Raw genomic sequence first — 57671 nt, 5'->3', positions numbered from 1 at the left:
GCGATCGTCGCCGCCAATGATGCGATGGCGGCCGGCGTCCTCTCGGCCGCCGCGCGGCGCGGCCTCAAGGTCCCGGACGATCTGTCGGTCACCGGTTTCGACGATGCCGAGATCGCAAGCGTCGTATCGCCAGCGCTGACGACGATCCGCCAGCCGCTGGAGCAAATTGGCGCGGCCGCCGCCGATATGCTCCTGGCCGCGCAGCCAAGCGGCAAGCTCGATTCCGTCCGCCGCCGGCTCGACATCGAACTGGTCGTCCGGGAGAGCACCGCACCCCCTCGGTCGTGATCGACAGGGACAGCCGCGGGGGCGCTCGCAATCAGTTGGCGGCGGCAGGCGGTGCGGGCGGCGCCCGCATCCCGATGATCGCTGACGGCTGCGTCCGCAACGGCGCGAAGCGGGCCCGGGCTGCGTCGATGCGAGCGGTGAGGTCGGCGACGATGTCCGGATGGCGTTCCGCTACGCTGTAGCTTTCAGACGGATCCTTTTGCATGTCGTACAGCTGTGGATAGCCCCGCGCGGGCAGATCGAGGAGATAGTTGCGGTAATAGTCGGCGGTGACCAACTTCCATCGCTGGGTGCGCAGCGCGACGACATCTTCGTCGTCGAAAAGCAGCAGGCCGTCGTGCGGGGTTGGGGCGCTGCGCAGGAGTGTCGCCGACAGGTCGCGGCCATCGATCGTCACGCCTGCGGGCGGCGCGACCCCGGCCATGGCGCAAAAGGTCGGCAGGAAATCGATGCTCATCCCGATAGCGTCGCTCCGACGCCCCGCCGGTACCGTTCCCGGGCGCCAGACGATCGCGGGGACGCGGTAGCCGCCGTCGTATCCGGCGCCGCCCTTGCGTTGTCGAAGCCCGCCCGTCGCACCCTCGAACCAGGGACCATTGTCCGAGGTAAAGAAGACGAGGGTATCGCGCGCGATTCCGAGCGCTTCGAGGCGCGCGAGGATGCGCCCGACGATCGAATCGATCTCCTCGATCACGTCGCCATAGGGCCCTGCCGCGGACTTGCCGTGGAAATCGGGGTGGGGGATCGCCGGCAGATGTGGCGCGCTGAGCGCCAGATCGAGAAAGAAGGGGCGGCCCCGGTTGGCATCGATGAACTCCAGGGCCTTGTCGCAGAATTTTTGCTGCAGCGTCGCGATGTCGGCGGGCGATGTCTCGGTCTCTGCGCCGCGCCGCGCTTCATAAAGCGCGAGCGGTTTCATATCGTGACTGTAGGGGATGCCGTAATAATAATCGAACCCGTGCCGCGTCGGCAACCAGTCGGAGCCGGTGTGTCCCAGATGCCATTTGCCGACGAGCGCGCTGCTGTGGGTCGGCGCGAGCGCTGTAGCTATCGTCTTTTCGCTCAAGGGCAGGACGCGCTTGTCGTTGGGCATGATGACGCGATGGCCGAGGCCGGTGCGAACCGCATAGCGGCCGGTCAGCATCGCCGCGCGCGAGGGCGTGCAAACATTCGCGCCGGCGTAGAAGTCGGTCATCGTCGTGCCCTGGCGCGCCATGCGGTCGAGATTGGGGGTCCGGATCGCGCCTTTCGCGGCGGCGCCCCAGTCGCCATAGCCCATGTCGTCGCACTGGATGACGATGAAATTCGGTGGCCGCCGGGTCGCCGCCCATGCCGGTGGCGCTAGCAGGGCGGCGGCTGCGCCGCCCAGGGCGCTCGTGAGCAGGTCTCTGCGGTCCATCGTCATCTCCCTCGTGGTTTTGCAGCCACCATAGCGGGAAATCGAATATTGACAAGCTTGTCATTCTTGTGGATGAGGCGGCATTGCATGCCTTGACGGCGTGATCCTATCGGAGAGATTTCATGCGCCTTTTCCTGTCATTCGCCCTGCTCTTGTCCAGCCCCGCGCTGGCACAAACCGCACCGGCCCCGGCGCCTGCCGCCGAAAAATTGTCGATCGATTGGCCCATCGAGGCGCTCATGGCGGATCCTGTGGGGAAGGCTGTTATGGACAAGGAGATGCCAACCCTGATGTCGCATCCGGCCTATGAACAGTTCAAGAGCATGAGCCTTCGCCAGCTTCAGCCTTATTCGGGTGGCGCGATTACCGACGAAAAGATCGCGGCTGTTGAGGCCGCACTCGAAGCTGCAAGCAAAGCCAAATCCTAGGTCGCGGACAAAAGAGCGGCCGGGTCGATGGAAATGGGGGAATTTGGGTGATGCGAGGAAAATATGCGGCAACAGCGATGGCGATCATGTTGGCTGGAACGTCGATGACGGCGCAAGCCTATGCGCCGGCCGCCACCGATGCCGCCGCCGACGAATGGGCGGCAAAGACCGAAGCGCAGATGACTGATGACGAGCGCTTTTCGATCCTCCACGGGATCATGCCCATTCTCATCGGTCCCTATGCAAATCCTCAACTGAAGACCAAATGGCCCGACGATCTCGTGCCTGGCGCCGGCTATATCATGGGCGTGCCGCGACTGGGCATCCCCTCGCTGCGCGAGACCGATGCAAGCCTCGGGGTGACCAATCCCTTCGGTATCCGCAAGGGCGACACCGCAACGGCTCTGCCCGCGGGTCTGGCGATCGGCGCAAGCTTCAACCCCGAACTCGCGTTCGCCGGCGCGCGAGCTGTGGCCAGCGAAGCGCGCGCCAAGGGCTTCAACGTCCTGCTCGGCGGCGGCATCAATCTCGTGCGCGATCCCCGCAACGGCCGCAACTTCGAGTATATCTCGGAGGATCCGCTGCTCTCTGGCATCATGGGCGCCGAGGCGGCGAGGGGCGCCCAGTCGGTCGGCGTGGTCTCGACAGTGAAGCATTTTTCGCTCAATTCGAACGAAACCAACCGCCACACATGGAACGCCGAGATCGATGAGACGGCGCACCGCGAGAGCGACTTGCTCGCCTTCCAGATCGCGATCGAGCGCGGACGGCCGGGGTCGGTCATGTGCGCCTACAACATCGTCAATGGTGAGCCCGCCTGCGGGAGCGACCATCTGCTCAACACCGTGCTCAAGAAGGACTGGCGCTACAAGGGCTGGGTGATGTCCGACTGGGGCGCGGTGTCGAGCGCGGACTTTGCAGTCAAAGGCCTCGACCAGCAGTCGGGCCAGCAACTCGACAAGCAGGTCTGGTTCGACGCCCCGCTCAAGGCGAAGCTCGCCGACGGCAGCCTGCCGCGCGAACGCCTGTCGGACATGGTGAAGCGTATCCTGCGATCGATGAAGGCGAACGGCCTCGTCGATTCGGGCCCCGCTCCGGCGGTGGACATGAAAAAACATGCCGAAATCGCGCGCGAGATTGCCCGGCAGGGGATCGTTCTTCTCAAAAATGATGCAGGCGCGTTGCCGCTTGCCGCGACCGTCGGATCGGTCGCGGTGATCGGACGCAATGCGCATGTCGGCGTCCTGTCGGGCGGCGGCTCCTCGCAGGGCTTGCCGCCGAGCGGCTGGGCCGCATCGATCCCCATCGGCGGCGGCGAGGGATCGATGGCGTCGTGGCGGGTCGAGCGCTGGTTTGCCGGCGCGCCGCAAGCGGCGTTGAAGGCGGCTCTTCCGAAGGCAGAGGTTCGCTTTGACCCGGGCCTTTACCCGCAAGATGCGGCGGCGCTCGCCGCGCGCTCCGACGTCGCGATCGTCTTTGTCAGCAAATATGAAGCCGAAGGGTTCGATTCTCCCGACCTGACGCTTCCGGGCAACCAGGACGCGATTGTCGAGGCGGCGGTCGCCGCCAATCCCAACACCATCGTCGTTCTCCAGACCGGCAACCCCGTTGCGATGCCGTGGCGTGACAAGGTGAAGGCCATCGTTGCGGCATGGTATCCGGGACAGGAAGGCGCCGCAGCAATCGCCGATGTGCTGACCGGCAAGGTCAATCCCTCGGGGCGTTTGCCGATCAGCTTCCCGGACACGATGGAAACCCAGCCGCGGCCCACGATCCCGAGCTATGGAACGCCCGACCGGACCGAGGTCAGCGTGCGGATGAACGAAGGTTCGGACGTCGGTTATCGCTGGAATGCGAGCAAGGGGATCAAGGCGCTCTACCCCTTCGGTCACGGTCTTTCCTACACGCGCTTCGCCACCAGCGGGCTGAAAGTTGACGGCTCCACGGCCAGTTTGACAGTGCGCAACACCGGCGATCGCGCGGGCGCGACGGTGGTGCAGCTCTATCTGATGGCCCGGGGCGCCGATACCAAACAGCGCCTCGTCGCTTTTCAGCGTGTCGAGCTGACTCCGGGAGCGGAGCAAAAGGTCGATCTGAAGATCGATCAACGACTGCTCGCCGACTGGAACGGAAAAGGTTGGACAATTCCCGCTGGCGAATATCGTTTTGCGGTCGGAGAAAATGCCGAAACCATCGGACCGCAAATTCACGCCAAGATGAAGCAACGCAGCTGGCGGGATTGACCGACGGCCTTGGACGCGTGCGCCAATTGTCTGGAAAGGGAAAGTTGTGGCGCTGTTGCCTGAAGCTGCTGCGGTATCGGCCAACGTTCGGGAAAGGTCCCGCGCGGGAACTTTGCCCCATGTCGATGCGCCGGAACTGCGGCTGTTCGTCATGGGGCTATTCTTCATTTTTGGGGGCATCACCTCGCTCAACGACGTGATCATCCCGAAATTGAAGGAGCTGTTCACCCTTAACTATACTCAGGCGATGCTGGTGCAATTCTGCTTTTTCACCGCCTATCTGGTGATCGGCATTCCGGGCGCAAAGCTGGTCAAGAAGATCGGCTATATGCGCGGCGCAGTGGCGGGGCTGCTGACGATGATGGTCGGCTGCCTCCTCTTCATCCCGGCGTCGCAATATGCAGTTTATGGTCTGTTTCTGTTCGCGCTGTTCGTCCTCGCGAGCGGCGTGGTGATCGTCCAGGTCGTCGCCAATCCGCTGATTTCGCTGCTTGGAAAGCCGGAGACGGCGCATAGCCGCCTGACCTTTGCGCAGGCTTTCAATTCGCTGGGAACGACGATCTTCCCGATCGCGGGTTCGGTGCTGATCCTTGGCAGCCTTGCGACGATGAAAGCGGAGGATTTGTCGGGCGCGCAGCTCGATGCCTATCGCACAGCCGAAAGTCAGGCGATCGTCCACGGCTATCTTGGTATCGCGGTGGCGCTGCTCGTGGTTGCGGGCGCCGTATGGATATTCCGCAATCGACTGCAGGGCGAAAAGCATGAAGCCAGTGCGGGGCTCGCCGGCCTTGATTTGCTGAAGCGTCCGCGCTTCGGCTTCGGTGCCCTATGTATTTTCCTCTATGTCGGGGCGGAAGTGTCGATCGGGTCTCTGATCGTCAGCTATCTGATGCAGCCGGGTGTGTTGGCGCTTCCCGAGCAGGCGGCGGGCAAGCTGATCGGTCTTTACTGGGGCGGGGCGATGATCGGCCGCTTCATCGGTTCAGGCCTGATGCGCGTCATCAGCCCCGGGAAGTTGCTCGCCTTCGTCGCGGTGGGCGCTATCGCGCTGATCCTGATTTCGACCAACACGACGGGTCTGGTTTCGGGCTACAGCCTGCTCGCGATTGGCCTGATGAACGCGATCATGTTCCCGACGATCTTCAGCCTCGCATCCGAAAGGCTCGGTAGCCGCGCGGCGGACGGGTCGGGGATCATCAATGTCGCGATCTTTGGCGGCGCGGTGGTGCCGCTCGCGACGGGTGCACTGGCCGATCTGACCGGCAGTCTGGCACTGGCGCTGACGCTGCCCGCGCTTTGCTATGCGGTCATCGCGGCGTTCGGCATCTATGCGCGGCGACCTGCCGTCTAGAGTAGAGGATCTCGCCGTGATAAGAAGCGATCGCCAATGATGAAGAAGGAACGCGAGATCGCGACGGGCCAGGCGCTGGGTATCGGCGAGCATCGGCTCGCCGGCATGGTCCGTATCGAAGGCGGGGCTTTCTCGATGGGCTCCGATAGTTTCTATCCGGAAGAAGCGCCGGTTCGCCGCGTGCGGGTGGGCGACTTCTGGATCGATGCTACACCCGTCACCAATCGGCAGTTCGCCGCTTTTGTGATGGCAACCGGCTATCGCACGGAGGCCGAGACGGCGCCCGATCCGCGCGACTACCCGGGCATGGACGCTGCGCTGGCCATCCCTGGTTCGCTGGTTTTCGAACGCACGGCCGGACTGGTCGATCTCGAGGATTTTACCAATTGGTGGCATTTTCGGGCCGGTGCCGATTGGCGTCATCCAACGGGCCCGGACAGCGCGATCGACGAACTGGAAGATCATCCGGTGATTCATGTCACCTATGCCGATGCGCTGGCCTATGCCGAATGGGCGGGAAAATCGCTGCCGACCGAGGCCGAATGGGAATGTGCCGCCCGCGGCGGCCACGACGACGGACGCCCTTATGCCTGGGGTATGGAGCTTGCTCCCGGCGGCGCGATGATGGCCAATTACTGGCAAGGCCTGTTTCCCTTCTCGAACTTGCTGACCGACGGGTGGGAGCGCACGTCCCCCGTGCGAAGCTATGCTCCCAACGGTTTCGGTCTTTACGATATGATCGGCAATGTCTGGGAGTGGACCGCCGACTGGTATGCGCTGCCCAGGGCGGCTGCCAAGGCGACGCCGGGCGCATGTTGCACCGTCGACAATCCGCGCGGCGGTCGCAAGCATGAGAGCCGCGATCCCTGTATGCCGGACAGCAAAACCGGGAGGAAGGTGCTGAAGGGTGGTTCGCATCTTTGTGCGGAAAATTATTGCCAGCGCTATCGTCCGGCTGCGCGCCATCCGCAGACGATCGACACATCGACCAGCCATATCGGCTTTCGATGCATCATCAGATCCTGATCGGTCCACTGCACTTTGAGGCTAAATGACGCCCCGCTTCCAGCTCGCGGCAAAAAGACGAAGGATAAGGGCCTATGAAAATGACAAACTTGTCCATGCTTGTTCGATATATTTCAGGATATCGGGGTTGCGATAGACCATCGGACTATCGAGACCCCTTGCACGTCGGGTATGAAATGGAGCACCATTATCGCACTTGAACGCGGCCCTCTGCACGCCAAGGCTCTTCCGCCTTTCGCCTCGCTGCGGGCCTTTGAAGCGGTCGGCAGATCCGGAGGCATTCGCAAGGCCGCAGCCAGCCTGGGCCTCGATCATGCCGTCGTCAGCCGACACATCAAGATGATCGAAGACTGGTTTGGCGTGCCCTTGTTCCAGCGTACAGGAGGGCGCCTCTATCTGACGGAAGCCGGGCAAGATTATCATGGACGCGTTTCTGCGGCATTGATGGAACTGGCGTCGGCAACGCACGAATTGCAGCAGACGCGCCGCGATGGCCCGCTTCAGCTCTGGTGTGTTCCGGGGTTCGCAGCGCAGTGGCTCACGCATCGCGTCGCCGAGTTCGAGGACATATTTCCGAGCGATCGCGTCGAAGTGCGGCCGACGGACGCGACGGCCGACCTGCTGATGCTCGAGGCCGACATGGACATACGTTTCTATGGCGATGGCTGGCCGCCTCGGCCTGGCGGCAAAGGGCTCCGGTTCGTCGAACTGGCGCGACCGCCGATCATGGCGGTAGCAAGCCCCAAATTCGTGGCAGGGCTGAACAAGATCGAGAGTGCTGCGGATCTGGCCGCCTTGCCCCTCCTTCACGAGGAACATGACCGGCAATGGGCATCGTGGCTGCGATTGAACGGTGTGCCAATGGACGGACCGATCGCCGGTCCCTTGCTGTGGCATGCGCATCTCGCGATCGCGGCGGCGCGGGCGGGGCGCGGGATCGCATTGGCCAGCAATTATCTCGTCGAGCAAGACCTGGCCGACGGCACTTTGGTTGAGCTGAAATTCCCTGGAAATCGGCGCGCGGTGATCGGCAGCTATATGCTCGTGACGCGTGAGGACCGATGGGATTATCCCGTCGTCAGACGGTTCCGGCGATTCCTGCAGGCAAAGGTGAGGGAACGGGGCTGAAGTTGCCCTTACGACGCCTTATACATGAACTCGCCCGGCCCGCCGGTTCCCCGACCCTCGATCTCGTCCCGAGTGACGCTGTAAGGCGCATCCGCGAGCAACACGACGTCCCGACACTTGCCGGGCGCCATTAACGGACGGGCGACGCTCACACCGATTTGGCTGAAGCAAAGCGGCTGTCGGACGCCGCATGGGAGGAGGCGTCCAATCCCCCAAGGGGTCAACGCTGCCGGTCTCGATCTGCGGTACGGCAATTGGCTTCTCCGCAACGCGTCCGTCATGCGCGGCCGCGATGAAACTCGAAGGGCGCGAGCGCCACCCCGGCGCCTCGGAGCAATTCCCGAATGCGCGACGCGCACGGTTTCTCGCGTCGTGACGACCAGTTCGGTGCCTGCACGGCACCGTTTGCAACATGGAAGGCGACTTGTCGTGCCAGCCCGGGCTGCGCAAGCATTGCCCCACTCGAAAAAAAGGGGGCAGCATGTTTTTGAAGAAGCCAATCGACCGAAAAGACCGGAGCAATTGCCGTATGCTCGCATCGCTGCTTCTCGCGGGGAGCGCGTTGGCGGCGCCGCCGGTCGCGGCGCAAAGCGCTGGCACCGCCGAGGCCGAACCGGCGCCTGTAGACGGGACGATCGTGGTCACGGGCTCGCTGATCGCGCGGCCGGATCTCAAGGTCGCGAGCCCCGTCCAGATCATCGGACAGGAGGAAATCCAGCTCAAACAGGTGAACAGTGCCGAGGAATTGCTTCGTGACCTGCCTTCGGTGCGGCCGAGCCTGGGCTCGGCGGTCAACAATCTGGGTGACGGCTCATCGCGCGTCGATCTGCGTGGGCTTGGCAGCAATCGCACGCTCGTCCTCCTCGATGGCCGTCGCGTCGTGCCGTTCAACTTCGACGGGGTGGTGGACCTCAACAGCATTCCCCTCGCGCTGATCGATCGCGTCGATGTCATGACCGGCGGCGCATCATCTGCCTATGGCGCCGATGCGGTAGCGGGCGTCGTCAACTTCATCACCAAGCAGAATTTTTCGGGCCTCGATCTATCCGCCAACTACCGGATTGCCGAAAGAGGGGACGCCGCGCAATATCGCGCAGATCTCGTTGTGGGGACCAACTTCGCGGACGACCGCGGCAATATCGTGCTGGGCCTCGGCTACCAAAAACGCGATGCCCTAGAGATGACAAAACGCGAGGTCGGAGCTTTTCCCCTCAGCGTCGTGACAGGTCAATATTTCGGCGCGTTCGCCTCGGTGCCGACGATCCTCAGTTTCCCGACCAATGCCATGCTGGGCTTGGGTGCCAGCAATGTGGGAAGTGTCTATGATCCGTCCCTCGGCGCCTTCCGCGCCGGTACAGTCGGTGACACCTATAACTTTCACAAAGACACCTATTTTCAGACGCCGCTCGAGCGCTATAATGCCTATGCGGCGGGACATTATGCCTTGGCGGATGGCATCGAAGTCTATGCTTCGGCAATGTTCTCCCGGGTCGAGACGCGGATTCAGCTGGCGCCGGGTGGACTGTTCGGCCCTGCACTTCAACTTCCGCTCAATAATCCCTATCTGACCGAAACGGCCCGCGGCCAGCTTTGCAATGCATATGGCATCTCGACAACGAGCTGTGCCGCCGCCGCCGCGGCACCGGGCGGCATCGGCAGCCCCGGCTATCGCGAAGTAACGATATTACCGAACCGCCGCCTCGTCGAAACCGGCAAGCGGGCGCAACAGATCGACACGACACAATATCAGATACTGGCAGGGATACGCGGCGACGTCACAGAATCGCTGAAGTTCGATGTGTCGGCCCAATATGGCGAAACCAATCAGGATCAATTGCTCGATAACTGGGGTTCGTTCAGCCGGGTCCAGCAGGGGCTGCGCGCCTTTCGCAACGCATCGAATGTGGCGACCTGTGCGGACGCGGCGAACGGTTGCGTCCCGCTCAATCTCTTCGGCCCTGAAGGAAGCATCACCAGCGATCAGGCCGCTTTCATCAATCTCGATTCGCTCAATCGCCGTCTCGTGTCGCAGGCGGTTGTCGCGGGCCGGCTCACAGGTGATCTGTTCGGCCTGGCGAGTCCGTTCGCCGCAACGCCGGTCAGCTTCGCGATCGGCGCCGAATATCGCAAGCTCACCTCGTCACGCGACACCGATGCTCCTAGCCAGATCGCAGGCGAGATACTCGGTGTAGGAGGGCAAATAACCCCCGATCGCGGCCAATATAGCGCCAAGGAGATATTCGGCGAATTCAATATTCCGCTGATCGAAGACAAGCCCTTCTTTCACAGCCTGACGGCCGAGGCGGGCATTCGCTATTCCGATTATACGAGCACGGGAGCGAGCACGACTTGGAAGGCCGGCGGGACCTGGGAGCCCCATGAAGGATTCAAGTTGCGTGGCATGTATCAGGTCGCGGTCCGTTCGCCCAACATCAGCGAACTGTTCCAGTCGCGGGTTCATTCTCTCGGCAGTCTCGCCGTAGATCCCTGCCAGACGAGCCGGCTCCCTTCGGCGGCATCCAATCCCGGACTTGCGGCACTGTGCGTCTACACCGGCGCGCCCGCGAGCACGATCGGAGCTATCCCGGCTCCGCCCACCAACCAGATCAGTGTCACGACGTCGGGAAATCGGGACCTGGACGTGGAGCGGGCAAATACGCTCACTCTCGGCGCGGTGTTGACGCCCCGTTTTTTGCCGCGGTTCGCACTGACCATCGATTATTTCCGCGTCAAAGTGAAGGATGCGATTACGCAGCCGGCGGCAGGGGATGTTCTCAATGGCTGTTATTCGACCACGCTCAACCCGTCGCAGACGGCCAACATCTATTGTGACCTGATTGACCGAAACCCCGTCACGGGCGGTCTGTTCGATCTGAGCGGCGCCTCCGACGGGGTCGTCCTGACCTACTCCAACCTCGGCCGGATCGAAACAGCGGGTGTCGACTTTGGCCTGAGCTACAGGCTGCCTCTGCAGGATCTCGGCCTTGGCGGCGAGGCCGGAACCTTGGGAGTTTCGATCAATGGAACCTGGCTCGATTATTATCACTTCCAGGCAAATGGCAATTCCATAAACCGCGATTGTACGGGTTATTACAGCGTCAACTGCGCCAACCCGCGTCCCGAATGGAAGTGGGTTTCCAGGCTGACCTATTCCAACGGTCCCTTCACCGGATCGCTGTTGTGGACTCATCTGAGTTCGGTCAGGCTTGAGCCTTTCCGCGCGTCAGCAAAGCAACCGCTTTCCGCCCCGCAGCCCGGTGGTCCCGATCCGGACACGGTCTTCGACGGATTCGAAAAGATCGGCGCCTATGATTATTTCGACCTTTCACTCGCCTTCGAGGCGAGCGAGCGCGCAACCCTGACGCTGACGGTGGACAATCTGTTCGACAAGAAACCGCCATTGGTCAGCAATGGTGTCGGCGGCACAGCCTTCAACAGCGGCAACACATTTCCAACCGTCTATGATGTGCTCGGGCGCGTCTATGCGATTGGCGCCCGCCTGAAATTCTGACGCCTCATCTGCAGGCTCAGCCCGTCGATTGCACGGGGGCCGGCGGCGGATGTCCGCCGTCGGCTCCGTCGCTTCGACCGGAGCGAGGGGCCCGCCAAAGCAATTTATTGAAAGGACTGTCGATGCGTTTTGGAAGTCTGACGCTTGCCGCTGCCTTTGCAGCGAGTCCCGCGCTCGCCGCGCCCGATTACGCGCCAGCCGTGAGCGCGGACTATAAGGCGTCGCTGGGAGCGATTTTCGAGACATTCCACCGCAATCCCGAACTCTCGTTCAGGGAGACGCGCACCGCGGCAAAAATGGCAGCCGAGCTTAGAAAGACGGGCGCGGTTGTCACCGAAGGCGTGGGCGGCACGGGGGTCGTGGGCGTAATGAAGAATGGAGACGGGCCGGTGGTTCTCGTGCGCGCCGATATGGACGGCCTTCCGGTCGAGGAGAGATCGGGCCTCCTCTATGCCTCGAAGGCCCGGCAAGTGGGGGCAGACGGTATCGAGGCACCGGTGATGCATGCATGCGGGCACGACGTCCATATAACCTCGATGATCGGCACGGCGCGCCGCTTGGCGGCGATGAAGGATCGCTGGAAGGGCACCGTCGTCTTCGTCGTCCAGCCCGCCGAGGAGCGTAATGGTGGTGCGAAGGCGATGCTGGAGGACGGGCTTTACACGCGCTTTCCCAAGCCTGACTTTGCGCTCGCATTCCATGTCACCTCGATGATGCCGGTGGGCATGGTCACTGCGGCCGAAGGAATCTCGTCGTCGTCGTCGGACAATGTCGACGTGACCGTCCATGGCATCGGCGCGCATGGCGCGGCGCCGCAGATGAGCAAGGATCCCGTCTATATCGCTTCGCAAATCGTCGTCGCGCTGCAATCAATCACCAGCCGGGAGATATCGCCCTTCGCACCTGCGGTTATCACCGTCGGCGCTTTTCATTCAGGTTCGAAACATAACATCATCTCCGACCGTGCCGATCTTCAGCTTACCGTGCGCGCCAACGACGAGAAGACCCGGTCGGGTCTGCTCGCTGCGATCGAGCGTGTCGCGCGGGGTGTCGCGCGCACCCACGGCGTATCCGAGGATAAGATGCCCGAGGTCAAGGTCTCCGAGGGCACGCCGACGACTGTCAACGACCCTGTGCTGGCAAAGCGGCTCAACGGCGTGATGGCCCATGCGCTTGGTCCGGCGGCGGTCGTGCCCTTTCAGCAAACGACGATGAGTGCCGAGGATTTTGCCTATTTCGTTCAGCCCGAACTCGGTGTGCCCGGTTACTATTTCAACGTCGGCGGCACGCCGCTGGCCACGTTCGCGGCTGCCAGATCGGGCGGCGCGCCGATTCCCTCCCATCATTCGCCGCTATTCAAGATCGATCCCGAGCCGTCGGTGACGACGGGCACGATCGCAATGGTCGCTGCGGTGCTCGATCTGCTCAAGTCCGGGCCGCCGGTGGCGGCCGGGCAGTGAAGACCGAAGCGCGGCGCGACGCGTTGGCCTATGTTGGCGCTATGCCGATGACTGATGTTGCCGGCACCGGGGCCTTTTATCGTATGGGTTGAAGGTCCGGGGGCCCCACTTGGTTGCGGGGGAAGACCCCATCAGGACCGGAATGACCATGATGCCGCCGCGTGCGGGATTCGACGACGGCCGTTTTTCGACGAATTGAGATGACGCTTCATGCCAGCGCTCGACCCAATGGAGGGAGCGCTCTCGATGCGATGCCGCTGCCAATGATACCCAGGAATCGTCGCGCTGCCGCATGGGCGAGGCGCGCATTATTTTGAAGACAGTGGGCAAGGGAAAGGCGACGTCGCCCGAAAACCGGTGCTGAGGGACAATATCTGGAAGGCGCCTGTGCAGGTGCAATCGGGCGCCGGGTAACGCCCAATTGCCGATATCAACCTGGAACCGCCCGGAGGCCGCTACCTGCGCCATCTGCAGACAGAGCGCAGGAAGCGCCGGGCTGAGGGGACGCCCTGGGTTGGGCGCCGGTCAGGGTGCCTTGTACACCGACCGGCCACCCGTATAGGTTTCCATTATCCTGATATCCTTGATCTTGTCCTGAGCCACGCTGTGCGGATCGTCCGCGAGCAACACGAAGTCCGCCAGCTTGCCGGGTGTAATCGACCCCTTGATTCGTTCCTCCGACGACGCATGGGCGCCGTTGATTGTGTAAATGCGGATGGCCTCGGCAACGCTGATGCGCTGGTTCGCTCCCCAGACCTTGCCGTCCCACCCGGTTCGCGTCACCATCCCCTGAATCCCCATCAAGGGCGAAAAGGGACCTGGGAAGAAATCGGAGCCGGCGACAACGGGAATTCCGGCATCGAGGAAGCTGCGATACGCCATGCACTGGCTCAGCATGTCTTCGCCATAAAAGCCGAATTTATCCGAGTTATAATAGAGGTAGGTCGTAAACGGCGCCGGGATCGCACCCGTCGCCTTGATCCGCCGTACCAGATCGGCATTGATATAGGTGCAATGGGTGATTTTCGGTCGAATCGAACTCCTTGGCCTCGCCGCCTGCGCCCGCTCGAAGGCGGTCAGCGCCATGCCGATCGCGACATCGCCATTGGCATGGATATTGGGCTGCACGCCCGCTGCGTACATCTTCTCGACCCAGAGATTCAGCGCGTCCTGTGACTCGGTCACATTCCCCTGATAGGGCGGATTCGATCCCGGATAGGGCTTGCTGAGCGCCATCGTCCGCTCGGAAAAGGATCCGTCGAGCTGATGCTCGTAGGTCGCGCCGATCCGCAACCATTCGTCGCCGAAACCCGTCTCGATCTGCCCCTTGATCAAGGGTTCGATCATCGTGCCGTCCATCTCATAATTGACGCGGTGGAGCAATTCGCCCGAACGGCGCAGCGAGTGCAGCGCGGCAAGGTCGCCGCCCGAATGATGCACGCTCGTCAGTCCGTGACGGACGAACTGCTGCGACATGAAGGCGGCGCCCTTCAGCGCGCGCGTCGAGCGATCCGGCCCGGTCATGAAATCGTAGATTTTGGTGCGGCCAAAAGCCGCCATCGCATTGTCCGTCACGCGGCCGTTCAGATCGCCCTTTGCGTCGCGATCGAAAGAGCCACCCGAAGGCGCCCTGCTATCCCGGGTTATGCCGGCAAGCTCCAGGGCCTTGCTGTTGACGTAGATGCTATGTCCACCGCGATGCATGACGAAGACCGGATGCTCGGTCGACACCGCATCAAGGTCCGCGCGCGTGATTCCACGGCCGTCACGAACCTTGGTGTCGTCATAGAAGAATCCGCGCACCCATTCCCCCGCGGGCGTTTTCGCGGCGCGCTCGCGTAGCTTGTCCTGGATCGCGGCGATCGTCACGAACTCGACGGCATAGGGATCGCCAACCAGCGTTTCGTAAAGCAGGATTTCGCCAATGGGGTGCAGATGGCAGTCGATGAAGCCGGGCAGCAATGTCGCCCCGCCGGCATCGACAATCTTGGTGCTCTTGCCGGCGAGCGCGCGCATCTGGGCGACGGTGCCGACGCCGAAGATACGGTCGCCCTTGATCGCGAGGGCCTGGGCACGGGGCAGGGCGGGATCGACAGTGTGGATATTGGCATTGATCAGCACCAGTTCGGGCGGGCCCATGTCGATCGCGCCGGCGCGGCCTGCGAAGCTGCTTCCCACCAGCGCCACCGCTCCTGTCTGGAGAAAGCGCCTGCGTCCTGTTGTTCGTTGCATCACTGTCTGTTCCCCTTCATGGCATTGATCTGCTTCAGTCGAGCGTTGGAATGACGAAACTGTTTCCAGCCGGTGCACCGCGGGTCTTGCCCGGCCAACGCTGCGTCACGACCTTTGTCCGGGTGAAAAAGCGGACGCCCTCCATTCCATATTGATTATGGTCTCCGAATCCCGACCGCTTCCAGCCTCCAAAGCTGTGATAAGCGACCGGGACCGGGATCGGTAGATTGATACCGACCATGCCAACCTCGACATCCGCAGCATAGTCTCGCGCGGTGCCGCCGTCGCGCGTGAAGAGCGCGACGCCGTTGCCATATTGGTGGCGCGACGCGAGCCCGATGGCCTCTTCCGCGCTTTCGGCGCGAACGATCTGGAGGACGGGGCCGAAGATTTCCTCCTGATAACTCTTCATCGCGGGCGTCACATGGTCGAGCAGCGTCGGGCCGAGAAAAAAGCCCGCTTCATATCCCTGAAGCGAAAGGCCACGGCCATCGACCACGAGTTCGCTCCCCTCGGTGACCGCCATTTCAATATATTGTTCGACACGCTCGCGGTGCGCTGAGGTGACGACGGGCCCATAATCGGCGTCCGGATCGGTCGAGATGCCGACTTTGAGCTTGTCGATCGCATCGACCAGCCGCTCGCGTACGGCCTCGGCGGTGGCTCTGCCTACCGGGACGATGACGGGCAGCGCCATGCAGCGCTCGCCGGCGGAGCCATAGGCCGCGCCGACGATGTCGGCTATGGTCTGGTCGAGGTCGGCATCCGGCATGACGATGCCGTGGTTCTTCGCACCGCCCATTGCCTGCACGCGCTTCCCGGCTGCCGTGCCGCGCGAGTAGATCGCCTGCGCAACGTCCGACGATCCGACGAAACTGACCGCTTTGATCGCGGGATGATCCAGAATCGCCTCGACGATCTCCTTGCCGCCATTGATCACATTGAAGACGCCGTCCGGCAATCCGGCTTCGGTCAGCAGTTCGGCGATCCGCATCGGGACCGAAGGCGTGCGTTCGGAAGGCTTGAGGATGAAGGCATTACCGGTCGCCAGCGCGGGGCCCAGCATCCACATCGGGATCATCGCCGGGAAGTTGAATGGGGTGATGCCGGCCACCACGCCCAGCGGCTGCCGTATCGACCACACGTCTATCCCCGGCCCGGCGCCAAAGCTGTAGTCGCCCTTCAGCAGCTGCGGAACGCCGCAGCAGAATTCGATCACCTCAAGGCCCCGCTGAATATCGCCATCGGCATCGGCAAGAACCTTGCCATGTTCGGAAGACAGCAGCCTGCCCAATTCGGCCCGATCGCGTTCGATCAATTCCTTGAAACGGAACATGACGCGCGCCCGGCGCTGGGGATTCATATTGGCCCAGCCGATCTGCGCGATCTGCGCGGCCGCGATGGCGTGCTCCAGATCCTCGACGCTGGCAAGCGAGACCCGTGCCTGCACATTGCCGCTATTGGGATCGAACACGTCGGCGAATGACCCGGCCGTATCGGTGCTTCCAACATGGGCACCATTGATGAAATGCTCGACGATTTTCACGATGGACGCTCGCTTTCAGAAATCGGGGTGGAAGGGTCGGCGACGCTGCGCCGGGCGTTCACGGCCAGATAGGCCAGGCCGACGACCGCGATGGTGAACAGACTTGTATAAAGCTGGATGGCGAGACCGGGGGTAATCGCCATCGCGACGATCACGCCGATCATGGCAAGGATGGCGAAGAGGCTGCCCCATGGATGGAACCACATGCGCAGTTTCAGCTTTTCGGGCGCGTCGCGCTCGAACCGCGCGCGCAGGCGCAGCTGCGCGACGGCCACCATCAGGTAGAGCGCGATCATGATGACGCCCGACGCATTGACGAGAAAGCTGAAGACGACAGCCGGCGAAAGCACCGATGCGGCGAGCGCGCCATAGCTGAACAGGCTGCCCAGCAGGATCGCCCGGGTCGGGACGCCGCGGGCATTGATCCGCGCCAGTGCGGCCGGCGCTTCACGGTGCGCCGCAAGCGAAAAGACGACGCGCGACGTAACATAAAGGCCCGAGTTCAGGCAGGATAGCACCGCGATGAGAACGACCAGATTCGCGATCGTTTCAGCATGGGGGATGCCGACGACCGCCATTGCGCTGGCGAAAGGCGAATAGCCGGGCTCGATGCTGTCCCACGGCACCACCGACACGATCAGGATGATCGAGAGGATATAGAATATCAGGATGCGCAGCGCCACGCTCGCGCCCATCCGTGCGATCGTCCGTTCGCCGGCATTGGACTCGGCCGCTGCAATGGTAGCGATTTCGGCGCCGGTCAGCGAGAAGATGACGCTCGTCACGCCGGCAATTACCGCGCCCCAGCCATGGGGGGCAAAGCCGCCATGATCGACGAGGTTGCCGAATGTCGAACCGGACGGCGCACCGAAGCCCATGGCATAGCTGGCGGTGACCACAATGAAGACCAGAATCGCGATGACCTTCAGCGTCGAGAACCAGAATTCGAATTCGCCATAGGCCCTGGCGGACATCAGGTTGACGCCCGTCAGCGCCGCCATCAGCACGACGCCGATTTCCCATATGGCAAAGCCCGGCAGCCACTGGTTGATGATCGCCGCGCCTGCGACCGCCTCGATCGCCACGACCACCACCCAGAAATACCAGTAGAGCCATCCCGACATGAAGCCGGCCCAGTTGCCCAGCTCCAGCCGGGCGAAATCGGCAAAAGACTGCCGTCCGGGCACCGCCATCGCCATCTCGCTTATCATCCGCATCACCAGCAACACGATCAGCCCCGCCAGCAGATAGCTGACGACGACGGCCGGCCCGGCTGTGGCAATCGCGGTGCTGCTGCCGACAAACAGCCCTGCGCCAATAATGCCGCCGATCGCGATCATCGCGACGTGACGCGCTGAGAGACTGCGCGCGAGAGCCGGCTCCTGAGTGCTATGCTGCGCGGCCTGATCTTCGAGAGCCCCAACCGCTTTGACGGCGGCAGGCTCGATCATGCCACGGCCTCGAGCGCCGCGCGTATCGTGCTGACTGTCTCGTCGATTTGCGCGTCGGTGACGGTGAGCGGGGGCGAAAGTGCAATGATGTCACCGGTCACGCGAACCAGCACGCCATCGTCAAAGCAGCGATGAAAGGCTTCCATCGCGCGAATGCCGGGCTCTCCCGGGCGCGGTGCCAGTTCGATGCCCGCCACGAGGCCGAGAGTACGGATATCGGTGACATGCGGCGCGTCGCGAAGCGCGTGGATGGCATTTTCGAAACGGGGCGATATCGTGGCCGCGCGCTCGAAGAGCGCCTCCTCGGCATAAACCTCCAACGTGGCGAGGGCGGCCGCTGCGGCGAGCGGGTGGCCCGAATAGGTATAGCCGTGCATAAACTCTATGCCGCGTCCCGAAGCGGCGCCGATTACGGCGTCGTGCACCTTGCGTGAGGCGATCACCGCGCCCATCGGAACCGTGCCGCTCGTCAGTCCCTTCGCGGTGGTGATGATGTCTGGCACGACCCCGAAATATTCAGCCGCCGTCGCGGCGCCCAGCCGCCCGAAGCCGGTAATGACCTCATCGAAGATCAACAGGATTCCGTGCCGCTCCGTGATCTCCCGCACTTGTTGCAGATATCCGCGTGGCGGCACCAATACGCCCGTCGATCCGGCGAGCGGCTCGACAATGAGCGCGGCAATCGTTTCGGCCCCATGCAGGGCGATGATTTGCTCAAGCTCTTGTGCCAGGTCCGGCTGTTCGGGTGGCAGGCCGCGCGTAAAGGCCGCGCTGGCGCGGTATGTGTGCGAGAGATGGTCGACGCCCCAAACCTGGGACGCGAAGCCCGACCGGTTGCCGCCGATTCCGCCCACCGACATGCCGCCGAAATTGGTGCCGTGATAGCCGCGTTGCCGGCCGATGAGCCGATAGCGCCCGGTCTGGCCGACGGCCCGCTGATAGGCGAGCGCGATCTTGAGCGCCGTGTCGGCGGACTCCGACCCGGAATTGGTGAAGAATATCCGGTCGAGGCCGGGCGGCATGATGCGCGCGACTGCATCTGCGCACCGAAAAGCTATCGGATGCCCGAGCTGGAAAGTTGGCGCGAAATCGAGCGTCCCCGCTTCCGCGCGGATCGCATCGACGATCCGGGGATGGCAATGGCCGGCGTTGACGCACCAGAGACCGGCCGTGCTGTCGAGAATGGCCCGGCCTTCGGGGGTGTAATAATACATGCCCGCCGCGCGCGACAGCAAACGCGGCTGACGCTTGAAGGCGCGATTGTCGGTAAAGGGCATCCAGAATGCCGACAGATCGATATCGCTGCCGCTCGAATCAACGGCACGTTCCGCCTTTTCCATATGATAATTCCCCGAAGTAACCTTTCACGATCAACGGCCCATCGCCGGTTCCCAATCGTGCTCCCTGTTCCTCGGCCAAGGACGCGCCGAGAGGAAGTTGCGAAGGGCCATCCAAATGGTGACTAGCGGGCACCGAATCCCCCCGGGCATTGTTCCTTTCCAGAATCTGTTGATGGCGAGCCTGCGACCACAGACGCCAGCATGCGCCGTCCGGAGCTCGAGGACGCTGATGGGGTGGTGTGACTTGCCTTGCGTGCTGCCGTGTCCAGGTGCTGTCGCTTGGGACCTTCGCCCCGTACCAACTCAACTTGTTGCACTAACAATCCGCCCGGGCCACTCGGTGGGGACCGGTCAGCTGTATCTCGTGCAATCACATGACTGGAACCTCCCAAATCGATGTCAAAACATCGCACGAGCTCGACAAAAATGCGCGACTGGGATAACTCCATTCTGATCCCGCTTAAACCGCCGTTCGATTATTCATTGCCCACTTTCCGCAAAATGTGGGGGAATATGTGGGGGAGAAATTTCGAGGCGGCCTGCTAAGTATTGAAATTAAAAGCGAGAATTCTCTCGTTCGATACAAGCCCTGCCACCATTTCCCAGATCGCATATCGAACCAGCGACTTTTCGCTGGCCCGCGCGTCTGGGCGGAGGCCGGACTCGATCCCCGATGCGAGCGCAGAAAGACCTTGGGTATTCCGACGTTCAGCGAGCCGCGGGCAAAGTCTTTGCCGACAGCGACCGTGCCAGGCAGCGATGGCGGCAGGATTTCATCCGCACCTATCTCGAACGCGACACCCCGATGTTCGGCCCGCGTATAGCGGCGGAGACGCTGCGCCGCTCCCGGGAACCGGGCGGCATGGTCCATTGCCGAGTGCAACCAGTTCAGCGTCCGGGTTCCTGTCAGTGCGCAAGTTCGAGAATCTGCCCTTCCGATGTCAGTCTTGCGCGAAGCTTGTCGTAGTCGACGTCTTGCACGGCGATCTGGTCGTCGATTGCGATCGATGACGCTGCGGCCGCGGACTGGCCGAGGATCATGAACACCGGCTCCATCCGGATCGAGCCATAGGCGATATGCGACGCCGACAGCGCGACCGGCACCAGCAGGTTCGCGGCTTCGCGTTTCTTCGGCACGATCGCGTCATAGCTGATCGGATAGGCGCGACCGGGGCTGATCTCGATATTGCCCTCGTTGCGCGCGAAGCCGCGTGCGTCGACGATCCGCTGCACATTATGCGAATCCATGTTGTACGAGCCCATGCCGACCGGCCGCGGCGTCGGTTTGGTGCCGCGCAAATGCGGCTCAGCCATCACGAAGTCGGAGACCATGCGGCGTGCCTCACGCACATACATTTCGCGCGGCCAGTGGCCGGTGCCGGTAAACTCGTCCTTGCAGAGGCCCCATTTCGACATTTCCGCGCGGGTCTCGGCGGGCACGCCGGGGTCGTTCGCCATGAACCACAGCAGTCCTTGCTGATAAGTCGTGTGCTCGCGCGCGATCGCGGCGCGATCGGCATCGGTGCCCTCGGGATAACCATAGTTCATGCCGATATTGTCGAACGAGAAGGCGCCGAAATTGTTCGTGTCGGTCTTGCCGTTGGGGATACGGTCGAACTTCCGGAAATAGTCGCGATAGCCGGCGTCCATATAGCGCTTGAGCAGCATGTACTGGCTCGCGTCATAGCCTGCGGGCTTGGGGAAGGGCACGCGGTTCGCTGGCACGTCGGTCAGGCACATGCGATAGGTATAGGCCTGGATCTTGCGGTCGGCGGTGCCGTCGCGGGCCGGGCGTTCGGCGCTGATCCGCGGCACCAGCCCGCTCGAGGGATCGCCGGGCACGCGATACGGGTCGATGTCGAGCGTGAACTGGTGGTTGGTGGTGTTCGCGAGCTGGACGCCGTTGAGCGTCTCGCCATAGGTCGCGTTGCCCTCACGCCCGACGGTGAAACTGATGCCCGCGCCGGCCATCAGGTCGCCCTCATAGGTCGCGTCGATGAAGATCTTTCCCTCGAAACGCTGCCCGGTTTTAGAGCGGAACGCGGTGATGCGATTGCCGTCCATCTCGACGCCGCGCTTCGACCGGTCGAGTGGCTGATTGCGCACGATGGTGACGCCCGCCTGCTTTGCCCAATCCTCGAAGATGCGCTCGGCCACCTTCGGCTCAAACTGCCACATCGCATCGCCGTCGACGAAATTCTCGGCCTGGGCGGGGCGCGGGGCGTGGACCCAGACCGACGGGTCGTCATAATATCGCTTCACCTTGCGGTAGAATTCGAGCGACAGGCCGCCGATCGCGCGATGGTTGCCGGTGTCGGACCAGCCGAGGCCGTTGGCCGACATGCCGCCAAGATAGTCTTCGCGGCACACCAGCAGCACCGACCGGCCGAGGCGGCGCGCCTCGATCGCGGCGACGACCCCGCCCGAGGTGCAGCCATAGATGACGATATCGGCGCGTGGATGCGGCTGGGCGGCCACGGGTGAGGGGATGGCCGCCATCGGCATAAGCCAGGCGGACAGGGTGGCGAGGGCGCGGAAGCGCTTGCGATCCATGGTGATCCTCTTGGTCAGAAGCTGGCGGCCACGCCGAAGAAGATCCGGCGATCTTCCTGTGCGCTGAACGTCAGGCGATCGGGTTCGCCCAGATACTGGCGGTCGATCGCCTTGGTCAGATTGATGCCCTCGAAGGTCAGGCGCAGATTGGGCGTCAGATTGATCTGCGCCGATGCGTCGAGCTGACCGCGCGCGGAGATATAGGTGTTGCCGCCGCTGGCCGCGCCGCCGACCGAGTTCAGATATTTGCTGCGGTAGGTATAGGCCGCGCGCACCGAGAAGATGTCGTCCTCATAATAGCCGATCAATGTGTAGCTATCGCGCGACAGGCCGGGGAGCGGAAGTCGCTCGCCGGTGATCGCATCGACCAGCGGCGTCGAGCTGTCGACATAGGTGTAGTTCGCCTGGATACCGAGATTGTCGAACGGCGCGGGCAGGAAACGGAAGGCTTGCTGATAGGCGAGCTCGAAGCCCTTGATGTCGCCATCCTCACCATTTTGCGGCTGCGATATGTCGAACAGCCCGAACCGCTCGGAAAAGCCGGGAATGAACTCGCGGGTCACGGTGTTCATCGTGAAAGAATCGACCTTCTTGTAAAAGACCGCACCGGTAAGCGAACTCGAAGGCGCGAAATACCATTCGAGCGTGGCGTCATATTGCGTCGCCTCGAACGGCCGGAGATTGGGATTTCCGCGCGAGCCGGTCATGTTGACGGTGTTGGGCACGAAGCTCGCGCTGACCTGATTGAGGCCCGGCCTGGCAACGACCTGCGCCGCGGCCAGGCGCAGCGTCAGATCGTCGTTGAAGTCGATCGATAGATTCGCGCTGGGGAGCCAATAGCTGGAATCGGCCTTGACCATGGTCGTGGCGGTCGGCGACAGAAATCCCTTTGTCGCGCGCGCTGTGCTGACATAGCGCACGCCGGCGTTTCCCGCGTAATGCAGGCCCCTGATGTCGCCTTCGAAATTCCCTTTCACATAAGCGCCGAGCGTATCCTGCTTGACGTCCTTGATCGAGGTCGGGCCGACGGTGATTGTCGTGTCGTAGGGATCGGGCCTTGCAAGGCCCAGCCCGTCGCGCGCGGTCCATTTGTCGAGCGTGCCGCCGAGGAGATCGCGGGGAAAGGCGCCGTCGGCGCCGGGGAAGAAGGCGCCATAATCCTTGCCGTAGTTGAGCCCGGGTAGCTCGTCGACGGTCAGGATGCCGTCGCCGTTCGCGTCGCCGGCCGCGAGCAGGCTGGCCGCGACGGGCAGGTTCTGCGGATCGGCGGCGAGCAGTTCGACGCGCTCGTAGCGCACCCCGGCCTCCACTGCGGACAGGATGCCCCACTCGGTCTGATATTCCCAGTCCAGCCGCCCGTCATAACCTTTGTTCTCGGTCACCGCGTCATAGTCGAAGATCGACAGCAGCTGATATTGCGAGGGGTCGTTCGGGTTGAAATTGGCGTCGATCGAGAGATCCGGCACCGGATTTCCGGCCCTGAAATCATAGCTCGCGTTCGCGGTGTTGCCCGTGCGCGGCACGACCACATAAGCGAACGACGCACCCGGCCCGCCGTCGCTGCCCTTGCCATGGGCATAGGACATGTCGAAGCTCACGCGCGCGCGGTCACCCTCCCATTTCACCGATCCGCCGAGCAGGGTCGATTTGAGGTCGGTCGGCTCGTCATAGATCAGCGGCCGGACGGTCACGCCGGTGAAGGTGCCGGCGACGACCGTGTTGCTCTCGTTTACGGTCGCATCGGTGTCGTTGTTGTTGAACAGCACCTGGTAATTGACGCTGTTCCGCTGGCGCTTGAGGTGGTTGAAGGTCGCGTCGAGGATGATCTCGAGCGTGTCGGTCGGGCGCCACTGCGCGGTGCCATTCACCGTCAGCCGCTGTTCGGCGCGATCGAAGATACGCGCCATGAAGCGGTTCGGGCGATACAGGCCCGGATCGTCCACGCCGTCGCCATTGCCGTCGATCGCGCCGGTCTGTGTCCAGCCGCCGGCATCGAACGAATGACCCTGCGTCTTCGTGTCCGAATAGGCGATGCTGGCGAGCAGGCCGAAACGCTCGCCGAAACTCTTCGAAATCATCGCCGAGCCGCGATAGCCGACATGGTCGGCCTGATCGGCATAGGCGCCCTGGATCCGTCCGGCGGCGACGAAGTCCTTGAGGTCGAGCGGGCGCTTGGTCTTGAGGTTCACCGTCGCACCGAGCGCACCCTCGGGCATGTCGGCGGTGGGCGACTTGATGACGAGGATCGAGGAGATGATCTCGGGGCTCACCGATTCCAGCGCCGCGTTGCCGCCGTTGCCCGGCCCGATATAATTGCGGCCGTTGATCTCGAGCCGGTTCTGCGAAATCCCGCGCACGGTGAAGTTCGATCCATCGCCCTCGCGCCGGCTGATCTGGACGCCCGTCACGCGGCTCATCGCTTCCGCGACATTCTGATCGGGCATCTTGCCGATGTCCTGCGCGGTGATGACGTCGACGATCGACTGTGCTTCGCGCTTGGCGTTGATCGACTCCTGAAGCGACGCGCGGATGCCGGTGACGACGATGTCCTCGCCGGCTTGCGTGTCGGCCGCAGGGCCGGAAGCTGGTTGCGCGGGGGCCTCCGCCAGGCTTGCCTGCGCGACCGCCGTTCGGCGCTTCAGCACGAACGCGTTGCCGACCTTGACCGGGATCAGGTCGGTGCCGGACAGAAGCAGTCGCAGCGCCGCGGCTACGTCCATCGACCCCTTAACGCCATTGACCCGCAAGCCTTCGGTAATGGCCCCGGGCGCGAGGATCTGGATGCCGGCCTGATGCGCGAACATCGGGATGCCGGTCTGCGCGGCCTGGGCAGGAACGTCGAAACGGCGGACCTGTGCGGCCGCCTCGGCGGGCGAGGTCATGCCGCATATGATTGCGGCGGCGGTTCCCAGCAGATGAATACGCGCGTGCGTCAATTCGATCCTCCCCTTTTCATCGGGCGCCCTATTGCCGGTGCGCTCTCGATACCAAGAGTCCGCGCCGGCGGGTTTCCGTCAGGGTAGCGGGTTCTTTTTTCGCGCCAGCCGGATCTCGCCCGGGGTGGTGGTGACGGTGACGTCGAGCGAGGCGGTCAACGTCGCAGCGAAATCGGCGGGGCGGTCGACCTGGAAAAGCCCCACGAGCCGCGCACTCGCCAGATCGGGGTCCGCGATCACCAGTTGCTGGCGATTGTATCGGTTGAATTGTTCGACCGCGCTGCCCAGCGTCTCGTTTTCCAGCGAGATCTCGCCGCTGCGCCACGCCAGCGATCGCTCGATCGCGGCGGGCTCGGTCGCGATTTCGGGCGCGGCCGCGCCGGGCCGGAAGGTGGCATATTGCCCCGCCTCCAGGATCGTCATCGTCCCGCCGCTGTCCGTCGCCCAGGCGGCCACCCTGCCTTCGGTGACGGCGACGCGCACGCCGCTGCCTGTGCGGCGCACCGAGAAGGCGGTGCCGACCGCGCGCACCTGCGCGATGCCGGCATCGACGACAAAGGGGCGCTTGCGATCCTTGGCGACCTGAAACCACGCCTGCCCTTCCTGGAGTGCGATGCGGCGGGCGTCGCCCGCCATGGCGACGCGCAAACTGCTGCTGGTGTCGATCGTGGCAACCGAGCCGTCAGCGAGCGGCAGCCGCCTGATCTCGCCGCGTGCGGTCGTTACGCGCTCGACCATCAGGTGCGGCCAGGCGACGATCCCGGCAATCCCCGCCGCCATCGCGCCGGCACCGCCCGCGAGCAGCCACCGCCGCGTCGGCGCGGTCGCGGGGGGAAGAGCGCACGCAACATCGATAGGCTCGCCCGCTGTCACCGCGCGCTCTGCCACCGCACGGTCGATCGCACTCAATCCCGCCTGCGCGCGGAGCAGCGCACCGGCGTGGCGGCGATCCTGTGCCAGCCATGCCTCGAGCTCGGCGCGTCCGGTCGCATCGAGCGGGTGACGCAGTGCCCAGGCGGCGGCCTCTTCAGCGTGATCGCGCATGCGCAACGCCTCCGTCCGACAATCTTCCCTGTTCGGGTTCCGGCTCGGTGATCAGCTTCAGGATCGCGCGCAGGCTGCGGCTCGCATCATTCTCGACCACCGCCTCGCTCACGCCCATCGCCGCCGCGATTTCCTTTTGGGTCAGCCCTTCGACCCGGCGCATGAGGAAAATCCGCCGGGCGCGCTCGGGCAGGGTGGAGAGCGCCGCCTGTACGCGTTCGAGCTCTTGTCGTGCCGCGGCGAACCGCTCGGGCGAGAGCTGGTCGCTTTCCGCTTCGGCATCGAAGGTTTCCGCCAGCGCTTCGATCCGGACGACGCGTGCATGCTTGCGCTGCCGCTGCGCCAGGTTGCGCGCCATGGTGAACAGATAGGCGCGCGGCGTCGCGACGTGCGCGACGTCATCGAGCTGGGCAAGGCGGCAATAACATTCCTGCACGATGTCCTCCACGTCGGCCGCGGCGACGAGCCGTCGCTGCAGCCATAGCCGCAGGTCGCGTTCGTGCGGCAGGATCTCGCGTCCCACCCACTCGGCTAGCGCCTCGCGTTCCGTCGTTTCGCTCCTCTCACCCTCTAAGAGGCCCGACCGCGATGTTTCCGTCAACCGCGATGCTGAATCAGGTTGTTTAATTCCGCTCGATCCGCCTCCGCTGCGACGCCTGAAGGCCGTCGCTCGCCGTTTCTGGAGATTACCGGTTAAATATCAGTAGGTTAGGCGAGCTGACAGATGTCGAGGACGTTCATGTCGTCATAGTCCTGGTTCTCGCCCGCCATGACCCAGATGAACGCGTAGGCGCTGGTGCCGGCGCCCATGTGGATCGACCAGGGCGGGGAGATCACCGCCTCGCCGTCGGCCATGACGATATGACGCGTGGCGTCGCCCTGACCCATGAAGTGCATCACCCGGCCTTGCGTGGGATCGTCGAGATCGAAGTAGAAATAAATCTCGCTCCGGCGTTCGTGCACGTGCGGCGGCATCGTGTTCCACACGCTTCCCGGCTTGAGGATCGTGAGGCCCATCGCCAGCTGCGCGCTGTCGCACACGCCCGGGATGACGAGCTGATGGATCGTCCGGTCGTTCGCTTCCTTGAGGCTGCCGCGCTCGAGTATCTTGGCGCTGGCGAGCGGCAGCTTTCGCGTCTCGAAGGCGCGGTGGGCGGGCGAGGAGGCGAGGTAGAAACGCGCGCCATCGCCCGAGAAGCGGACGTCTTTGGCGCCCATCGTGACGTAGAGGCTGTCCTTCGCGCCGAGCGGGAACGCCTCGCCATCGACGGTCACGGTTCCTTCGGCGCGGCCGACATTGACAATGCCAAGCTCGCGCCGCTCGAGGAACGGGTGGCCGGCCGCCGACGCGGGTTCCGATTGATCGGGCAGGCAGACGCTCCCGCTCTCGACCAGCACGCCGCCGATTACCAGCCGATCGGCATGCGTATAGTTGAGCACGCATGTGTCGGGGCGGAACAAATTCTGAATGAGATAGCGATCGCGCAATTCGTCATTGGACACGCACGCCATCATGTCGGGATGGGTGGCGTAATAGGTTCGATCGAACATGGCTGCTCCGAAGAAGGACCGGGCCGGCCGGCACCGTTCCGGGTTCAAAAGGCCACGTGCAGTCGTCAGGGCGCGAAAGCGATGACGACTGCACGGGCAGGGGAGGTTCTTATTTCCCTTTCAGGAATACCGGGGGCGTGTAGGCGCCGTTCGTCGCAACGTCCCACACCTCGATGCGCGCCCATTTGCGGCCGCTGAGATCGATGCGCTTTTCGATCGCGCGCGTGCCGAAGGGCGCGGCGCCGGTCAGGTCGATGCGCTCGCGATAGACCTTGGCGCCGTCGCCGCTGACGATCTCCGCGAAGGCGGGCGGGAAGGTCCATTCGATCTTCGCCCGCACCACGGCGTTGCGTCCGAATGCGGCTTCCTCGCCGCTCTTCGCGCCGTCGATCGTGAATTCGGGGATCAGCACTTCGCCGGTGGTTGTGAAGAAGCGGCCGCCGCGCAGCGCGTCGAGCACGCCCTGCCAGCCGTCGGAATAGCGCGGCAATGGCCCGTCAAGCCGGAGATAGTTGATGTTCATATGCGCATAGAGCTCGCTCTCGTCGGAGATCTGAAACACGTCGACCTCGCCGGGGGCGAATTTGCGCTCGGACGGTTTCGCCGCCCAGTTGTTCATGTCGTCGAGCGTGTCGAGCACCCGCGTGCCGAGGCGTGGCAGCGAATAGTCCGACGGCATATTCTTCCACGCACCGCCGAGGAAGCGGTCGCTTTTGAAGAAGGGTGTGTCCTTGTGCTTGTCGGGGAAGCCGTACGAGCCCTTGATCCGTGGATGCGCGGTCCACATCAGCCCCTTCTCTTCCTGCATCAGCTTCAGGACATCCTCCTGCGAGCCGACATGATAGATTTTGCCGAGCTTGGGATCGGTTTCGACGAAGGGCTGCCCCTCCTTGCGGTCGAGCGTCCAATAGACCGGCTTGGGGAAGAAGCTGATCCAGTGCCCGCCGAGCTGGACGTTGGGCTCCTCGCCCGGGAGCAGCAGCAGCTTTTCGTCCGACAGCCGCGCGGTCTCCGCGTGCATCGTCTTGAGCAAGGTCAGCCGGTCGCCGGCGCGATCGAGCGCCTCGCGGCCGAGATGAAGCTCGGCGAGATGGACGATCTCGACGTTCATGTCCTTGAAGCGCTTGACGAAGGCCGGGGACTCCAGCCCGTCGGGTACGCCCGTCGATTGCTGGAACCGCGCCGTGTTCAGAAAGGCTTCGGTGTGTTCGACATGATAGTGGCTGGTGAAGGTGCGGTGCCCGTCGAGCGCCTTGAAACGGTCGCCGCGGGTATAGGCGAGCGCAGCCTTGGTGACGCTGGCGGCGTCGCCACTGTCGGGTAGCAGAAACACGCCCATGTCCTGCGTCGTGCCCGGCGGGGCGTTGACCCACGGCACGTAGCGCCGATCGCCCTCGAGCGTCTGGCGCACGCCGAAGCTCGTGCGCCCGGCAAGGTTGCGGTAATCGTTGCCATACCATGCCGAATTGTCGTTGTTGGCGTAATCGAGCGGGTAATAATATTGGTGCGGCGGCGGGACGACGCCCAGCGACCCGCCCGCGACACCCTCTGCGACGATCATACGGGCGCGTACCTTGGGCGAGACCGCGGGTTTGCGCGATGCATCGCCTTCCTTGCGCACCATCGCATCTTCGGTGTCGGTGAAGGCGATCGAGCGCCACGGCAATGCGGCTGAGGATGCCACGCTGAGCCCGGCATCGAAGGTGTAGGCGGTGGCTGGGCGCTGCGTGGCCATCACCATCGATGCGCGCACCAGCCGCGAGCCCGGATAGATCGTGAATTGATAAGTGCCGGAGAACGGCCCGGCGGCCGCGCCGCCGACGATCACCTTGGTATAGCCGCCCTCCGCGCGCACGGTGATGTCGCTGCGTGCCAGCGTCAGCGGGAAGCTTTCGAACGGCCGTGTCCGCGGATTGTCGAAGAAGACCGTCCAGCCTTCTTTGAGATCGCGCGTGCCGACGGTGACCACGCCGGCCGGATCGATTCCGCCAAGCACCGTCTTGCCGGCGATCGAGACCGCCTCGATCAGCGGCTTGCCGGGATCGAGCGACAAAGCGAGCTGCGCGCGCTCGCCCTGCGCCGAGGGCCAGTCGATCGTCACCGAGTCCTGCGTCCGCGCAACGCGCACGTCGCCGGGCAGCGCCTTGTCGGGCGCGTTGAGAACCGTTGCGGCCCCCTGCGCGTGCGCCGCGCCGGCTGTCGCCAAGCTGCCCGCCGTCAGCGCGGTTGCCAGCGCGAGCGCGGTGAAAATCCGTTTCCTGTTCAAACCATCCTCCTGTTTTTCGTCATTCGCGGTGCCGTCATCGGGGTCAGAAGTTGAAGCGGACGCCGAGCGAGTAGGTCGTGTCGTCGTTCCGCACTTCGCGGACGAAATCCTCGCGCGATTCGAAGTTGCGCGTCTTCTGGCCGGTGATGTTCGTGCCGGCGAGGCTGACCGTGATATTCGGCGTCACATCGTAATTCAGGCCGAAGTCGAGTCGCCCCGCGGCGCGAATGCCGTTGAGCCCCACGGGGATCGAGACCGGCCGGAGCGAGAGGCCATTGGTAATATCGCCGTCGAAATATTTGGAGCGATAGGTGTAGATCATCCGCGCCGAGATGCCGTATTTCTCGTAAATCAGGCCGATGTTGTAATTGTATTTGGAGACGCCGAGCAGCGGCAGGCCCTCAAGCCGGTCGCCGGGGGTCGTCACCTCGCTGTCGATGACTGTGAAGTTCCCGATCACGCCCGCGCCATCGAGCCCTTCGGGAAGGAAGTCGAGGAACAGCTGGCCACCCACTTCGACGCCCTTGATCTTGGCGGAACCCAGGTTGCGGGGGGTCGAGATCACATATTGCAGGCCGTCGATCGTGCGGACCTCGGTCCCGTTGATGATGCGGTCGGTGATGTCGCGATAGAAGCCGACCACCGAGACATAGTTGCTGCGGCCGAAATAATATTCGAGCGACGCATCGAAGCTGTCGGCCTTCTGCGGCCGGAGGTCGGGGTTGCCGCCCGATCCGGAGTTCTGGATCGTGTTGACGTAAGAGACGACATAGCTGAGGCCGGGGTTGAGCTGGCCGAAGCTGGGCCGCGACAGTGTCTTCGAGTAATTGAAACGCGCCTGGAGGCCGCCACCGAACTCGATGCGTGCGCTGGCGTTGGGCAGCAGATCCGTGTCGCTGGTCGACCGATTGACCAGCACGACGCGCGACGTGCCCGTCGCCGGATCGGTCACGCGGCCCGACCCCGCGATGTCGCGGTCGGTGCGGGTCAGGCGGGCGCCAACCATGCCGTCGACCGAGATCGCATCGGTCAGCGAGAATTTATATCCCGCCTGCAGGAAGCCGGCATAGCTTTTTTCCTGCGCATCATAGTCGCGCGTCGGGTCGAAGGCGGGCGTATCCGGCGAGATGCGGTATAGCGTCCGCAGCTGCCGCTTGATCGCTTCCTGCGTCAGATATCTTGGGTCGATCTGCAGGAAGGATGCGCCGTCATTCATTTGCGGCACCCCGGGAGCCTGCGACAGAATATCGGTGGGGAGGCCGGCGCTGGCCAGCGGGGTCGCGAACGAACCGCCGGGTGCCGGCGGGCCGCCGAGATACTGCTCGAACCCAGCCTTGCGCCTCGCGACGCGAACGCCTGCCTGGACATAGTCGAGGAACCCGTCGAAGTCGTATTTGGCGTCGCTCATGACCGACCACAATGTGCCGCGGCTACGGTTGATGTCTTCGGTCATGCCATTGACGAACGCCAGACCGGCCGGGTCGTTCATGGGATTGCCGGGCATCGTTGCCTGCACCTCGTGATTGTTATCGCGGACCTGGACCAGTTCGGCGATGCGCTTGCCTATATCGACGCGAAAGCTGTTGTTCCTGTTGGTCGAGGTTTCATAGGAGATGTCGGTATTCCAGGTGAGCGCGCCGATCTCCTTGTTGAAGCCGGTGGCGATCACATAGATGTCGGTGCGCGCCTTGTTGGCGACGGTTGCGGTATAATATTCGAGGTTGCGCGCCGTGTAGCCGGTGGCGTTGCACAGCTGGCGGATCGTGCCGGTGCCCGTCGGATTGGTCGGGCTGCGCACATTGCCCGAATAATAGCCGTCGGGTCCGACCGCGAAATCTTCGCAGGTATCGCCGGCGGTCGCTTCAAACGACGTGCCGGTGAAGGCGCGGAAGGTCGGGCGTGCCTGATAGACGTCGCCACGATAGCCGGCGAACAGGCCTTCGACATAGATTTTGGTGTCGGTGTCAGGCGCCCATTCGAGCGAGAAATTGGCCTGCGGGCGTTCGTATTTGCCGAATTCGATCGCCGCGGCGAAGCCGGTGGGCGAGTGCAGGTTCTGGGGCGAGCCGGCGGGGCCGGCGCTGGTCGCGCGTGTCCAGTCGTTCCACGCGACCGGCCGGGCATATTTGTTGCGTTGATAGGAGACGCTGGCCATCGCCGCGATCTCGCCTTCGCCTGCGTCCCAGCGGTTGGCGACGAGCAGGCTTACCGCCGGATTATAGGTATTCTTTGAACCGGCCTCCTGCAGATAGGTCGCCCGCGCGCTGCCCGCGATCGTCAGCTCCTTGAAGTCGAGCGCGCGGCGCAGGCGCATATTGACGCCGCCCGCCACGCCGCCTTCGAGCCGTTCGGCCGAATTGGACTTGTAGACGTCGACGCCGGCAAGCGCTTCGGCCGGCAGATCCTGAAACGAGAAGCCGCGACCGACACCGGTGAAAATCTCGCGTCCGTTGAGCGTGGTGATGATGTCGTCGAGGCCGCGAATGCGCGCGCCGACGATTTCGTTGTTGCCGCCCACAACCACCTGCACCCCTGGCACGCGCTGGAGCGCCGACGCGGTCGTCATGTCGGGAAGCTTGCCGATATCCTCGGCGACGATCGAATCGACCACTGCGGTCGACTCGCGCTTGATCTCGGCGGCGCGGGCAAGGCTCTGGCGGATGCCGGTGACGACGATGTCCTCGCCATCCTGCGCATCACTTGGCGCCGTAGCCACGGCTGACTGATTTGCGGACGGTTCGGCCGCCGGCGCGGTTTGCGCCTCTGCGATATGTGCGCCGCTGGCGAGCGCAATCAGCGCCACGGAAGCGCGAAGACTAATCTTCAATGGACCTCTCCCTGTAAGACATCATATAAGTTAAGCAGATTGATCATATAATTCTGTTGGACGTAATGCGGTGCCTGAGTTGTCCTTCAGGTCATTGATGTTGGTGGTTCAGCCCGTTGGGCTGTGCGAGGACATGAAATCTTGCAAATCGCGGTGCCGCTTGAGGCTGCTGCTCATATGGCTCCGCGCCGCCACCCGTGCGGCGTCGGGATCACGGCGGATGATCGCGTCGAGGATCGCCTCATGCTCTTCGCTGATCACCGCCTTGTACCGCGCGCCGACATAGCTTTGCCCCTGACGCAGATAGAGCGAGCGCGGCGGGACCAGCCGGACGCCCAGGAAATCGATCAGTTTGGCGTAATAGGTGTTCTTGCTGGCCCGCGCGATGACGTTGTGGAACTCGACGTCGGCCTTGACCGAATCCTCAAGGCCGATCGCCGCCTCGCCAAGCGCCTTGAGTTGCTGGCGCATGCTCATCACATCGACCTCGCTGCGCCGTTCGGCGGCCAGCGCAGCCATTTCGGTTTCGACGCTGAGCCGCAGCTCGAGCAACTGGATCACGTCGCTGAGATTTTCGACCTCTTCGCGCGTGATCTGGAATGCCTGATAGCGGGCGGTCTCGCTGACGAAGAGGCCTTTGCCCTGTCGTGCCTCGACCAATCCCGCAGCGGCGAGGCGGGCGACCGCTTCGCGGACGACCGTCCGGCTCACGCCGAGCACGTCGACGAATTCGGCCTCGGTCGGAAGCTGCGAGCCGGGCCAGTGCGCGCCGGACAGGATGCTTGCGCGGATATGTTCGCAAGCGGCGTCGACCAGCGACGGCCGCCGCTTGCGAAGCGCCAGCCGATCGCCATGCACAGCGTCGGTCCCGCCCTGCCTCACGCGCCCATTCTCCCGTCGTCAGCGCTTGATGCGCCATTCCCGACTCACATTATCAATTATCAGTCATATGACAACTTAAATAATTTCATTTCATTTTAGAAAGGTGTTCGAGACGCGCGAGGCCAAGCGCGCGCCTTTCACCGAGTTCATATCCGATGGCCCGCTGCGTACGTTCCGCTTCTCGCGGAATTGTCCGTATCGTGCGATGAGGCGGGGCAGGTCACCCGCATATTTACAGGGAGCAAGCGCCTCCCGGTGGGCATCCCGGCGCCCGGTATGGCGTCGGTTGCCGAACGCATTGTGCCATCGGCGATGACGCCGTGTGGGACGCGTCGCTTAGTTCCAGTCGCGCGCCAGAAAACGCGCCTTCGCACCGCCGAGGACGCCGATCGCGCGATCGATGTTGCGCCGCCTTGCCGCTTCCGATTTCAGATTGGCGAGGTAACGCAGGATTTCCTTCTGGAGACTGGGCGCGAGGCCGTCCCATCGGGCCCTGACCCCGGCGTCCTCATCGAGGCGAGCCGCAAATTCGGGCAGCATCTCGTCTTGCGGGCCGCTGCGGTAGGCGGGATCGAAGGCGACCGACACGTCGACCGTGTCGCCAACATCGGTGCCCGACGCCTTGCGGACGATGCCGTCGAGATAGAGGTAAAAGCTCCCGTCGCCCGCCGGCATCATGTTAACCCGCCATGCCGGGTCGGGCTGGCCGTTCACCTGGACCAGGACGGGCAGGGGCTTTTTCCAGCCGGCCTTGATCCGCCGCGCCCGCGCGGCGCTGACGAGCACATAGGGATTGATCCCTTTGCGTTCGATCTTCGCCCTGAATTCCATGCGGTGCGCGGGTTAGCCGATCGTGCTGGCGAGTTCGCGGTTGAGCCAGAGTGCGACGAGCGTGCCGATCGCGCCCGAAAGCAGATAGGCGCCCGCGGCGATCAACCCGAACTGGCTGGAGAGCCAGAGCGCGACCATCGGCGCGAAACCGGCGCCGAACAACCAGGCGAGGTCAGAGGTGAAGGCCGAACCGGTGTAGCGGTGGCGCGGCTGGAAGTTCGACGAGAGCGCGCCCGACGACTGGCCGAACGACAGGCCGAGCAGCGCGAAGCCGAGGATCATGAAGGTCGCCTCGCCGATTTCGCCGGCGTCGAGCAATTGCGGCGCGAAGCCGCTGAATGCCGCGATCGCGGCGGCGGTGGCCGCGAGAAGCGTGCGGCGGCCGAAGCGGTCGGCGAGCGCGCCCGAGGCGATGATCGTCCCGATGCCGATGACCGCGGCGATCGCCTCGATCATCAGGAATCGGACGGGGCTTTCGTCGGTGAACAGGAACACCCATGACAGCGGATAGACGGTGACCATGTGGAACATCGCGAAGCTGGCGAGCGGGGCGAAGGTGCCGATGACGATCGTCTTCCATTCGGACCGTACCGTTTCGAGCAGCGGCGCGGGCTGGAGCGCGCGGTTCTCGAACAATTCGGCATATTCGGGGGTCACGACGATTCGCAGCCGCGCGAACAGCGCGACGACGTTGATCGCAAAGGCGACGAAGAAGGGATAGCGCCAGCCCCAGGCGAGGAAATCCTCGGCAGGGAGCGCCGAAATCAGGAACATGAAGAGCAGGCTGGCGACGATGAGGCCGAGCGGCGCGCCGAGCTGCGGGATCATCGCGTACCAGCCGCGCCTGTTCTCGGGCGCATTGAGTGCGAGCAGCGAGGCGAGGCCGTCCCACGAGCCGCCGAGCGCGACGCCCTGACCCATGCGGAACAGCGCGAGGAGGAGCGCGGCGCCGATCCCGGCCGATTCATAGCTGGGGACAAAGGCGATCGCCGCGGTCGAGCCGCCGAGAAGGAACAGCGCGACGGTCAACTTGGCGCCGCGGCCATAGGCGCGGTCGATCGCGGTAAAGATGATCGTGCCGACCGGGCGCGCGACGAAGGCGAGGGCGAAGATCGCGAACGACCAGAGCGTGCCCGTCAGCGGGTCGAGGTGCGGGAAGACGAGCTTCGGAAACACCAGCACCGACGCGATCGCATAGACGAAGAAGTCGAAGAATTCGGACGTGCGACCAATGATGACGCCGATCGCGATCTCCGCGGGGTCGATGCGGTGTGCCCCCGGTTCGTCGGCGCCATGGAGGGCGCGGGCGTCGCGTTCGACCTCGGTGGTGGGCACGGTATCGGCAGCCATGGTAACAATCCTTGAGCTGGCGCCCTCCGCAAGACAAGATGCGGCGGCACGAGTCGGTCATAGGGCAAAATTACCCCGAATGAAAATGCCCCTGCGCGATCACGAACGGTCGCGGGATTGGACAAAATGTCCTATGTGCAGTGCAACAAAGGAGGCCTAGGCGCGCATCATGCCAAGCAATCTCCCCCGTTTTCCCGCCCGATTGCGGCTCTTGCCGCTGCTCGCCGCGCTGCCCCTGTTGTCTGGCTGCGGGCTGGTCGTGCTCGATCCCGCCGGTGACGTCGCGCGCCAGCAGGGCGACCTGATCGTCCTGTCGACCGTGCTGATGCTGCTGATCATCGTGCCGGTGATGGGGCTGACCATCTTCTTCGCGTGGAAGTATCGCGCGTCGAACAAGGAGGCGACGTACAAGCCCGACTGGGACCATTCGACGCAGCTCGAGCTGGTCATCTGGTCGGCGCCGCTCCTGATCATCATCTGCCTGGGCGCGGTGACATGGGTCGCGACGCATCTGCTCGATCCCTATCGCCCGCTCGCGCGCACGGCGCCGGGAAAGCCTGTCGCGGCGGAAGTGAAGCCGCTCGACGTGCAGGTGGTCGCGCTCGACTGGAAATGGCTGTTCATCTATCCCGAACAGGGCGTGGCGACGGTGAACGAGCTGGCGCTGCCGGTGGACCGGCCGATCCGCTTTCGCATCTCCTCTTCGTCGGTGATGAACAGCTTTTACGTGCCCGCGCTCGCTGGCCAGATTTACGCGATGCCGGGCATGGAGACGAAGCTCCACGGCGTGTTCGACAAGACCGGCGAGTTTGAGGGCTTTTCGGCCAATTATTCGGGCTGGGGCTTTTCGAACATGCGCTTCGCGGTGAAGAGCCTGCCCGCGGGCGAGTTCGACAAATGGGTCGCGACCGCCAAGGCTTCGGCCGAAAGCGACCTCAGCCGCGACGAATATCTGAAGCTCGAAAAACCGACGCACAAGGAGCCGGTGCGCCGCTTCGCCGCGAGCGATCCGCAGCTGTTCGACGCGGTCGTCAACATGTGCGTCGAGCCCGGCAAGATGTGCATGCACGACATGATGTCGCTCGACGCCGCGGGCGGCGCGGGCATCGCGGGCATCGGCAATGTCCGGCAGGTCACCTATGACAAGTTCGCCGCGCGCGGCACCGTCGACGCTGCGCGCTGGAGCATGCGTTATGTCGCGGCCGCTTGCAGTTCGCCGGTGATGTCGAACGACCGCCCCGACGCGAAGCCGGTTGCACCGGAAAAGCTGAAGGGTGAGGGACTGCCGGTCCCGGCCAAGCCCGAACGCACGGCGCTGCGCGCGCCCGCCGCCACCCGCCCGATGTCCTGAACCGAGCCGAGATCACCATGACCCCGCACCCCGCACCCGAAACCGGCCCGATCCTTGGCAAGCTGTCGCTCGAGGCGCTGCCGCTGCACGAGCCGATCCTTGTCATTACCTTCATCGGCGTCGTCCTTGGCGGCATCGCCGTGCTCGGCCTGATCACCAAATATCGCCTGTGGGGCTATTTGTGGACCGAGTGGTTCACCACCGTCGACCACAAGCGCATCGGGATCATGTACATGATCCTGGGGCTCATCATGTTCCTGCGCGGTTTTGCCGATGCGATCATGATGCGGTTGCAGCAGGCGATGGCGTTCGGCGGGTCCGAAGGTTACCTGACCCCGCATCATTATGACCAGGTGTTCACCGCGCATGGCGTGATCATGATCTTTTTCGTCGCGATGCCGTTCATCACCGGGCTGATGAACTATGTCGTGCCGCTGCAGATCGGCGCGCGCGACGTCAGTTTCCCCTTCCTCAACAATTTCAGTTTCTGGATGACGACCGCGGGTGCGGTGCTGACGATGGTCTCGCTGTTTATCGGCGAATATGCACAGACCGGCTGGCTTGCCTATCCGCCTTTGTCGGGCATCGCCTACAGCCCCAACGTCGGCGTCGACTATTATATCTGGGGCTTACAGATAGCCGGCGTCGGCACCACCCTGTCGGGGATCAACCTGATCGTCACGATCCTGAAGCTGCGCGCGCCGGGCATGGGGCTGATGAAAATGCCCGTCTTCACCTGGACCTCGCTCTGCGCGAACATCCTGATCGTGGCATCCTTCCCGATCCTGACCGCGACGCTCGTGCTGCTGACGCTCGACCGCTATGTCGGCACCAATTTCTTCACCAACGACCTCGGCGGATCGCCGATGATGTATGTGAACCTGATCTGGATCTGGGGTCACCCCGAGGTTTATATCCTCGTGCTGCCGCTGTTCGGCGTCTTTTCCGAAGTCACCTCGACCTTCTCGGGCAAAAGGCTCTTCGGCTATACCTCGATGGTCTATGCGACGATCTGCATCACGATCCTGTCGTATCTCGTCTGGCTGCACCACTTCTTCACCATGGGATCGGGGGCGAGCGTCAACAGCTTCTTCGGCATCACGACGATGGTGATCTCGATCCCGACGGGGGCCAAGCTCTTTAACTGGCTGTTCACCATGTACCGCGGCCGTATCCGTTTCGAACTTCCGATGATGTGGACGGTCGCCTTCATGCTGACCTTCGTCATCGGCGGCATGACCGGCGTGCTGCTCGCGGTGCCGCCCGCCGACTTCGTGCTCCACAACTCGCTGTTCCTGATCGCGCATTTCCATAACGTGATCATCGGCGGCGTCTTGTTCGGCCTGTTCGCGGCGATCAATTACTGGTGGCCCAAGGCGTTCGGCTACAAGCTCGACGTGTTCTGGGGCAAGATCAGCTTCTGGTGCTGGGTCGTCGGTTTCTGGGTCGCCTTCACCCCGCTCTATATCCTCGGCCTGATGGGCGTGACGCGGCGCATGCGCGTGTTCGACGATCCGAGCCTGCAGATCTGGTTCGTGATCGCAGGGATAGGCGCGCTGATCGTCGCCGCGGGCATCGGTGCGATGCTGATCCAGTTCGGCGTCAGCATCTGGCGCCGCAAGGAATTGCGCGACACCACGGGCGGCGATCCGTGGGACGGCCGCACGCTCGAATGGGCGACCAGTTCGCCGCCGCCCGACTATAATTTCGCCTTCACGCCCGTCATCCACGATCTCGACGCATGGTACGACATGAAGAAGCGCGGGCACCAGCGGCCGGTCGATGGCTATCGCGACATCCATATGCCGAGCAACACCGGGACGGGGATGATCCTGTCGGGCTTCTGCCTCGTCATGGGCTTCGCGCTGGTCTGGCACATCTGGTGGCTCGTCGCGCTGAGCTTTGCCGCGACGATCGTCGGCGCGATCTATCACACCTTCAACTACAAGCGCGATTTCGACATCCCGGCGGCGACGGTCACCGCGGTCGAGGAAGCGCGCACCCGCCAGCTGGCGGCCGGAGCCTGATGCGATGAGTGCCAAGACGATAACCGCCGACGCGCCCGTCCAGTTCTACGACCTCGACGACCATGCGCATCCCGAGGGGCACAGCACGATGCTGGGCTTCTGGATCTATCTGATGAGCGATTGCCTCATCTTCGCGATCCTCTTTGCCTGCTATGCCGTGCTCGGCGGCAGCTATGCGGCGGGGCCGGCGCCGAAGGATCTGTTCGACCTGAAGTTGATCGCGCTCAATACCGCGATGCTGCTCTTCTCGTCGATCACCTACGGTTTTGCGGTGCTGCAGATGCAGCAGGGCAAGGTGAAGGGCGTGCAGATCTGGCTCGCGGTCACCGCGCTGTTCGGGCTCGCCTTCCTCGGGATCGAGCTTTACGAATTCCACCACCTGATCGAGATCGGCGCGACGCCGCAGCGCAGCGCCTTCCTGTCGAGCTTCTTCACGCTCGTCGGCACGCACGGGCTGCACGTCACCTTCGGCATCATCTGGCTGGTGACCTTGATGTTCCAGCTGTCGAAGCACGGGCTGATCGCCGCGAACAAGCGCCGCGTGATGTGCCTCAGCATGTTCTGGCACTTCCTCGATGTCGTGTGGATCGGTGTCTTCACCTTTGTCTATCTGATGGGAGTGCTGCGATGAGCGCCGATACGCACGCGCACGACGCGCACCACGAGATCGAGATGCCGCACGCGTCGATGCGCGACTATGTCATCGGCTTTGTCCTGTCGGTGATCCTGACCGCCATCCCCTTCTGGCTGGTGATGACGATGCCGCTGAGTGCAGGCGCGACGGGCGCGATCATCATGGGCTTTGCCGTGGTCCAGATCGTCGTCCACATGGTATTCTTCCTCCATATGACGCCAAAGGCCGAGGGCGGCTGGTCGCTGACCTCGCTGATCTTCACCGTGATCGTCGTGGTGATCATGCTCGCGGGATCGCTGTGGGTGATGCACCACCTCAACACCAACATGATGCCGATGCCGCACGAACCGACGAGCCAGACGGCAGGTACGACGGGCCAGGTGCCGTGACACACCCCCGCCGCGCGGCCTTTGCCGCAGCGGCGCTGATCGCGGCGATCGGCCTCGCGGCGCTTGGCATCTGGCAGCTCGAGCGGCGCGTGTGGAAGCATGAGCTGGTCGAGGCGGTCGAGGCGCGTATCCATGCGGCGCCGGTAGCGGCGCCGGGGCCGGGTGCGTGGGATGCCGTCGACGCGAAGGATGATGCCTATCGCCGCGTGGCAGCGACGGGCGCTTTCCGACATGATTGTGAGACGCTGGTGCAGGCGGTGACCGACCATGGTCCCGGCTATTGGGTGCTGACCCCGCTTGAAACGCCGGGGTTCGTCTTGCTGGTAAATCGCGGTTTCGTGCCGAAGGATCGGCGCGATGCGGCGGCGCGGGCGGCGGGCAATGTCGCGGGGCCGGTGACGGTGACCGGCCTCTTGCGGGTGACCGAGCCCGAGGGCGCCTTTCTTCGCTCGAACAACGCGGCGGCGGATCGCTGGTTTTCGCGCGATGTCGCGGCGATCGCGAAGGCGAGGGGATTGCGGGGCGCCGCGCCCTATTTCGTCGATGCCGACGCGAAGCCCAATCCCGGCGGCTATCCCGTCGGTGGGCTCACCGTGGTGCGCTTTCCCGACAATCATCTGGTTTATGCGCTGACCTGGTTTGCGCTTTGTGCGCTCAGCCTCTTTTTTGCATGGCGGCTGTGGCGTATTCGCGATTGATGACCAGTCCGACGATCCCGCCGGCCGCGCCGGCCAGAGCCCCCGCCGGCCGCCGCAATATGACGCTGCTGATCCAGCTGCGCTGGATCGCGGTCGGGGGGCAGCTCGCGACGATCGGGATCGTCAGCGGGCCGATGGGCATTGCGTTGCCGCACGCGCCCTTGCTCGCCGCGATCATGGTGCTGATCGCGATCAACTTCGCGAGTATCGCCCTGCTCCGCCGTGGCCGCGCGGTGACCAATGCCGAACTGACCGCGGTGCTGCTGTTCGACGTCGCGGCGCTCGGGTGGCAGCTGCATCATAGCGGCGGGCTCGCCAATCCCTTCGCCTCGCTGTTCCTGTTGCAGGTCGTGATTGGCGCGATACTGCTCACCCCGCGCTCGTCGTGGGCGATCGTCGTCGCGGCGCTGGCGGCGCTCGCTGCGCTGCGCATCGATCCGACGCCGCTCGTGCTGCCGCCCGCCTATGCCGACGATCCGATGGGGCTGTATCTGAAGGGCAGCTTCGTCTGTTTCCTGCTGATCGCGGTGCTGTTCGTCGCCTTTGTTACGCGGATCAACCGCAATCTGCGCGACAGCGACGCGGCGCTCGCGACGAGCCGTCAGCGCGCGGCGGAGGAGGATCATATCGTGCGCATGGGCTTGCTTGCATCGGGTGCGGCGCATGAACTCGGGACGCCGCTGTCGACGCTGTCGGTGCTGATCGGCGACTGGAAGGCGGCGCCGCGGCTCGCGAAGGATCGCGAGATGCAGGAGGATCTGGCCGACATGGATGCGGCGGTGCAGCGCTGCAAGGCGATCGTCAGCGGCATCCTGATGTCGGCGGGCGAGGCGCGCGGCGAGGCGCCGCAATTGACGACGATGCGCGCCTTCCTGACCGATATCGTTACCGGCGCACGCACCTTGCGGCGACCCGGCACCGTCGAGTTCAACGACCGCTTCGGCGCCGACGTCGCGATCGTGTCGGACCCCGCGCTGCGGCAGGTGATCGACAATGTGATGGACAATGCCTCCGAAGTGTCGCCCGACTGGATCGGCGTCAGCGCGACGCGTGACGGCGACATGGCGGTGATCGAGATCGCCGACCATGGACCCGGGTTCAGCGACGAGATGCTCGCGAATTTCGGCCAGCCCTACCGGTCGACCAAGGGGCGTCCGGGCGGCGGGCTCGGGCTGTTCCTGCTCGTCAACGTCTTGCGCAAGCTTGGCGGCGGGGCGACCGTGGCGAACCGCGATGCGGGCGGCGCGCTGGTGCGGATCACGCTGCCGATTTCGGCGGTCGCACGGCCCGGTGGAGAGAAGGCATGAGCGAAACGCGGAAATTGCTGATCGTTGAGGATGACGAGACGTTCGCGCGGACGCTGAAACGCTCGTTCGAGCGGCGCGGCTATACGGCCGAGGTCGCGCATAGCCCCGAGGAAATGGCCGCGCTTTTGCAGAAGTTCCGGCCGGGCTATGCGGTCGTCGACCTGAAGCTGGGCAGTGCGTCAGGGCTCGCGTGCGTGCAGGCGCTGCGCGCGAGCGATGCGACGATGCGGATCGTCGTGCTCACGGGCTTTGCGAGCATCGCGACCGCGGTCGAGGCGATCAAGCTGGGTGCCTCCTATTATCTCGCCAAGCCGTCGAACACCGACGACATCGAGGCGGCGTTCGACCGCTCCGAAGGCAATGCCGAAACGCCGGTGGGCGACCGCCAGTCGTCGATCAAGACCGTCGAGTGGGAGCATATCCACCAGGTTTTGGTCGAGACCGACTTCAATATTTCGGAGACTGCGCGCCGGCTTGGGATGCACCGGCGTACGCTGGCGCGGAAGCTGGAGAAACGGCAGATCCGCTAAGCTGGCGAGAGCCTATTTCTTCTCCACCAGTTCGCGCGTCAGAAAGCCGTGGAGCATCGCGGCGCGCACCGCATCCTCGGCATGGTCGGCGCCGACCGAATGGCCGCCTTCCAGATATTCGTGATAATAGACGCGGTTGCCGTTCTCCATCAGCCGTGCGGCATATTTGCGCGCGTGGCCGGGGTGGACGCGGTCGTCCTTGGTGGAAAGATAGAGGAAGATCGGCGGGTATTTCACGCCCTTGCGGATGTTATGATAGGGCGAATATTTCGACAAGAAGGCCCAATCCTCGGGCACGTCGGGATCGCCATATTCGGCGACCCATGAGGCGCCCGCGAGCATCTTGTCGTAGCGCCACATATCCTTGATCGGCGAGCCCGAGATCACGGCGCCATAGAGGTCGGGGCGCTGCGTCATCGCCGCACCAACGAGCACGCCGCCGTTCGAGCGGCCCGAGATCGCGATCTTGCCCTTCGCGCTGACGCCGGTCTTCACCAGATCCTCGGCGACCGCGTGGAGATCGTCGAAGCTGTTCTGGCGCTTTTCGCGGAGCGCGGCCTGATGCCAGGCGGGGCCATATTCGCCGCCGCCGCGAATGTTGGCGAGGACATAGGCGTTGCCGTCCTCGACCCAGAACAGCCCGAGCGGCCCGGCGCGATACGGCTGGCCCGTGAGATAGCCGGGCGTCTGCGCGGCGCGGAAGCCGCCATAGGCGTGGACGAGCGCCGGGACCGGGCCGGTCGTGCCCTTCCTGCGCGCTATGAAATAGGGGATTTTGGTGCCGTCCTTCGACGTCGCGAAGCGCTTTTCGACGCTCATGTCCTTCGCGTCAAAGGTCGCGGGCAGGCTCTGTACGGCCTGCGGTGCGGTGGTTTCGGACACGGCGTAGAGGGTCGGGGGCATCAGCATCGTCTCGGCGCTCGCGAAGATCGTGTCGCGCTTGCCGATCGCGCCCGCGATGTTGACGGTCGCGTTGGCGGCGAGCGGAACCTCCTTCTGGCTCCAATTGCCGGTCTTCGGATCGCGGCGCAGCGCGAACAGCTTGCCCTCGACATCGTCGAGTGCCTTTACCCACAATATATTGTCGGTCGCCGAGACATCCTCGATCGCCTGTGCCTTCGTCGGGGTCATGACCGGGACGATCGGGACCTGCCGGTCCGCCGACATGTCGTCGAGCGACAGCGAGATCAGCGAGCCTGCGGGAAAGCCTGCGCCGAAATCCTTGTTGAGGAAAATGATCGCCTGTCCGCCGAGCACGTCGCGAACGCTGGCGGTGTCGGGGATGATCGTCGAATGATAGCGATCGCCGCTGACGCTGCGGATCAGATAGTCGGTGGTGTAGAAGGTCTTGCCGCGGCTGATCATCGGCCAGCGCTTGCCACCGTCGGTGAAAGCGAAAACGTTCATCCCGACATCTTCATGCTCGCCCTCGGCCAGCGTTTCGGCCGACGCGAGCGGCGTGCCGCGCTTCCAGCGCTTGACGATGCGCGGGTAACCCGAGGCGGTCATGCTGCCCGCGCCATAATCGGTCGCGACGAGCAGGGTGTCGGCGTCCTCCCACGTCACGCTGCTCTTCGCCTGCGGCAGGGTGAAGCCGTCGCCCACGAAGCTTTTGGTCGCGCGGTCCCATTCGCGGACGACGTCGGCGTCGGTGCCGCCGGGGCTTACCGAGACGAGGCAGCGCTTGTAATCGGGGGCGAGACAGTCGGCACCGTGCCACACCCAGCTCTGTTTCTCGGCCTTGCCGAGTGCGTCGACGTCGATCAGCGTCGTCCAGACGGGCTTGCCCGCGAGGTAGGCGTCGAGCGGGCTTTGACGCCAGATGCCGCGGGGATTGATCGCGTCGCGCCAGAAATTGGTGATCGTGTCGCCCATGACCTCACCGGGCTCGGCGATCTGGCGGTCGTCGTCGAGGATTTCGCGCGCGCGCTTGCGGTCGGCCTCGAACCCCGGGCGGCCGGTGATCAGCTTGTCGGTGGCCGCATTTTCCTTTTTGACCCAATCGAGCGCCTTTGCGCCCTCGATGTCCTCGAGCCAGAGATAGGGGTCTTTTTCCTGCGGCGCCGCGGTCGCGACCGCGGTGATCGAACAGCTGAGGGCAAGCGCGGCAAGGCTGGCGCGGATCATTCAATAGTCTCCCCTGGGGTGTGGTGGCGCTGTGCTAGCAGCATTAGACACCCCAAGGGAAGACGGCGTCGCGCCTATTGGTCGATGATGATCGTGCCCGGATGATGCTTGTCGAGATGCTTCTTGATGATCTTGAGATTGCGCGTGTTCGACCGGAAGAAGAAGTCGAAGGCATCGCCGACGAGCGGGATTGCGCCGAGCGCGGTGTCGACGCCGAGATTGCCGACCATGCGCCAAATCTTCCATTTCGGCATGCCGAGGTTGCGCGCTTCCCAGATGAGGTAGGCGCCCATCGTCGCGGCAATGACGTCGCCGACGACGGGGACGAGGCCGACGATCGCGTCGAGGCCGACGGGGCGGTTGATACCGGGGATGACAAAGCTGCGTTCGAGCAGGATTTCCAGCGTCTCGACGCGCTTGCGCAGCGCCGCGGGGTCGCTTCGATTCGAGATCAGCGCGTCGAAGATCGCGTCGGGATTCGGGGGCGAAGGGGCCATTTGGGTCCTTTCAAAAGCGCTCGAACTTGAAGCGCCGCTGTATTAGTTAGGTAAGGCAATCACATGATTCAATGGGTGCTGCGCGCGGCCGTTCGCGCGCAGGCCGGTAAGGCGCTGCGACGCGACCGACCAACGCAGCGGCGTCGCGAGCGGGATAAAGGGGGCATAGCGTCCGAGAACGGCTTCGGCCTCGCTCACCTGCACCCGGCGCTGGCCGGCGTCGATATTGGCGGTCGCCTGGTCGATCAGTTCCTGCGCCTCGCGGTTGCAGAGCGTGTCGCGGCGGCACGAGATGCGGCGCAGCGCCCACAGCGCATCGTCGTTCGGCGCGACTTCGTCGATCAGCTGGAGGTCGGCGGTCGCCGCCATCGGGACGCGCTGGCTCGGCACTCCGATCGCTTTGAAATCGGCGGACACATAGGCGAACAGAATGCGGCCGCCGGGGGTGTCCGGGACGGCGATGCGCAGGGGTTCGATCTCGCGCCCGGCGCCGCGCCAGGCATCGACGGTGCGTTTCGCCTGCGCGAGGCGCGACGCCTCGTCATATTCGGCCCAGGTGGGGACGAGGGGAGCGGGGCCGCCATCGCGGGCATAGAGCGCGGGGCGGAGTGTGACCTGCGGCTGCCATTCGGCGAGCCCGAACGCCTCGATCAGCCGCTCGCGCCGGACCGCGCGGACGAGCGCGTCGCGGTTGGCGTCGGTCGCAAGGAACCCTTCGGCACGGACGAACGACAGCCCGAACAGGCCGGGGACGGGGTCGACGACGAGGCGCGAGCGGCCGATGTTCGACGCGGCGAAATAGGGAAGGGTCGAAAAGCGGCCACCGACGACACCATCGGCATAGCCGTTCTTGAAGCGCGCGAGCGCGCCGGCTGGCGAGGTACCGACAAGCTCGATCGAGGCGGCGGGGTCGTTGGCGGCGGCTTCGGCCGCCTCCTGATCTTCGGCGAGCGGGTCGGGGACGGGCGAGAGCAGCACCGCGCGTCCGATCTTGCGCGCGCGCATCGGCCCCCAGCCCATGCCGCGGTTGACGATCGCCATCGAGGGCTGCGCGAGCAGTTCGAGGATTGCGGGTTGCGGCACCGAAAGGCGGATTTCGATGACGGTGTCGGTCATCGCCTTGATCGTCTCGATCTCGGGAAAATCGCTCTTCAGGACGTGGCGGCTGGCGGGAGCGAGATAGGACCGCAGGATCGCGGCGACATCCTCTGCCGTGACCTTGCGGCCATTGGTCCATTTGGCTTCGCGCAGACGGAAGATATAACTGCGCCCGTCGGTGGTGACGGTCCAGCGATCGGCGAGGCCGGTGTCGATCTGTCCCTCGCCGTCGTAGCTGACCAACCCCTGCGACGTCGCGTCGAGCAGCGCGGCATTGGCGGCCGACAGCTCGCCGCCAAGCGGCGTCGCCGCGGGATTGAGCGCGCCGATGGCGGCGATCCTGACCGGGCCGCGTTCGCCGAACAGGCCGCAACTGGCGAGCGACAGGAGGGCGAAGCCGACCATGATCTTGGGCAGGAGGGTCTTGGGCCCGGGCTTCGGCATGTCTGTTTTCGGCGGCATCGAAATGCATCATAGAGATGCCGGGCAAAACCGGAAGTGGGCATCCGGCTTGCTGTCTGATCTATCGCAAGGCTGGTGCGGACGGCGGGACTTGAACCCGCATACCCAGAGGATGGCAGATTTTAAGTCTGCTGCGTCTACCGATTTCGCCACGTCCGCATGACCGACGCCGGTCAAGCCGATGGGCCGATGGAGGTCAAGCGATGTTTGGCGCTTCACGCCATGCGGCGGCTCGGCTAGACGGCGTGACATGACTCCAGTCCTTGAAATTTCCGGCCTCGGGAAAACCTATAAAAGCGGTCACACAGCCTTGAGCGATGTCGACCTATCCATCAACAAGGGCGAGATTTTCGCGCTGCTCGGGCCGAACGGCGCCGGCAAGACGACGCTGATCAGCATCGTCTGCGGGATCGTGACCGCGACCGCGGGCAGCGTGACCGTCGCCGGGCACGATCATGCGCGCGATTATCGCGCCGCCCGGACAATGATCGGGCTGGTGCCGCAGGAATTGCACACCGACGCGTTCGAGACGGTGATGGCGACGGTGAGCTTCTCGCGCGGGCTGTTCGGCAAGCCGCGGAACCCCGCGTTCATCGAGCAACTGCTGCGCGACCTGTCCTTGTGGGACAAGCGCGATTCGAAGATCATGGAATTGTCAGGGGGGATGAAGCGCCGCGTGATGATCGCCAAGGCGCTCAGCCACGAGCCCGAAATCCTGTTCCTCGACGAGCCGACCGCGGGGGTTGATGTTGAGCTGCGCCGCGACATGTGGAACATGGTGCGCGGCCTTCGCGAACGCGGCGTCACGATCATCCTGACGACGCACTATATCGAGGAGGCCGAGGAGATGGCCGACCGCGTCGGAGTGATCACCGGCGGGCGGTTGATCCTGGTCGAGCAGAAGGATGCGCTGATCAAGAAGCTGGGGCGCAAGACGCTGACGCTCAATCTGGCCGAACAACTGGAGTCCGTGCCCGCCGAACTTGCCGACTGGAAGCTTGCGCTGGCGGGCGAAGGGCATGAGCTCGTGTACGAATTCGACAGCCAGGCCGAGGCGACCGGGGTGCCCTCGCTGCTGCGGCGGATGACCGACATCGGAGTCCAGTTCAAGGACCTGCACACGCGGCAAAGCTCGCTCGAGGATATTTTCGTCGGGCTGGTGCACGAATCGAACGGCGCAAAGGGAGAAGCCGCATGACCGCGAACTGGCGCGGCGTGCGCGCGATTTACGCCTTTGAAATGGCGCGCTTCGGGCGCACCTTCTGGACCAGCCTGATGCTGCCGGTCATCACCACGGCGCTCTATTTCGTCGTTTTCGGATCGGCGATCGGCAGCCGCATGACCGAGGTCAGCAATGTGCCCTATGGGGCGTTCATCGTGCCCGGGCTGATGATGCTGACGATGTTCACCGAAAGCATCAGCAACGCCTCGTTCGGCATCTATATGCCCAAATGGACGGGGACGATTTACGAAATGCTGTCGGCGCCGCTGTCGCCGCTGGAAACGGTGATCGCCTATGTCGGCGCCGCGGCGACGAAATCGGTGATCATCGGGTCGATCATCTTTGCGACCGCGCACCTGTTCGTCGACGTACAGGTCGCGCACCCGCTGTTGATGGCGGCGTTCATGATCCTGATGGCGGTGACCTTCTGCCTGTTCGGCTTCATCATCGGCATCTGGGCGCAGAGCTTTGAGCAGCTGCAGGTGATCCCGATGCTGGTCATCTATCCGCTGACCTTTTTGGGCGGGGCTTTCTATTCGCTCGACATGCTGCCCGCGGCCTGGCGGACGGTGACCCTGTTCAACCCCGTCGTCTATCTGATCAGTGGCTTCCGCTGGACCTTCTTTGGCAAGGGCGACGTCGGGATCGAAGTCAGCATGGGCGCGGTGACGCTGTTCCTGGCGCTGTGCCTGGGCGTCATCTTCTGGATGTTCCGCACCGGATACCGGCTCAAGAACTGATGGCGACCGCTGGACCGGCGCCGCGGCGCGGCGCCCGGTTTTAGCCGTTCAAACGTTCGCGCATTTCCTTGCCCGGTTTGAAATAGGGCACGTTTTTCGCCTTCACATCGACCGCCGCACCCGTCCGGGGGTTGCGGCCGGTGCGCGAGTCGCGCGACCGGGTCGAGAAAGCGCCGAAGCCGCGCAGTTCGACACGCCCGCCAGAGGCGAGCTGGTCGACGATGGAATCGAAGAAAGTGTCGACGATGCGCTCGACTTCCTCGAGCCTCAAATCGCTGTTTTCGCTTGCGATCTTTTGAACCAGTTCTGACCGGATCATGAGCTTCCCCTATTATATATCACGCTTCTCCCGCCGAAGCAGGCGTCCGGTCGTTGCCGGCCCATTTTGCGTGAGACCCCTCCCAACGCGCGGAGAAGGTATCACGAATCCTTGTTCGATCAAAATATATCGCTGAAAGAAAAAGGCCCGCAGAGGGACACTCTGCGGGCCTTTTGTTTCGCCTGACGGCGGAAGAAGGAAATTAGTCCTTCTTGCCGGCCTTCAGAGCCTCGCCGAGGATGTCGCCAAGCGATGCACCCGAGTCCGACGAGCCGTACTGTGCGACGGCTTCCTTCTCTTCGGCGATCTGCATCGCCTTGACCGAGAAGTTCGGCTTTTTCGAACGGTCGAAGCCGATGACCATCGCATCGAACTTCTGGCCGACCTGATAACGTTCGGCGCGCTGTTCGTCGCGGTCGCGGCCGAGGTCGGCGCGCTTGATGAAGCCGGTGGCGCCATCTTCGCCAGCCTGGACTTCGAGGCCGTTGTCGCGGACTTCGAGGACGGTGACGGTGATGACGTCGTTCTTCTTCACCGAGCCAGTCGCAGCGGCGCCGCCGCCAACGGCCGGAGCACCCTTTTCAAGCTGCTTGATGCCAAGGCTGATGCGTTCCTTCTCGACGTCGACGTCGAGAACGACGACCTGCACGGCCTCGCCCTTGCGGTGGAGGTGCAGCGCTTCTTCGCCCGAGATGCCCCAGGCGATGTCCGACATGTGAACCATGCCGTCGACGTCACCCGGCAGGCCGACGAACAGACCGAATTCGGTCGCGTTCTTGACTTCGCCTTCGACGACCGAGCCGACCGGATGCGTTTCGGCGAACGCGCCCCAGGGGTTCGACTGGGCCTGCTTGAGGCCAAGCGAGATGCGGCGCTTGTCGCTGTCGACTTCGAGAACGATGACGTCGACTTCCTGGCTCGTCGAAACGATCTTGCCGGGGTGGACGTTCTTCTTGACCCACGACATTTCGCTGACGTGGACCAGGCCTTCGATGCCGGCTTCGAGTTCGACGAACGCACCATAATCGGTGATGTTCGTGACGGTGCCCGACAGCTTCGCACCGACGGGGTACTTGGCGGCGACGCCTTCCCACGGATCGCTTTCGAGCTGCTTCATGCCGAGGCTGATGCGCTGCGTGTCGCGGTTGATGCGGATGATCTGGACGCGGACATTGTCACCGATGTTGATGACTTCGCTCGGGTGGTTGACGCGCTTGTAGCTCATGTCGGTGACATGGAGCAGGCCGTCGATGCCGCCGAGGTCGACGAACGCACCATAGTCGGTGATGTTCTTGACGGCGCCTTCGATGATCTGACCTTCTTCCAGGTTCTGGATCAGGCCCGAGCGCTGTTCGGCGCGCGTTTCTTCGAGGATGGCGCGGCGCGACACGACAATATTGCCGCGGCGGCGATCCATCTTCAGAATCTGGAAAGGCTGCGGCAGGTCCATCAGCGGGCCAACGTCGCGCACGGGGCGGATGTCGACCTGCGAACCGGGAAGGAACGCCACGGCGCCGCCGAGGTCGACGGTGAAGCCGCCCTTGACGCGGCCGAAGATGACGCCTTCGACGCGGGCTTCCTTGTTGAATTCTTCTTCCAGGCGATCCCAGGCGGCTTCGCGGCGGGCGCGATCGCGGGACAGCATGGTTTCGCCATTGGCGTTTTCGACGCGGTCGACATAGACTTCGACTTCGTCACCGACATTGATGTCGGCCTTCTGGCCCGGCATCGCGAATTCGCGAAGCGGCACGCGGCCTTCGCTCTTCAGGCCGATGTCGATCACTGCCAGGTCGTTTTCAATCGCGGTCACGGTGCCCTTGACGACGCGGCCTTCAAAGCCGCCGTCGGCACCACCAAGCGATTCATCGAGCATCGCGGCGAAATCGTCGCGCGTCGGGAAAGCCGTAGTGGCCATAGATGTGTTTCCTTACTTCATTTGTTCCGGCCAAGCGGTTGGATCCGCTGGTCTTAATGGCCGATCTGCCATGCCTGCCGGATGCAGGACACAGCATCCTTCGAACCGCTCACCGGCAAGTCATGGACAAAGCAGAATGGGCGCGACGGGTGCATCCCATCACGCCCGGCACTCGGTTTCGAGCGGCGGTTTGCCCATGCCTCGACCTGCAAAAAAGCCCGTCGGACGGCGCGCATATAGTCTTGGCCCCCCCCAAAGGCAAGGCGGAAAGCCGGTTCTAGCCGCGGGTCTTCCGACGCTCTTCGACAAAGGCGATCGCGGCGGCGAGCGCGGCGTCCTTGTCCATGCCCGTGTTGTCGAGCAGCATGGCGTCTTCGGCCCGGAGGAGCGGGGCGTTGGCGCGGCCGGTGTCGCGCGCGTCGCGGGCGTGAACGTCGGCGAGCACGGCATCGAAACCGACGTCGACGCCGCGGGCGAGCATCTCGGCATGGCGGCGGCGCGCGCGCTCCTCGGGGCTGGCGGTGACGAACAGCTTGGCATCGGCGTGCGGCGCGATGACCGTGCCGATGTCGCGCCCGTCGAGCACGGCGCCGCCCGGCTGGTTCGCGAAATCGACCTGGCGCTGGAACAGCGCCTGACGCACGGCGGGATGGATCGACACGCGGCTGGCGAGCCCGCCGGTGGTTTCATAACGCAGCGCCGGATCGTCGAGCAGGCTGTCGGGGAAGCTGCACGCGGCGAGCGCATCGGCGGCATTGTCGGCGTCGCCATGGTTAAGCTGCGTCTGGTAACCGACCGCGCGGTAGAGCAATCCGGTGTCGAGCACGGGCAGGCCGAAATGCGCGGCCAGCCCTTTGGCGATCGTGCCCTTTCCCGACGCGGTGGGCCCGTCGACGGCGATGATCATTGCTGCAAGCCCGCGAGCAGTTCCTCGAAATTGGGAAAGCTGGTCGCGACGGGGGCGATGTCGTCGATCGTCACCGGGGCCTTGCTGGCGAGGCCGGCGACGGCGAAGCTCATGCAGATGCGGTGGTCGAGGTGCCCGGCAATGGTCGCGCCGCCGGGCAGCGGATCGCCGCCGGTGCCGTCGATGATCAGCCCATCTTCACTTTCCTCGACACGCGCGCCGATTGCTTTCAGGCCGGTTGCCATGACGGCGATGCGGTCACTTTCCTTGACGCGCAATTCGTCGAGCCCCGTGGTGACCGTGCGGCCCTCGGCCAATGCTGCGGCAACGAACAGGACCGGGAATTCGTCGACCATGCCCGGCACGATAGCGGGATCGACGTCGATCCCGCGCAGCGTGCTGTGGCGGACGCGGAGGTCGGCGACGGGTTCGCCGCCGACTTCGCGTGCATCGAGCAGTTCGATGTCGCCGCCCATCTGTTTCAGGATCTCTATGAGACCTGCGCGCGTCGGGTTGAGGCCGACATTGGCGACGACGACGTCCGAACCCGGAACGAGCAGCGCGGCGACGATGAAGAAGGCTGCCGACGAGGGATCGCCCGGGACGGTGATCGTCTGCGGCTTCAGCTCGGCCTCGCCGTGGATGCGGATGTGGCGCGTTCCATCAGGGTCGGCTTCGACGGTCAGGTCGGCGCCGAAGCCGCGCAGCATGCGTTCGCTATGGTCGCGGGTCGGGACGGGCTCGATCACTTCGGTGATGCCGGGCGTGTTGAGGCCCGCGAGCAAGATTGCGCTCTTCACCTGCGCCGAAGCGACGGGCAGGCGGTAGGACAGGGGGATGGCTGGCGCGAGGCCGCGCACCATCAGCGGCAGGCGGCCGCCCGGCGAGGCGCTGATGTCGGCGCCCATCTGCGACAGCGGGTCGATGACGCGGCCCATCGGGCGGCCCGACAGGCTGGCATCGCCGATAAAGGTCGTGGTGATCGCGTGGCTGGCGACAAGGCCCATCAGGAGGCGAGTTGAGGTGCCGCTGTTCCCCATGTCGAGCGCTTCGCGTGGCTGGAGCAGCCCGCCGACGCCGACGCCGTGGATGCGCCATTCGCCGTCCTCACGCCGCTCGATGGCGGCGCCCATCGCGCGCATCGCGGCGGCGGTGGCGAGCACGTCATGCCCTTCGAGCAGGCCGGTGACACGGCTTTCGCCGACCGCGAGCGCGGAGAGCATCAGCGAGCGATGCGAGATGCTCTTGTCACCCGGAATCGCGATCCTACCTTTGAGCGGAACGGAAGCGGAAAAGCTGCGCGGCGTGGCGGTTTGATCGGTCATGGCGAGCGGCTTTTGACAGCGGCCTTGCAATCTGGCAAGGCGCACGCCGATTTGACGGATAGCTATTCAGGTTCCGTTGCTCTTCCGATATTTTTATCCTGTTCCAAAGGGTTACGAGGCATATATGATCAAGGCTGAATGGGGCACGAAGCGTAGCTGCCCGAAATGCGCAACCCGATTCTATGATTTGACCAAGGATGATCCGATCAACTGCATCAATTGCGGTTACAACTGGATTCCGGAATCGGTTCTGAAATCGAAACAGCCGATGCCGTTCGAACAGATCGAGAAGCCCGGCAAGGTCGTCAAAGAAGAAGGCGTCGACGAGGATCTGGATCTGGACGTCGATGTCGACGAAGACAGCGATTCGCCGGACAACGACGTCGACCTCGGCGGTGACGACGATCTGGGCGTCGCGACCGCCGACGACGACGACGTCGAAACCTGATAATTTTCGCGGGGGGCCAAAAAAGCATCGGATGATGCATTTGGCCCCTTGCATCGGTCGCCGGCACTGGTAAAGGCGGCCTCCCGATCGCAGCAGCCAGGAATATTGGCCAGAGCGATCCGCGAAATGGCACGGGGCCTTAGCTCAGCTGGGAGAGCGCCTGCATGGCATGCAGGAGGTCAGCGGTTCGATCCCGCTAGGCTCCACCATTACAAAAAAGGCCCGCGAAAGCGGGCCTTTTTTGTTGCGCGGTGGGCTGGTGGCTATTCGGCCGCCTCGTCCTTCTCGAACACGGGTTCGAGCGCGATCGGGTCGGCGAGCGTGATGCGGTCGAGGATCGACGCGGTGTCGTCGCGGACCTTGAGCATGAGGCTGCGCAGCCGGCATTCGGATTCGGGCAGGCAGTTCTTGCAATGTTCATGCGCATTGCGCGCCGCGCACGGTACGAGCGCGAGCGAGCCGCGCGTCAGCCGGACGAGATCGCCATAGCTGATGTCGATCGGGGGCAGGGCGAGCTGGTAGCCGCCGTCGCGCCCGCGCTGCGAAATTAGCAGGCCTTCGCGCGCCATTTCGGAGAGGATCACGGTCAGGAATTTGGGCGGGATGTTCTGCGCCTCCGCAATATCCGCAAGCTGCACCTGCCCCTTGCCCCAATGGTCGGCAAGATGCTGGAACGCGCGGATCGTATAGCGGGTTTTTTGCGAGAGCATGGCGGCGTTACTGTGACATATTCAGCGTTAATTCAACCTGTCTGGATGACATAAGTTGCAGAGTTGATGAAAATCACAGCGGGTGGCATGAACTGCCCCTACAGGGGTCGCACGATTGCCCGGTTTCGGGCGCGGCGGAGGTGGATGTGATGATGCGTAAGATTTTGGAGACCCCGGCGGTGCTCGCGGCGTGCCTGCTGGCCGTCACGCCCGCGCAGGCGCAGTTCGGCAGCCTGCTCCGCAAGGTGGCGACGCCCGCGCCGAAACCGAGCGAGGAGGGCAATGGCGGCTGCCCCAAAGGCAAGAAGGGCAGCAGCATCGGCCGCAACATCCTTGGCAATGTGTTGAACGACGCGGTCGGCAGCGCGGCGAGCAAGGCCGGCGTTTACAGCTATGTGCCGATTTCGGAGGTCAGCGGGACGCTCACCGATGCGATCGCCTGCCGCCTCGATCCCGCCGAGCAAGTGCAAGCCGCGGCGGCGACCGAGGAGGTCACCCGCGGAGAAGAGGTCGGCGCGACCGCGAACTGGACGAGCGAAACGCGTCAGAATGTCAGCGGCTCATCGACTATCGCGGCGAAGAACGAACTCGCCGACGGCTCGCAGTGCATGAGCGTCACCGATATCGTCATCGTAGAGGGCGAGGAAACGCGCGTGTCGAAACGGATGTGCAAGGGACCGGGCCAGGCGCGCTATGTCCTTGCGGCGTAGAGCCTTCCGCATCACGGCGGCGGCGGGACTGATCGCGTGCCTGACCGGGGCAGCCAAGCCCGCGATCGACCCCGCGAACCCGACCTGCCCGCTGGCCCCCGACTGGTCGGCGAATACGACGATGAAGCTGACACCCGTCGCCAAGAAGAACGGCAAGGTGCTGCTCGCCGAGGGGCGGATCGATTCGGGGCTGCCTGACCGGCTCAAGGCCGCGCTCGCCGCCAACCCCGACGTCAGCGAAGTGTGGCTGCGCTCGCCCGGCGGCGACGCGCGCGCGGGCAATGCCGCGGGGCGGATCATCCGCTCGAACTTCGGGCTCACGACGCGCATCCCGGCGGGTTGGGCCTGTTTCAGCGCGTGCAACTTCATCTTCATGGGCGGTCAGCCGCGCGTGATCGATCCCGGCGGGCTGTTCATTGTCCATATGTTCACGCGCACCGGCGACCGCAGCGCGATCGACATGAGCGTCGCGATGGGCACCGACGCGACCAAGGAGCTGATCGGCGACATCGAACAGGATGCCGCTTTGCTCGCGAGCGAGGACAATGATTTCCTGATCCGCATGGGGGTGTCGCGCAAGCTGCTGACCGAGGTGATGTACCAGCAAAAGGCGCTGGCGAACGCCGAGGACAAGTCTACGCGGCGCTGCCTGACGCAGGCCGAGGTGAAGGCCTATAACGTTGCAAATAACAACGAATAGGATAGGCTGCGCCTCAAATACAGGAGAGGCTGCCATGAACGAGATGACGCACGATCACGCCACATTCCGGTCGATGATCGACGGGACGCAGGAAGATTGGGACATTATCGCGCGCGAGCAGAAGGAGTTCGCGCCGAACAATGGCAAGCGCATCCTCGATCATCTGAAGCTGCTCGGCGGCGATTATGGCGGTTTTCCGGTCGACCGGCTCGAACATTGCCTGCAGACCGCGACGCGTGCGCATCGTGACGGCCGCGACGAGGAATATGTCGTGATGGCGCTGCTCCACGACATCGGCGACACGCTGGGCGCGTTCAACCATCCCGATGTCGCGGCGGCGATCCTGAAACCCTTCCTGTCAGAAGAAAATCTGTGGATCGTCCAGCATCATGGCGTGTTCCAGGGTCATTATTTCTTCCACTATCTCGGGCTCGACCGCGACATGCGCGACCAGTTCAAGGATAGTCCGCATTATGCGGCGTGCGCCGAATTCTGCGAGAAATATGACGCGCCGGCGTTCGACCCCGATTATGACAGCGAGCCGCTGGAGTTTTTCGAGCCGATGGTCATGCGCCTCTGCTCCTATCCGCGCACCAGCATCTACAAGAAGGTGATGGTCGAGGAAGCGGCGGAGTAGATTGCATTAGCAGTTCGTCATCCCGGCGAAGGCCGGGATCTCGACGGTGAGTCCCCGGCCTTCGCCGGGGTGACTACGGCGGTTGGAGCGGGAGTTACTTCCCCTTGAACTCGGTCTTGCGCTTCTGCTGGAACGCCATGATGCCCTCCATCGCGTCGGTGGTGCCGCCCGCGACGAACTGGCCCTTGGCTTCGGTATCGAGCGTGGTCGCGAAATCCTGTGTCAGGCCGTCACGCAATATCTTGCGCATCGTGCCGAGCGCGATGGTCGGGCCGTTCGCGAGCCGCGTTGCGAGCGCCCGCGCCTCGGTCATCAGGTCGGCATCGTCGACGCATTTGTAGATCATGCCCCAGTCGGCCGCCTGCTCGCCGCCGATCTTTTCGCCCAGCATCATCATTTGCAGCGCGCGCGGGACACCGACGAGGCGCGGCAGCAGCCACGACGAACCGCCATCGGGAACGAGGCCGATGTTGACGAAGGCCTGAAGGAAATAGGCGCTCTTGCCCGCGATCGTGAAATCGCCCGACAGCGCGAAGCTGCATCCGACGCCCGCCGCGGGGCCGTTCACTGCGGTGACGACCGGAATGTCGAGGTTGGCGAGCGCGAGCAGCATCGGGTTGTAATGGCCGCGCAGTGCGTTGCGGCTCCGCGCCCCGCCGCCGACGGCACCGCCCGCCGACCGGTCGCCGGCGAGATCGGCGCCTGAACAGAAGCCGCGGCCTTCACCGGTGATCAGCAGCGCGCGCGCGCCGATGCCCGGCAGATGGTCGAGCGCTTCGCGGATATCATCGGCCATCGCGGGCGGCATCGAATTGAGCCGATCGGGTCGGTTGAGCGTGATCGTCGCGACATGGTCGGCGAGTTCGAGCTTGATCGTGTCGAAGGTCGGAAGGGTCATGGGGAAGAATCCTCTCGCGGGTGCTTTACCTTTACGTTCACGTAAAGTTGTGACTCATTTGGGAGGCGAGTGCAAGAGGGAAGGGCGGCAAGATCGGATCGACGACTTCGCGCACCCGAAGGGCCGCCGCCGCCGCGAAGGGAGGCGTCGTCCGAAGAATGTCGCGTGCCCGGACCGGGCGTCTTATCGGCCTTGACGGGATTACAGATCGCGGCAAGATGGCGGGATTGTTCGGGGGGAATTTTATGCATTACCAGCGGTTTGTGCTTGTTGGTCTCTCTTGCGTCGCTTTGTCAGCCTGCGGCGGCGGAGGGGGCGGGGGCCTCACATCCACGCCGCCGCCACCCGCCCAGCCCAATGCCTCGCTTGCGAATTTG

General features: G+C 63.9%; 46 protein-coding genes and 2 tRNA genes (2 of these 48 cut by a window edge). 23 read left to right on the top strand and 25 right to left on the bottom strand.

Features of this window, described 5'->3' with window-relative positions:
- A protein-coding gene (locus ASD73_RS02490; RefSeq protein ID WP_056369422.1) for a LacI family DNA-binding transcriptional regulator crosses the window boundary here: on the top strand, window positions 1-288 show its 3' end. Its footprint begins 732 nt before the window's first position; the window shows 288 of its 1020 coding nt (coding positions 733-1020); the start codon falls outside the window, past its left edge; its stop codon occupies window positions 286-288.
- A gap of 31 nt (window positions 289-319) precedes the next feature.
- Here ASD73_RS02490 and ASD73_RS02485 read toward each other — a convergent pair whose 3' ends face one another.
- A complete protein-coding gene (locus ASD73_RS02485) occupies window positions 320-1687 on the bottom strand; it encodes a sulfatase-like hydrolase/transferase (RefSeq protein WP_156377262.1) in 1368 nt (455 codons plus the stop codon).
- Between the two features lie 122 nt (window positions 1688-1809).
- Between ASD73_RS02485 and ASD73_RS02480 the strand changes: the two genes are divergently transcribed.
- The 7 genes from ASD73_RS02480 (at window position 1810) to ASD73_RS02450 (ending at window position 12834) form a co-directional block, all read left to right on the top strand.
- Complete coding sequence (locus ASD73_RS02480) at window positions 1810-2115, top strand: hypothetical protein (RefSeq protein ID WP_056369425.1); 306 nt, start codon at window positions 1810-1812, stop codon at window positions 2113-2115.
- A gap of 77 nt (window positions 2116-2192) precedes the next feature.
- A complete protein-coding gene (locus ASD73_RS02475; RefSeq protein ID WP_235534087.1) occupies window positions 2193-4358 on the top strand; it encodes a beta-glucosidase in 2166 nt (721 codons plus the stop codon).
- 46 nt (window positions 4359-4404) lie between these two features.
- Window positions 4405-5709 carry a sugar MFS transporter gene (locus ASD73_RS02470; RefSeq protein ID WP_056369427.1) on the top strand — a complete coding sequence of 435 codons (1305 nt, stop codon included), beginning with the start codon at window positions 4405-4407 and terminating at the stop codon, window positions 5707-5709.
- A gap of 105 nt (window positions 5710-5814) precedes the next feature.
- On the top strand, window positions 5815-6735 hold the full coding sequence (locus ASD73_RS02465) for a formylglycine-generating enzyme family protein (protein ID WP_056370409.1): 921 nt from the start codon (window positions 5815-5817) through the stop codon (window positions 6733-6735).
- A gap of 171 nt (window positions 6736-6906) precedes the next feature.
- Window positions 6907-7863, top strand: a complete 957-nt coding sequence (locus ASD73_RS02460) for a LysR substrate-binding domain-containing protein (RefSeq protein WP_056369429.1) — start codon at window positions 6907-6909, stop codon at window positions 7861-7863.
- Between the two features lie 481 nt (window positions 7864-8344).
- The gene (locus ASD73_RS02455) at window positions 8345-11374 is read left to right on the top strand and encodes a TonB-dependent receptor plug domain-containing protein (RefSeq protein WP_056369431.1); all 3030 of its coding nucleotides are present in this window, start codon (window positions 8345-8347) and stop codon (window positions 11372-11374) included.
- 122 nt (window positions 11375-11496) lie between these two features.
- Window positions 11497-12834: an amidohydrolase gene (locus ASD73_RS02450; RefSeq protein WP_056369433.1), complete on the top strand. Its 1338-nt coding sequence runs from the start codon at window positions 11497-11499 to the stop codon at window positions 12832-12834.
- A gap of 525 nt (window positions 12835-13359) precedes the next feature.
- On the opposite strand, the gene ASD73_RS02445 is transcribed toward ASD73_RS02450, so the two are convergent.
- The 14 genes from ASD73_RS02445 to ASD73_RS02380 form a co-directional block, all read right to left on the bottom strand.
- Window positions 13360-15012, bottom strand: a complete 1653-nt coding sequence (locus tag ASD73_RS02445) for an amidohydrolase (protein WP_162248127.1) — start codon at window positions 15010-15012, stop codon at window positions 13360-13362.
- Between the two features lie 88 nt (window positions 15013-15100).
- The gene (locus ASD73_RS02440) at window positions 15101-16612 is read right to left on the bottom strand and encodes a CoA-acylating methylmalonate-semialdehyde dehydrogenase (RefSeq protein ID WP_056369436.1); all 1512 of its coding nucleotides are present in this window, start codon (window positions 16610-16612) and stop codon (window positions 15101-15103) included.
- Window positions 16609-18063 carry an amino acid permease gene (locus tag ASD73_RS02435; RefSeq protein WP_082521317.1) on the bottom strand — a complete coding sequence of 485 codons (1455 nt, stop codon included), beginning with the start codon at window positions 18061-18063 and terminating at the stop codon, window positions 16609-16611. Before ASD73_RS02435 ends, ASD73_RS02440 begins: the two co-directional genes overlap by 4 nt.
- Complete coding sequence (locus tag ASD73_RS02430) at window positions 18060-19403, bottom strand: aminotransferase class III-fold pyridoxal phosphate-dependent enzyme (protein WP_056369438.1); 1344 nt, start codon at window positions 19401-19403, stop codon at window positions 18060-18062. Before ASD73_RS02430 ends, ASD73_RS02435 begins: the two co-directional genes overlap by 4 nt.
- A gap of 906 nt (window positions 19404-20309) precedes the next feature.
- On the bottom strand, window positions 20310-21956 hold the full coding sequence (locus tag ASD73_RS02425) for an FAD-dependent oxidoreductase (RefSeq protein ID WP_056369440.1): 1647 nt from the start codon (window positions 21954-21956) through the stop codon (window positions 20310-20312).
- A gap of 14 nt (window positions 21957-21970) precedes the next feature.
- Complete coding sequence (locus tag ASD73_RS02420) at window positions 21971-24892, bottom strand: TonB-dependent receptor (RefSeq protein WP_235534084.1); 2922 nt, start codon at window positions 24890-24892, stop codon at window positions 21971-21973.
- A 78-nt stretch (window positions 24893-24970) separates the two neighbouring features.
- A complete protein-coding gene (locus ASD73_RS02415; RefSeq protein ID WP_056369442.1) occupies window positions 24971-25936 on the bottom strand; it encodes a FecR family protein in 966 nt (321 codons plus the stop codon).
- Window positions 25920-26459 (bottom strand): RNA polymerase sigma factor, encoded by a 540-nt coding sequence (locus ASD73_RS02410; protein ID WP_056369444.1) that lies wholly within the window; start codon window positions 26457-26459, stop codon window positions 25920-25922. Before ASD73_RS02410 ends, ASD73_RS02415 begins: the two co-directional genes overlap by 17 nt.
- 185 nt (window positions 26460-26644) lie before the next feature.
- Entirely contained in the window at window positions 26645-27487 is an 843-nt protein-coding gene (gene kduI / locus ASD73_RS02405; RefSeq protein ID WP_056369446.1) for a 5-dehydro-4-deoxy-D-glucuronate isomerase, read from the bottom strand.
- A gap of 109 nt (window positions 27488-27596) precedes the next feature.
- Window positions 27597-29753, bottom strand: coding sequence for a hypothetical protein (locus ASD73_RS02400; RefSeq protein ID WP_056369448.1), 2157 nt, complete (start codon window positions 29751-29753; stop codon window positions 27597-27599).
- Between the two features lie 43 nt (window positions 29754-29796).
- Window positions 29797-32580 (bottom strand): TonB-dependent receptor, encoded by a 2784-nt coding sequence (locus ASD73_RS02395; RefSeq protein WP_082521315.1) that lies wholly within the window; start codon window positions 32578-32580, stop codon window positions 29797-29799.
- Window positions 32581-32688: 108 nt separating this feature from the next.
- Window positions 32689-33462 carry a FadR/GntR family transcriptional regulator gene (locus ASD73_RS02390; RefSeq protein WP_235534083.1) on the bottom strand — a complete coding sequence of 258 codons (774 nt, stop codon included), beginning with the start codon at window positions 33460-33462 and terminating at the stop codon, window positions 32689-32691.
- Window positions 33463-33798: 336 nt separating this feature from the next.
- A complete protein-coding gene (locus ASD73_RS02385; RefSeq protein ID WP_056369452.1) occupies window positions 33799-34293 on the bottom strand; it encodes a DUF1905 domain-containing protein in 495 nt (164 codons plus the stop codon).
- 12 nt (window positions 34294-34305) lie between these two features.
- Window positions 34306-35643 (bottom strand): MFS transporter, encoded by a 1338-nt coding sequence (locus tag ASD73_RS02380; RefSeq protein WP_056369454.1) that lies wholly within the window; start codon window positions 35641-35643, stop codon window positions 34306-34308.
- A gap of 169 nt (window positions 35644-35812) precedes the next feature.
- On the opposite strand from ASD73_RS02380, the gene cyoA reads away from it, so the two are divergent.
- Genes cyoA through ASD73_RS02345 form a run of 7 tightly spaced genes read left to right on the top strand, consistent with a single transcriptional unit; the run spans window position 35813 to window position 42579 of the window.
- Window positions 35813-36994, top strand: coding sequence for a ubiquinol oxidase subunit II (cyoA, locus tag ASD73_RS02375; protein ID WP_056369456.1), 1182 nt, complete (start codon window positions 35813-35815; stop codon window positions 36992-36994).
- Window positions 36995-37011: 17 nt separating this feature from the next.
- Window positions 37012-39021: a cytochrome o ubiquinol oxidase subunit I gene (gene cyoB, locus ASD73_RS02370; protein WP_056369459.1), complete on the top strand. Its 2010-nt coding sequence runs from the start codon at window positions 37012-37014 to the stop codon at window positions 39019-39021.
- Between the two features lie 4 nt (window positions 39022-39025).
- Window positions 39026-39652 (top strand): cytochrome o ubiquinol oxidase subunit III, encoded by a 627-nt coding sequence (gene cyoC, locus ASD73_RS02365; protein ID WP_056369461.1) that lies wholly within the window; start codon window positions 39026-39028, stop codon window positions 39650-39652.
- Window positions 39649-40044: a cytochrome o ubiquinol oxidase subunit IV gene (cyoD, locus tag ASD73_RS02360; RefSeq protein ID WP_056369463.1), complete on the top strand. Its 396-nt coding sequence runs from the start codon at window positions 39649-39651 to the stop codon at window positions 40042-40044. Before cyoC ends, cyoD begins: the two co-directional genes overlap by 4 nt.
- Window positions 40041-40742: an SURF1 family protein gene (locus tag ASD73_RS02355; RefSeq protein WP_056369465.1), complete on the top strand. Its 702-nt coding sequence runs from the start codon at window positions 40041-40043 to the stop codon at window positions 40740-40742. Before cyoD ends, ASD73_RS02355 begins: the two co-directional genes overlap by 4 nt.
- A complete protein-coding gene (locus ASD73_RS02350; RefSeq protein ID WP_056369467.1) occupies window positions 40742-42049 on the top strand; it encodes an ATP-binding protein in 1308 nt (435 codons plus the stop codon). The genes ASD73_RS02355 and ASD73_RS02350 overlap by 1 nt, the downstream gene beginning before the upstream one ends.
- Entirely contained in the window at window positions 42046-42579 is a 534-nt protein-coding gene (locus tag ASD73_RS02345) for a response regulator transcription factor (protein ID WP_056369468.1), read from the top strand. Before ASD73_RS02350 ends, ASD73_RS02345 begins: the two co-directional genes overlap by 4 nt.
- 12 nt (window positions 42580-42591) lie before the next feature.
- Here the strand turns inward: ASD73_RS02345 and ASD73_RS02340 are convergent, their stop codons facing one another.
- The 4 genes from ASD73_RS02340 to ASD73_RS02325 form a co-directional block, all read right to left on the bottom strand.
- A complete protein-coding gene (locus tag ASD73_RS02340) occupies window positions 42592-44706 on the bottom strand; it encodes a prolyl oligopeptidase family serine peptidase (RefSeq protein ID WP_056369470.1) in 2115 nt (704 codons plus the stop codon).
- 74 nt (window positions 44707-44780) lie between these two features.
- Complete coding sequence (locus tag ASD73_RS02335) at window positions 44781-45203, bottom strand: DUF4112 domain-containing protein (RefSeq protein ID WP_056369472.1); 423 nt, start codon at window positions 45201-45203, stop codon at window positions 44781-44783.
- Between the two features lie 42 nt (window positions 45204-45245).
- Window positions 45246-46745, bottom strand: a complete 1500-nt coding sequence (locus ASD73_RS02330; protein ID WP_056370417.1) for an ABC transporter substrate-binding protein — start codon at window positions 46743-46745, stop codon at window positions 45246-45248.
- A 91-nt stretch (window positions 46746-46836) separates the two neighbouring features.
- Window positions 46837-46922 (bottom strand) — tRNA-Leu (locus ASD73_RS02325).
- 91 nt (window positions 46923-47013) lie between these two features.
- Here ASD73_RS02325 and ASD73_RS02320 point away from each other — a divergent pair.
- Together ASD73_RS02320 and ASD73_RS02315 are read left to right on the top strand one after the other, a co-directional pair.
- Entirely contained in the window at window positions 47014-47961 is a 948-nt protein-coding gene (locus ASD73_RS02320; protein ID WP_056369474.1) for an ABC transporter ATP-binding protein, read from the top strand.
- Entirely contained in the window at window positions 47958-48725 is a 768-nt protein-coding gene (locus ASD73_RS02315) for an ABC transporter permease (RefSeq protein WP_037511456.1), read from the top strand. Before ASD73_RS02320 ends, ASD73_RS02315 begins: the two co-directional genes overlap by 4 nt.
- A 40-nt stretch (window positions 48726-48765) precedes the next feature.
- On the opposite strand, the gene ASD73_RS02310 is transcribed toward ASD73_RS02315, so the two are convergent.
- The 4 genes from ASD73_RS02310 to aroA all read right to left on the bottom strand — a co-directional run bounded on the left by ASD73_RS02310 (window position 48766) and on the right by aroA (window position 53191).
- Window positions 48766-49044 (bottom strand): integration host factor subunit beta, encoded by a 279-nt coding sequence (locus tag ASD73_RS02310; protein WP_056369477.1) that lies wholly within the window; start codon window positions 49042-49044, stop codon window positions 48766-48768.
- Between the two features lie 202 nt (window positions 49045-49246).
- Entirely contained in the window at window positions 49247-50959 is a 1713-nt protein-coding gene (gene rpsA / locus ASD73_RS02305) for a 30S ribosomal protein S1 (RefSeq protein ID WP_056369479.1), read from the bottom strand.
- 277 nt (window positions 50960-51236) lie between these two features.
- Window positions 51237-51866, bottom strand: a complete 630-nt coding sequence (locus ASD73_RS02300; protein WP_056369482.1) for a (d)CMP kinase — start codon at window positions 51864-51866, stop codon at window positions 51237-51239.
- Window positions 51863-53191 carry a 3-phosphoshikimate 1-carboxyvinyltransferase gene (gene aroA, locus ASD73_RS02295; RefSeq protein ID WP_056369485.1) on the bottom strand — a complete coding sequence of 443 codons (1329 nt, stop codon included), beginning with the start codon at window positions 53189-53191 and terminating at the stop codon, window positions 51863-51865. The genes ASD73_RS02300 and aroA overlap by 4 nt, the downstream gene beginning before the upstream one ends.
- A gap of 124 nt (window positions 53192-53315) precedes the next feature.
- Between aroA and ASD73_RS02290 the strand changes: the two genes are divergently transcribed.
- On the top strand, window positions 53316-53639 hold the full coding sequence (locus ASD73_RS02290; protein ID WP_056370418.1) for a TIGR02300 family protein: 324 nt from the start codon (window positions 53316-53318) through the stop codon (window positions 53637-53639).
- A gap of 133 nt (window positions 53640-53772) precedes the next feature.
- A tRNA-Ala gene (locus ASD73_RS02285) sits at window positions 53773-53848 on the top strand.
- Between the two features lie 54 nt (window positions 53849-53902).
- On the opposite strand, the gene ASD73_RS02280 is transcribed toward ASD73_RS02285, so the two are convergent.
- The gene (locus ASD73_RS02280) at window positions 53903-54349 is read right to left on the bottom strand and encodes an RrF2 family transcriptional regulator (protein ID WP_056369487.1); all 447 of its coding nucleotides are present in this window, start codon (window positions 54347-54349) and stop codon (window positions 53903-53905) included.
- A 152-nt stretch (window positions 54350-54501) separates the two neighbouring features.
- Between ASD73_RS02280 and ASD73_RS02275 the strand changes: the two genes are divergently transcribed.
- The 3 genes from ASD73_RS02275 to ASD73_RS02265 are packed head-to-tail and all read left to right on the top strand — an operon-like array spanning window position 54502 to window position 56396.
- Window positions 54502-55059 carry a hypothetical protein gene (locus ASD73_RS02275; protein ID WP_056370420.1) on the top strand — a complete coding sequence of 186 codons (558 nt, stop codon included), beginning with the start codon at window positions 54502-54504 and terminating at the stop codon, window positions 55057-55059.
- A complete protein-coding gene (locus tag ASD73_RS02270; protein WP_235534081.1) occupies window positions 55049-55759 on the top strand; it encodes a hypothetical protein in 711 nt (236 codons plus the stop codon). The genes ASD73_RS02275 and ASD73_RS02270 overlap by 11 nt, the downstream gene beginning before the upstream one ends.
- Window positions 55760-55793: 34 nt before the next feature.
- Window positions 55794-56396: an HD domain-containing protein gene (locus tag ASD73_RS02265; RefSeq protein ID WP_039574790.1), complete on the top strand. Its 603-nt coding sequence runs from the start codon at window positions 55794-55796 to the stop codon at window positions 56394-56396.
- A 94-nt stretch (window positions 56397-56490) separates the two neighbouring features.
- Here the strand turns inward: ASD73_RS02265 and ASD73_RS02260 are convergent, their stop codons facing one another.
- The gene (locus tag ASD73_RS02260) at window positions 56491-57294 is read right to left on the bottom strand and encodes an enoyl-CoA hydratase-related protein (RefSeq protein WP_056369489.1); all 804 of its coding nucleotides are present in this window, start codon (window positions 57292-57294) and stop codon (window positions 56491-56493) included.
- A gap of 158 nt (window positions 57295-57452) precedes the next feature.
- On the opposite strand from ASD73_RS02260, the gene ASD73_RS02255 reads away from it, so the two are divergent.
- Window positions 57453-57671: the start of a transferrin-binding protein-like solute binding protein gene (locus ASD73_RS02255; RefSeq protein ID WP_156377259.1), read on the top strand. It continues 777 nt past the right edge of the window; only the first 219 of its 996 coding nucleotides appear in the window; its start codon is at window positions 57453-57455; the stop codon falls past the right edge of the window.

Origin of the sequence: Sphingopyxis sp. Root154 (genome assembly GCF_001427105.1) — a bacterium.
In the GTDB taxonomy this organism is placed as follows: Bacteria; Pseudomonadota; Alphaproteobacteria; order Sphingomonadales; family Sphingomonadaceae; genus Sphingopyxis.
This window is presented reverse-complemented; position numbering and strand designations above follow the sequence as displayed.

Excerpts from the sequence above, each read along its gene's own strand:
- ASD73_RS02485 (WP_156377262.1), bottom strand. The coding sequence starts at position 1,687 with ATGGACCGCAGAGACCTGCTCACGAGCGCCCTGGGCGGCGCAGCCGCC.
- ASD73_RS02480 (WP_056369425.1), top strand. The coding sequence starts at position 1,810 with ATGCGCCTTTTCCTGTCATTCGCCCTGCTCTTGTCCAGCCCCGCGCTG.
- ASD73_RS02475 (WP_235534087.1), top strand. The coding sequence starts at position 2,193 with ATGGCGATCATGTTGGCTGGAACGTCGATGACGGCGCAAGCCTATGCG.
- ASD73_RS02465 (WP_056370409.1), top strand. The coding sequence starts at position 5,815 with ATGGTCCGTATCGAAGGCGGGGCTTTCTCGATGGGCTCCGATAGTTTC.
- ASD73_RS02460 (WP_056369429.1), top strand. The coding sequence starts at position 6,907 with ATGAAATGGAGCACCATTATCGCACTTGAACGCGGCCCTCTGCACGCC.
- ASD73_RS02455 (WP_056369431.1), top strand. The coding sequence starts at position 8,345 with ATGTTTTTGAAGAAGCCAATCGACCGAAAAGACCGGAGCAATTGCCGT.
- ASD73_RS02450 (WP_056369433.1), top strand. The coding sequence starts at position 11,497 with ATGCGTTTTGGAAGTCTGACGCTTGCCGCTGCCTTTGCAGCGAGTCCC.
- ASD73_RS02435 (WP_082521317.1), bottom strand. The coding sequence starts at position 18,063 with ATGATCGAGCCTGCCGCCGTCAAAGCGGTTGGGGCTCTCGAAGATCAG.
- ASD73_RS02430 (WP_056369438.1), bottom strand. The coding sequence starts at position 19,403 with ATGGAAAAGGCGGAACGTGCCGTTGATTCGAGCGGCAGCGATATCGAT.
- ASD73_RS02425 (WP_056369440.1), bottom strand. The coding sequence starts at position 21,956 with ATGGATCGCAAGCGCTTCCGCGCCCTCGCCACCCTGTCCGCCTGGCTT.
- ASD73_RS02415 (WP_056369442.1), bottom strand. The coding sequence starts at position 25,936 with ATGCGCGATCACGCTGAAGAGGCCGCCGCCTGGGCACTGCGTCACCCG.
- kduI (WP_056369446.1), bottom strand. The coding sequence starts at position 27,487 with ATGTTCGATCGAACCTATTACGCCACCCATCCCGACATGATGGCGTGC.
- ASD73_RS02385 (WP_056369452.1), bottom strand. The coding sequence starts at position 34,293 with ATGGAATTCAGGGCGAAGATCGAACGCAAAGGGATCAATCCCTATGTG.
- ASD73_RS02380 (WP_056369454.1), bottom strand. The coding sequence starts at position 35,643 with ATGGCTGCCGATACCGTGCCCACCACCGAGGTCGAACGCGACGCCCGC.
- cyoA (WP_056369456.1), top strand. The coding sequence starts at position 35,813 with ATGCCAAGCAATCTCCCCCGTTTTCCCGCCCGATTGCGGCTCTTGCCG.
- cyoB (WP_056369459.1), top strand. The coding sequence starts at position 37,012 with ATGACCCCGCACCCCGCACCCGAAACCGGCCCGATCCTTGGCAAGCTG.
- cyoC (WP_056369461.1), top strand. The coding sequence starts at position 39,026 with ATGAGTGCCAAGACGATAACCGCCGACGCGCCCGTCCAGTTCTACGAC.
- cyoD (WP_056369463.1), top strand. The coding sequence starts at position 39,649 with ATGAGCGCCGATACGCACGCGCACGACGCGCACCACGAGATCGAGATG.
- ASD73_RS02350 (WP_056369467.1), top strand. The coding sequence starts at position 40,742 with ATGACCAGTCCGACGATCCCGCCGGCCGCGCCGGCCAGAGCCCCCGCC.
- ASD73_RS02345 (WP_056369468.1), top strand. The coding sequence starts at position 42,046 with ATGAGCGAAACGCGGAAATTGCTGATCGTTGAGGATGACGAGACGTTC.
- ASD73_RS02340 (WP_056369470.1), bottom strand. The coding sequence starts at position 44,706 with ATGATCCGCGCCAGCCTTGCCGCGCTTGCCCTCAGCTGTTCGATCACC.
- ASD73_RS02335 (WP_056369472.1), bottom strand. The coding sequence starts at position 45,203 with ATGGCCCCTTCGCCCCCGAATCCCGACGCGATCTTCGACGCGCTGATC.
- ASD73_RS02330 (WP_056370417.1), bottom strand. The coding sequence starts at position 46,745 with ATGCCGAAGCCCGGGCCCAAGACCCTCCTGCCCAAGATCATGGTCGGC.
- ASD73_RS02320 (WP_056369474.1), top strand. The coding sequence starts at position 47,014 with ATGACTCCAGTCCTTGAAATTTCCGGCCTCGGGAAAACCTATAAAAGC.
- ASD73_RS02315 (WP_037511456.1), top strand. The coding sequence starts at position 47,958 with ATGACCGCGAACTGGCGCGGCGTGCGCGCGATTTACGCCTTTGAAATG.
- ASD73_RS02310 (WP_056369477.1), bottom strand. The coding sequence starts at position 49,044 with ATGATCCGGTCAGAACTGGTTCAAAAGATCGCAAGCGAAAACAGCGAT.
- rpsA (WP_056369479.1), bottom strand. The coding sequence starts at position 50,959 with ATGGCCACTACGGCTTTCCCGACGCGCGACGATTTCGCCGCGATGCTC.
- ASD73_RS02300 (WP_056369482.1), bottom strand. The coding sequence starts at position 51,866 with ATGATCATCGCCGTCGACGGGCCCACCGCGTCGGGAAAGGGCACGATC.
- aroA (WP_056369485.1), bottom strand. The coding sequence starts at position 53,191 with ATGACCGATCAAACCGCCACGCCGCGCAGCTTTTCCGCTTCCGTTCCG.
- ASD73_RS02290 (WP_056370418.1), top strand. The coding sequence starts at position 53,316 with ATGATCAAGGCTGAATGGGGCACGAAGCGTAGCTGCCCGAAATGCGCA.
- ASD73_RS02280 (WP_056369487.1), bottom strand. The coding sequence starts at position 54,349 with ATGCTCTCGCAAAAAACCCGCTATACGATCCGCGCGTTCCAGCATCTT.
- ASD73_RS02275 (WP_056370420.1), top strand. The coding sequence starts at position 54,502 with ATGCGTAAGATTTTGGAGACCCCGGCGGTGCTCGCGGCGTGCCTGCTG.
- ASD73_RS02265 (WP_039574790.1), top strand. The coding sequence starts at position 55,794 with ATGAACGAGATGACGCACGATCACGCCACATTCCGGTCGATGATCGAC.
- ASD73_RS02260 (WP_056369489.1), bottom strand. The coding sequence starts at position 57,294 with ATGACCCTTCCGACCTTCGACACGATCAAGCTCGAACTCGCCGACCAT.